Source organism: Lysinibacillus sp. NPDC093197, from assembly GCF_044754025.1.
Classification (GTDB): domain Bacteria; phylum Bacillota; class Bacilli; order Bacillales_A; family Planococcaceae; genus Lysinibacillus.
This window is the reverse complement of the sequence record NZ_JBIVOH010000001.1, coordinates 691,242-748,912: the sequence shown is the minus strand read 5'-3', so window position 1 is coordinate 748,912 and position 57,671 is coordinate 691,242. Positions and strand designations below refer to the sequence as shown.

Genomic DNA, 57,671 nt, shown 5'->3' with positions numbered 1-57,671 from the left:
TAAGCTTTTCATAAAAAGAGAAATACGTATCAGGGTGATAAATAAAAGCGATACATGCATATTTGCCTTCCTGAACAATCGTTTGCTTTACATTATAAGAAAGTTTAGAAAAAGTTCGTTCAGTTAATAGTGGTGTAAATATTGCATCATAAATAATATCGTTCACATCTGTGTAATGAGCGAGCGGATAGATACATCCATAACGACTATTTAAAACACTTCCTTCATTTTCAATAATTTTTGTTAATGTTCCATAGTACGTATTGGTGCTAGATGTTGGTGTAAGTTCAGTCGTAGTGACCTGTAAAATTGGCATTTCTTCCTCAAAACGTGTGTATACCTCTCCGAAGATAGGAATTTCAATTTGCTCTTGCATCTGTTTTTTCGTTTTCAGCAAGGTATATTTCACTTCGTTGAGTCGTGAAATTTTTTCTTCTAAACGTTGCTCTTGTTGTTCTAAAAAGGCAAGTAGCTCTTCAGACGTCAGCATAAGTGCCCTTTTAATGTCCTCAAGCGAAGTGCCGATATATTTTAGCGATTTAATTATATCCAAATAAAAAATCTGACTATCTTTATAGTAACGGTAATTGCTAGCGGAATCCGTATAAGCAGGTTTAAACAAATCTATTTGGTCATAGTATCGGAGTGTCTGTACAGAGAGATTTGCTAATTTTGCGACCTCACCAATAGTATAATAATGTTCTTTCATAGTTGGCCTCCACTAGAGAATAATGTTGCATTTGCTTTAGTTTATTGATTTTTGAAGATGACAAAACGTTTTGTTGATCTTTTTGGACCTGTATCAATTACATAATTTTATGTAGGATCTAATAATAAGGAAGTCAATAATTATGATGGATAATGTAGACACAGTTTTAAATATTTTCGGCTGAAAATTAAAATGGTTTAGTCACATGGTATAATGTTTCAAATTTTAAGCAGATTGCTTTCGACATGTAGAAAAAAATTCGGGAAATCTAAGATTGTCTTCGTTTTTGGGGAACTTTAAATGGTGTTTTTCCGTATAACTAAATGATAGATTTATCAAAGGAAAAATAAAGGTAGCATTTCTTTTTTAAAATATCAATAAAGTTAAAAGTAAAAATAAGTAGAAAGTTGCTTGAAAAAGGTTTCAGATTATTGAAAACTTGCTTGAATTCGTGTTTCTCGTATGAATTTATGCTATTATAAACCTTAATGCCACTTAAGAAGGAGAGCTTTACATGAAACGACATGAAGCACGTGAAAAAGCGTTGCAAGTTTTGTTTCAGCTAGACAATACTGATCTTACAGTCGAAGAAGCAAAAGAACATATTAAAGGTCAACCAACTAATGCTTTCTACGAAAAGATTGTAAATGGAACAGCTGAACATTTAGAGGAAATTGATGCGGTATTAACGCAGCATCTAGAAAAGTGGTCACTTGCCCGTCTACCAAAAATTGAGAGAACAGTTTTAAGACTAGCTGTATACGAACTATTATACATGCAAGAAACACCAAAAAGAGTAGTACTTAATGAAGCAATCGAGTTATGCAAAACATTTGGAGACGATGGATCGTCGAAATTTGTCAATGGCGTACTTTCTAAATTTACAGAACAATAAAAACGTGTTGAATTGGAAGGAGTAACTAAGGTTTATGTCAAGTGCAATTATTAATGGTAAAGAGATTGGTCAAGAAATTCGAAATTCAGTAGCAGAGCGCGTTGCTCGATTAAAAGAGCAAGGATTAACACCAGGCTTAGCAGTTGTTCTAGTTGGGGACAACCAAGCTTCGGCTACATATGTGAGAAATAAGCAAAAATCTTGTGAAGCAATCGGGATGTTTTCAGAGCTAATTAAGCTACCTGAGGAAACTATACAAGAAGAGCTTTTAGTGCAAATTGAATTATTAAATAATCGTGAAGATATTCATGGGATTTTAGTACAATTACCACTGCCAAAACATATTGATGAGAATATTGTTATAGCTACAATCGCTGTTGAAAAAGACGTTGATGGCTTCTCGCCCGTAAGCGTTGGGAAGATGATGCTTGGCCAGGAAACATTTTTACCATGTACACCGTTTGGCGTGATGAAGCTTCTTGAATATTCAGGGATTGAAATCGCAGGTAAGCATGCAGTAATTGTTGGTAGAAGTCATATTGTTGGCAAACCGATGGGCCAACTATTATTACAAAAAGATGCAACAGTGACATATACACATTCAAAAACACCGGATTTACCTTCATTCACAAAACAGGCGGATATTCTAATTGCAGCGGTTGGTCGTGCTAATTTTATTACAAAAGAGCATGTCAAAGAAGGGGCTGTTGTTATTGATGTCGGTATTAACCGTGATGAAAACAACAAACTTTGCGGAGATGTAAACTTTACAGAGGTTGACGGTATTGCATCTCATATTACACCAGTTCCAGGCGGTGTAGGACCGATGACAATCACAATGTTACTCTTCAACACAGTGCAAGCGGCAGAAATAAAACTTGCAAATAAAATGAAGTAATAAATTGAATAGAATCTTTCGTTTGCTTAGAGAGCCATCTCAGTACTTTTGAGGTGGCTCTCTTTTTGCAAAGTACATAGCTGGCTAGTTTTCAATAAGAGAAATTTTCGATAGAGCTTGAGGGAATCGCCTGTAAAATCAAGCGAATTGCCGGTAGAACAGAGGAAATCGCCGATAAAAGGAAGCAAATCGCCGATAGAACAGAGGGAATCGCCGATAGAATAAATCCAATCGCCGATTAATCAAAGCAACTCGCTGAAAAACAGACACATAGTAGCGACTTTAATACGCGCCAAGATGGGAATAAATATGTTACAGTATAGTTTTCAAGTAGTATGAAAGATAGTCGTTTTTTCTAGTGAAACTGTATTTTCTCACGTCATGCGCAATAAAAAATGTTATGATAAGTGTAGTTTTGTGAAAAACTTCATTTTAGTAAAGGAGCCGAAAATTATGTCATCAGCTTCTTATTTAACTGTAAAAGCGTTAACAAAATATATTAAACGAAAATTCGATGCAGATCCACATCTGCGTGAAGTTTATGTCAAAGGTGAGTTATCAAATGTTAAAATCCACCAATCCGGGCATATTTACTTTACTTTAAAAGACGATGGGGCACGTATTGCTGCAACTATGTTTAAAACCGCAGCGACGAAATTAGCGTTCGAGCCAAAAGATGGCATGCAGGTATTTATCCGAGGGGATGTAAACGTTTACGAAGGCTATGGTACATATCAATTATATGTGCAGGAAATGCAGCCGGATGGTATCGGTAGCTTGTTTGTTGCCTTTAACCAGCTAAAAGAACAGCTTCAAAAAGAAGGGCTTTTTAAACCTGAATGGAAGCAGCCAATTCCAAAGTATCCTGAAAAAATAGGTGTCTTAACATCCACTACTGGCGCTGCCATTCGTGATATTTGTACAACATTAAAACGGCGTTATCCACTTGCTGAAATTATGATTTATCCAACACTTGTACAAGGAGCACAAGCTGCACCGAGCATAGTACAAAATATTGAACGTGCTAATCAAGATGCCTTTTGTGACGTATTGTTAGTTGGACGGGGTGGAGGATCTATTGAAGATTTATGGGCGTTTAATGAAGAAGTTGTTGCACGCGCCATATTTGAAAGTCGAATTCCAATTATTAGCGCAGTAGGGCATGAAACGGATACGACGATTGCAGATTTTGTGGCAGATTTGCGTGCGCCGACTCCTACTGCAGCAGCTGAAATGGCTGTGCCGGATCAGCAGGAGTTATATCAACGCGTACTGACGCAAAAATCACAGCTTCATCAGATTGTAAGGGCGCAACTAATAACAGAGCGACAACGTCTAAATAAGCTACAGCAGTCTTACCCTTTATCGATGCCAGATAGATTGTATCGTCCATTTACAGAACGATTAGCACAGCTTGAGACGACTTTGCAAAAAGCGATGCAGGTTGATTTGATGAAAAAAGACGCTCAGCTTCAAAAATTGCATAGCGCTGTGGAGCAGCAATCACCCAAAAAAGCACTTGTCTTTCATCAAAGGGAGTTGGAACATCGCGTTCAGCAGTTAACACGTTCAGCTTCACAGTATGTGACAAAGCAAAAACAACAATTTGAGGCGTCTGTGCGAACACTTGAAGCTTTAAATCCACTCGCTATTTTAACTAGAGGATTTACAGTAGCCTACAAAGATGACAAAGTGTTGAAATCGTCTACTGACTTAAAGCGGCAGGATCAACTAACACTGTCCTTCCACGATGGAAAAGTAATTGCCGAAGTGACAAATGTCTTGCCAAATAATAAGGAGGAATAGAGATGGCGAAAAAGCAACAAACCTTCGCAGAAGCAATGACGGCACTTGAAGAAATAGTCCGCCAATTAGAACAAGGTGATGTACCATTAGAAAATGCGATTGATTTATATAAACAGGGCATGGAGCTTTCGCAATTTTGCCATAGTAAACTACAGCATGCCGAAGAACAATTAATTTCAATTGTCCAAGAGACAGGTGAAACAACAGCATTTGATCCGCTAAAGGGAGAGAACTAGTTAAAATGAACGAACAATTAAAACATTTTATTCAAAGCAACACACCACAAGTAGAAGCTGAAATGTTTGCACTTGTTGAAAAAATTGACGCACCGGCTAATTTAAAGGAGTCGATGCTATATTCATTAAAAGCAGGAGGCAAACGTATTCGCCCGCTGTTTGTATTAGCAGTTTTAGAACAATACGGTAAAGACATAAAAGCAGGGCTAACAGTTGGTGCCGTTATTGAAATGATTCATACGTATTCTTTAATCCACGATGACCTACCAAGCATGGATAACGATGATTTCCGTCGTGGCAAGCCGACCAATCATAAAGTATTTGGAGAAGCGCTGGCAACACTTGCAGGTGATGCATTAAATACACTAGCCTTTGGCATTTTAGCACGTATGGAGCTTTCTGCAGAGCAACGAATTGAACTTGTAAATCTTCTAAGCATCGCAGCTGGTGCCGAAGGGATGGTTGGAGGTCAAGTATTGGATATGGAAGGTGAGCAACGTCAGCTTAACCTAACTGAACTAGAGCATGTCCATGTTAATAAGACGGGTGCACTATTAAGATTTAGTATTGAATCAGGTGCAGTTCTAGCCAATGTATCACAAGAAGATCGAGCTACTTTAAAGGAATATGCGCATCACATCGGCCTAGCCTTCCAAATTCAAGACGATATTTTAGATATAGAAGGAACAACGGAGGAATTAGGCAAAACTGCAGGTAAGGATGTGGCTAGTGATAAAAGCACATACCCTGCATTATTAACCTTAACGGGTGCTAAAGAAAAACTTGCTGACCATTATCAGCTCGCAATAACAGCGCTTGATAAGTTACAAGGAGATGTAAGCTTACTGCGTGAGTTTGCGGCCTATATTGTTCATCGTAAAAACTAAGAGAAAAAATGGGCTTTACAGGTCAAGAATATGCTAGAATAGGTGGGGACGTTTGCCAATAGGCAAACAAAAAAGTGTTCGTACTTTTAGCATATGGATAACACTGTTATAATGGTGGAAACACGATTGCGGTGAATAATTTATTGAAAAGGTGTGTGAGAAAGGTGGATTTAAACAACATTTCTAGTCCATCCTTTTTAAAAAACTTAGATAAGAGAGGGCTTGAACAGCTTGCAAAAGAGATTCGAACTTTCTTAATCGAAAAATGTTCTGTCACAGGTGGTCATATCGGACCGAACCTAGGTGTTGTGGAGCTTACAATTATGCTTCATAAAATGTTTGACAGTCCAAAAGATAAGTTTTTATGGGATGTTGGCCACCAAGCTTACGTGCATAAAATTTTGACAGGTCGTGCGAGTCAATTTGACACATTACGTCAGTTCAAAGGGCTTTGTGGTTTTCCAAAGCTTGTGGAGAGTGAACATGATGAATGGGAAACAGGTCATAGCTCGACATCTTTGTCAGCAGCCATGGGTATGGCAGCAGCACGTGATATAAAAAACGAAAAAAACTTCGTCGTACCGATTATTGGGGACGGTGCTTTAACAGGCGGTATGGCGCTTGAAGCTTTAAATCATATTGGGCATGCAAAAACAAATATGATTGTCATTTTAAATGATAATGAAATGTCCATAGCTCCGAACGTTGGAGCATTACACAACGTATTAGGACGTTTACGTACTGCTAAAGAATATTCAAAAGCAAAAGAAGAGCTAGAATCGTTAATCAATAAAATTCCTGTTCTAGGTGGCAAGCTTGCTTCTACAGCTGAACGATTGAAAGACAGTTTGAAATACTTAGTAGTTTCGGGTGTCTTTTTTGAGGAATTAGGTTTTAAATATTTAGGTCCTATTGATGGGCACGACTTTGAAGCGCTTGAAACAACATTATCATATGCTAAAAAAGTAAAAGGTCCAGTTCTTGTTCATGTCATTACAAAAAAAGGTAAAGGCTACAAACCAGCTGAAGACGATACAATCGGCAACTGGCACGGAACAGGTCCATATAAAATGGAGACTGGTGCATTTGTAAAATCAGAAACAAAAGGTCCTGCTTGGAGTAGTTTAATCGCTGAAACTGTGCGTAAAATTGCGCATGAAGATGAACGAGTTGTGACAATCACACCTGCAATGCCTGTTGGTTCAAAATTACAAGGCATTCAAAAAGATTTTCCAAAACGCTTTTTTGATGTGGGCATAGCGGAACAACATGCTGCAACAATGTCTGCAGGTCTTGCTACCCAAAAAATGAAGCCGTTTTTAGCTATTTACTCAACATTTTTACAACGTGCTTATGACCAAGTACTTCATGATATTGCGCGTCCAAATTTGAATGTCTTTATCGGGATTGACCGTGCCGGCTTAGTTGGTGCAGATGGTGAAACACATCAAGGCGTCTTTGATATTGCATTCCTTCGTCATATTCCAAACATGACGATTATGATGCCAAAGGATGAAAATGAAGGTCAGCATATGGTGAAAACAGCTATTGATTATAATGGAGGTCCGATTGCTCTTCGCTATCCACGTGGAAATGGGATAGGTGTCCCGTTGGATGATGAGCTTATGGCTTTACCAATTGGAAGCTGGGAAGTATTACGTGAGGGGAAAGAAGCTACCATTTTAACATTCGGTACAACCATTCCTATGGCAATGGAAGCAGCACATATGCTAGCTCAACAAGGCATAGAAATCGAAGTAGTGAATGCACGTTTTATTAAGCCAATGGATGAGGATATGCTGCATCGCATATTTACTAGCAATAAGCCAGTGCTAACGATTGAAGAGGCAGTATTACAAGGTGGCTTTGGTAGTGGTGTATTAGAATTTGCACATGACCATAGTTATTTAAATGCAATAATCGATCGAATGGGCATACCTGATCAATTTATCGAGCACGGAAATGTAGACCAACTGCTTGAGGAAATTCATATGACAGCAGAAGATACAGTGGCACGTATGCAAGTGTTACTACAACAAAAACAGCAAGTAGGTTTAAATAAATAATGACAAAACAACCGAAAGAACGTGTAGACATTTTACTTGTTGAGCGTGGACTATGTGAAACACGTGAGAAGGCAAAAAGATCCATTATGGCAGGTCTTGTCTTTTCCAACGAGATACGTATCGACAAAGCAGGAGAAAAGATCGCAATTGATGCTCCGCTACAAGTAAAAGGTTCTGATTTAAAATATGTGAGCCGTGGTGGCTTGAAGTTAGAAAAAGCTTTACAAATTTTTGATATGTCTGTAGAGGGGAAGCTGATGCTTGACATCGGCTCTTCTACAGGTGGGTTTACAGACTGCGCCTTACAAAATGGTGCTAAACATTGCTATGCCCTAGACGTAGGTTCGAATCAGTTAGCATGGAAAATTCGTTCTGATGATCGTGTAACGGTTATGGAAAAAACAAATTTTCGTTACACAACTGCTGCTGATTTAACAGAAGGATTACCAGAGTTTGCAACGATTGATGTCAGCTTTATCTCTTTATCATTGATTTTACCAGTACTAAAAACGGTATTAATGCCAGGTGGCGATGTCATGGCCCTTGTTAAACCTCAGTTTGAAGCAGGTAAAGAAAATGTAGGTAAAAAAGGCATTGTCCGTGATAAAAAGGTACATCTCGATGTTTTAGAAAAAACAGCTGCTATGGCAACGAAAGTTGGCTTTGTGGTAAAAGATGCTTCTTATTCTCCGATTACAGGTGGGGAAGGAAATATTGAATTTTTATTCCATCTAGTGAATCCAATTGCTGATGAAGTTATCCCGCCATATACAGCTTTTAATGCACTCGTCGAAGAAGCGCATAGTGCACTAAAATAACACGTGCTCAGTAAGTAGAGCCGTGTTTTTTCTTGTGCTTTTATGCTGGAGATGGTAGTGTAATTATACAAATATTTAACTATTTATAAGAGGTGAACGATATGAATAAAGGACAAAGACATATACGTATTCGAGATATTATTGCGAATCACGAAATCGAAACGCAAGATGATTTAGTCGATTTTTTAAAGGATGCGGGCTATAATGTGACACAAGCAACCGTATCGCGAGATATTAAAGAACTGCACTTAGTTAAAGTGCCTTTGCAGGATGGACGCTATAAATATAGCTTACCCGCAGACCAACGTTTCAATCCAGTTCAAAAATTACATCGTGCGCTAGCTGATGCTTTTGTGAGCATTGACGGTGCATCGCATTTTTTAGTCATGAAAGCACTTCCGGGTAATGCAAATGCAATTGCTTCATTACTTGATCATTTAGATTGGCCAGAAATTTTAGGTACAATTTCTGGAGATGATACAATTTTAATTATTTGTCGCGATGAAGGTGAACGAGAAAATACGAAAAATCGCTTATTAGACATGCTTTAATACTGTAACTTTAATCGAACGAATTTGATTGCTACCAGATGCTTGATTTTTCCCGTTATTGTTGTTGAGGTGGGTATTTTTGCATCTGTTAGTACGAATTTTAATAGCAGTTGAATTTAATTCAGAGGTGACAATTTGTGTTAAGAGAGCTTAGTATTCGAAATTTTGCCATCATTGAGGATTTAACGGTTAGTTTTTCAGATGGTCTAACTGTGTTGACAGGAGAAACCGGTGCTGGTAAATCCATAATTATTGATGCGGTACATTTACTTGCTGGTGGTAGAGGCAATTCGGAATTTATACGTCATGGTGCTAAAAAAGCTGAGTTAGGTGGGCTATTTCACATTTCAAGTACTGCACATCCTGTATATAAGAAGCTAGAGGAAGCAGGCATTGAAATCGAAGAAGATTCCATTATTTTGCGTCGAGACTTAAATGATTCTGGCAAAAGTGTGTGTCGGGTTAATGGCAAATTAGTGCCTTTATCGGTTTTACGTGACATTGGAGCAAGTCTTATTGATATTCATGGACAACATGAAAACCAAGAGCTTATGGATGAAAAGCAACACATTCATTTACTCGATCAATTCGCAGAAGAGCAACTATCACCAATTCTTGAAAAATACAGTAAACAATATAACGAATATCGTGCATTGAAAAAAGAATTAGCTACAATTTCTATAGATGAGCAGTTAATGGCCCAGCGTATTGATTTGTATCAGTTCCAAATGAAAGAACTTGAAGATGCAAATTTAAAGCTAGGTGAAGAAGATGAGCTTCTTGATGAACGTCGCCGTCTTATGAATTTTAATAAAATTTTTGAACGTTCAAGTGCTGCTTATGAAGCGATTCAAGGTGAAACAAAGGGTCTTGACTGGATAGGTACAGCCATGGGAGCGCTAGATGATGCTGCGATGATTGACGAGCAGTTTAAAGAGGCTTCTGAGTCGGTAACAACAGCCTTTTACGCATTGCAGGATGCAGCATATCAAGTGAAAAATGTTTTAGATGAGCTAGAATTTGATCCAGCACGTTTAAATGAAGTAGAGCAACGTCTGGCGCTGTTCCAAAACTTAAAGCGTAAATATGGCTCAACTGTTGAGGAAATGATTGCCTATTACGAAAAAATTAAAACAGAGCTAAGCGAGCTTTTAAATCGCGATGAAATTTTACAAGTAAAAGAACGAAAAGTACTTGAGATGGAAGTCATATTAGGCGAGCTTACTGAAGAACTTTCACATGTTCGAAAAGAAGCGGCAAATGACTTAAGTGAAGCCATTATGGCAGAGCTCCGTGAATTACATATGGAAAAAGCGAAATTTATCGTAAATTTTGATGTTTTACCTTATTTTGATGTAAATGGTAAAGATCAAGTTGTTTTTTATATTTCAACGAATGTCGGCGAACCACCAAAATCGTTACCGAAAATTGCTTCTGGTGGAGAACTATCACGTATGATGTTAGCACTAAAAACGATTTTCTCTTCTTCAAATGGCGTTACGTCCATTATTTTTGATGAAGTGGATACAGGAGTAAGTGGTCGTGTCGCGCAAGCGATTGCAGAAAAAATTGCAGCAATTTCAGTTAATTCCCAAGTATTGTGTATTTCGCATCTTCCACAAGTGGCAGCAATGGCCGACCATCATTACTTTATTAAAAAAGAGGTTGAACATGATCGCACATTTACATCATTGGCTGAAATTGATACCCATGCACGTATTGAGGAAGTGAGCAGAATGATGTCAGGTGCAGAAATTACCGAATTAACTTTACAGCATGCGACAGAATTGTTAAAAATGGCTAACGAACGAAAAAAACAAATGCGTTAATTTTATGAAGAATCCAGAGGCAGGTCAACTGTTTCTGGGTTTTTTTCATTTTGCGCAAATATTTACCGCTTATAAGAACGGTACAACAACACATAGTATAAAGACAAAATTCAAAAGGAGGTGTCGTATGAATCGTCGTTGGCGTCAATTTGTCATTTTGCCTATGCTCATCGTTTTGTTATTTATGCCCATACAGGCTTTTGCGGCCAAAAAATTAATACCGATGGGCGAAGCAATTGGAATTCAGCTTCAGTTATCACATGTCTTTGTTGCTCATGATGTGTTGTTAGCTTCCAATCAATGGATGAAAGGAGGCGCTGTTATTGAAAAAATAAATGATACAACAGTAAAAACACTCGCTGAGGCCAAGCAAGCAATTGCTCGACAAGGGCAACAAAAATGGACGATAAAAAGTGAAGGAAAAGAAGTAACAGTTGACTTACAAGAACAAGAAGCAGAACATGTCATCTCTTTTTTAAAGGATGAAACAGATGGAGTAGGGACATTGACATACATTGATCCAGAGACACAAAATTACGGAGCGTTAGGCCATCAAATTGTTGATTCAACTCTTCAAGAAGCACCTGTCTTCAGAGCAGGCTCCATTTTCTTAGCATCCATCCAGCAAATCCGTAAAAGCCTACCTGGTCAACCCGGCTATAAAATATCCTCAATTGAAAAACATCAGGAACGATTAGGTAGTATCGATAAAAATACGGTATATGGAATTTTTGGCCGTTGGGAAGATAGTTACCAACAAAGATTGCCAAAAGCCATCGAAATTATGCATGCGAAAGATATAAAATTGGGACATGCTGAAATTTACACAGCTATTGAAGGCAGTAAAGTCGAAACATTTACCATCGAAATTACAAAAGTAGAAAATGAACGGCTTGAATTTATTGTCTCTGACGAAAAGCTCATTGAAAAAACAGGTGGCATTTTACAAGGCATGAGTGGTAGTCCAATCATACAGGACGGGCGTTTCGTTGGTGCTGTCACACATATGTTTGTAGAAGAGCCAAAAAAAGGGGCAGCTATTACAGTGGCTGAAATGTTAAAAAAATCATCATGAATGAGATGGGGCTGCCTCTGGTAGCTCCTTTCGTTCTTGAAAAAAATAGGTTAAACTAGCTCTTTCCCTAAGTATTTCATGCTTATGACGGAACACTTTAGCGATACTTAAAAAAAAGTGTAGTTTTATCTCAGTTTTTTCACTAAAATAAGTTGTAAGAGCATTCGACAATTTGCTGTTAAGTATCGTAACTTGTCGATAAAAAAAGAAAGTATCGGACTACATACTCATTTTTGGAAATAGAAAAGGTTTTTAAAGCAAAAATGTCGAAAATTCCACAGTGTGTCAAAATAGACATTAGGGGTAAAAGGTTTTGTGCTTTGAACAGTCAAAGCAAAGTCCAGAAGGAGGAATTGAAATGACAAAGGTAAAAGTGGCGATAGCAGATGATAATCGTGAGTTATTAAAAACAATGGAGCAGTATTTTCAGGGTCATCCCGAAATTGAAATAATTGCAACTGCCTCAAACGGGAAAGTATGTCTTCAAATGCTTGAAGAGTTTTCTCCTGATATTTTATTACTGGATATTATTATGCCTCATCTAGATGGGTTAGCTGTTTTAGAGGCGATGTATCAAAATGATCGAATGTCTTCAATACAAGTCATCATGCTAACTGCATTTGGTCAAGAGGATGTGATGAAACAAGCGGTGGATTTAGGGGCTTCATATTTTATGCTAAAGCCGTTTGAATTTGATCAGCTCGTTCAAAAAATATTACATTGTGCTGGCCAAAAGGCTGCTATACCAAAAAAGTCAAGTGTATTACAGCCGACAACTCCTCAAAAATTAAATCAGCATCAACTTGATAGCACCATTACAGCTATTATTAAAGAAATCGGAGTTCCTGCACATATTAAAGGTTACTCTTATTTACGTGAAGCTATACAAATGGTGTTTGAAGATATCGAGTTATTAGGTTCTGTGACGAAAATTCTATATCCTGAAATTGCAAAAAAATTCAACACAACACCATCACGTGTAGAACGTGCCATTCGTCATGCCATTGAAGTCGCATGGAATCGTGGCAATTACGAGTCCATTTCGTCGATGTTTGGCTATACAGTGCACCACTTAAAGTCGAAACCAACAAATAGTGAATTTATCGCGATGATTGCGGACAAGATTCGTATTGATATGATGGCGAGCTAACGGTTTTAAGGGCATTTGGCTTAATGGGGAATGACCTTCCATCTATTATAGAGAACGCTTATATAGCGAATCGTAACGCCTTTTTTAGACAGTTTGCGTCGACTGTTTGAGGGGGCGTATTTTTTATGTCTAAATGTATATTTATAGATAAAACGCTCGTAAATGGATAAAGTGTAAAGAAAACAGCGTTATGTGCGAAGTTTATGTAAATTTATAACTATTCAATATTTTGCTATGTTTGATTGATTCTATTAATACTTTAGTCTGTAATATTGTAGTAAAATGTAATATATACTATATAAAGGTTGAATAAGTGGAGGGAACATAAATGGGGCTATTTGATGGATTGATGGGAAATGCAAGTGAGATTAATTTGGATAATTTACAGGAAGAAATGAAAGAGATTTTAATACCGACTGAGACAATTCAAAATGCTTATAAAATTATTAGAGATACATTTATCTTTACAAATAAACGACTGATTTTAATTGATAAGCAAGGCGTAACTGGTAAGAAAACGGAATATCATTCGATTCCATATAAGAATATTCTTCATTTTTCAGTTGAAACAGCAGGGACATTTGATTATGATGCAGAGCTAAAAATTTGGGTTTCAGGTAGTCAGCTACCCATTCAGAAAAATTTCAATAAATCCACTAACATCTACAAAGTTCAAAGTGTATTAGCGGAATACGTGTTAGGATAGTATTCAATTTTGACGGTTAACAGTATTTAAGCTGTTAATCGTCTTTATTTGTATGAACTTGTTCCAGCGAATGTCCCAGATTTTTAGTGGAGCTTTTCGAGAAGGGGCGAATAAAATATGGTCGTAATTATACCGAGATATCATTGATGGTTTATAATCGAACGGGGTGATATAAATGAAAAGTGTAAACTTTCAACTAGACCATCATAATTCATTAGAATTAACACAAATAGATGATCAGTTATTTGAGGTACGACTTGAAATGAATGGCCGTATTAGTATTTTTTATATGACGCGCGAACAACTGGGCTCTGATAACCGAATTGAAGCCATGCAAAAACGATTAGTTAGTGACTTTTTTTCGGATAAAAAATAAATCTATAAGCATGAACATTTCATTAATAGCTATGCAAATCAAACGCCACTTTCTGAAGGGGCGTTTTTTAGTAGGCAAGACCTAAAACATAAAATTGTAGCTAAGTGGATATAGCCATTTACTTTTTTGCGGATTACCTAAAATACTACTGTAATTTTATGCATTAATAGCATTTACACTTTTGAAATGAAGGAAAAGATGTTTTTTTATAGGATATATCGTCTATTTTTTAGAGGAAAAATGTATGAGCTATATGTAAGGCTTACTGATAAAGTAGGGGTATTTTCTTTATGAGTAGTGACAATTGTCTCTAAACAAATGTAAATAGATTGTATATACTTACATATAGAGGGAAGGAGGAGGTAGCGTGATTCTAGTTCGAAATGATAACTTCGAAATATCTGAAGAAAACGGAAAGGTATTTATGCTTACATACAGTGCGGGATTTCCATTAAAAGAATTTGATGGTATCTTACGTAGTCATCCACGACTAAAGTTATCTAATTTTTCTATTTTAAAAACTGTACTAGCGACAGAAAGCACAAGTCCTGTTGAAATTGGACGCTGGCTTCCAAATGTTGAAGCTGAAATTGCACGAGATAAAATGTCTGCCTCTATATTTGTATATGAAACACATGATTATATTCAAAAGAATAAAGAGAAATTAACAGCACAAATTACAGACACACTTGCGGGCCAAGGGATTACCTATGGCATTTTAGAGTTTGATATTTTAAAAATTGAGCCAGGAAAAGCATTTTTAATTGCACAGGGAACATCGCCTGTCGCAGGCATGGATGCTCAAATTACATACTTACCAAAACCAGAGAGAAAACCTGTTATTCGTGAAGATGGGAAAGCTGATTACTATGACATGAATTTTATTTCAGAAATTTCTGAAGGTTCTTGGCTTGGGGAGAAAATTCCTGCAACGTTGGGCAAGCCTGGTCAAAATGTACTCGGTGAAATTATTGCGGCAGCACCAGGCCGTGATTTTCCAATTCGATACGATAAAAAGTCAGCCTATGAAGTAGAAGAAGACGATAAAATTGTCATTCGTTCAAAGATTGCTGGCGTGTTAGATGACGTCAAAGGTATGATTGGTGTTAACCGACATTTACCAATACATGGAGATGTGGGCGTTGAGACAGGCAATTTAGAGTTCAATGGCTCTTTAAGTATTAAAGGAACCGTTACAACTGGCTATACAGTTATTGCGACTGGAGATATATCAATCGAAGGAGCAGAAGGTGTAAGCGGCGCGAAACTGATTAAATCGATCGAAGGTGATGTATACATTCGAGGCGGTATTTTTGGTTTGGGCTCAACACTTGTAGAAGCGGGTGGAAATATTTTCGTTAAGCACGTAAATGAAGCTATTTTAGTAGCCGACGATAGTATTCATATCGGCTTTTACTCACTTGGATCCCAACTTACTGCGCATTCTATATTTGTAGATGAGCGAAAAGGTAAAATTATCGGCGGACGTGCTGTTGCTAAAAATACAATCGTCACAGCAATCTCTGGAAACCGACTAGAGCGTAGAACAGATCTCATCATTGAAAGTGTCAACAAACAGGAAAGTTATGCATTGATGCAAAGCAAAGCCACACAGCTAAAGCAACAGCAATCTGAAATTTCAGAACTCGAAGCGAAGATTACGAGTTTATTACCACTTCTTAAGCAAATGTCAACACAGCAAATTGCCTCATTTGAAGAAACAAAACAACGATTGTCAAAATTGAAGGCTGAAGCGGTTACAATGGATCGTGAAATTAAGTTAATGATGGACGAAATGCGTCATGCTGGAAAGGAAGAAATCATCGTAACAAAAGAAGCCTATCCAGGTACGTATATTCAAATTGGTAAGAAATCCTCGTTATTAAATAACATGACGAATGGTAAATTTCTGCTTGAGTTCGGTGAGTTAAATGTATAAGGAATCGTTTATCCCTGTGTTTGCGCATCGAGGGGCGTCAGCCTATGCTCTCGAAAACAGTTTCAAAGCTTTTGAGAAAGCGTTAGAGCTAGGCGCAGATGGGATTGAATTAGATATTCAGCTATCCAAAGAAGGAATACCAGTTGTCTACCACGATCCGCAGTTATCAAGATTAGTAGGTTCTAATAAACTGGTAAATGAATGCACGATAGCGGAACTACAAAGCTTTAAATTAGGAAAGCCTTTGAGAAGGTTTTTTTCTGCGTATCGAATTCCAACATTTAATGCAGTTTTAGTATGGGCAAATAAACACCAACTACCTCTTAATATCGAATTAAAATCGACCATTCTTGACAATAAGGATGCGCTCGTTCAATTGCTTCAAGGACTTATTTTACCTAAAGGTAGTCATTTTTCTTCATTCCATTATGAGCTTTTAGAGGTTTTGAAACACCATGCGCCACATTTTGAAACTGCACTTATCGCTACTAAAAAATTGAAATGGGATTTGCTATGTGATTATAAGGCAATTGATTGTGTCCATATGCATAAAAGATATTATAAGCCACAATATTTAGAGGCTTGTGTAACCAGTTCTAAAACATGTCGCTTTTATGCGATTGACGGTAGTGAAAACTTCCTGACGAATCCACATTCATCAGTAATTGGGTGGATTACAGATTTTCCTGATAAAGTGATCACCGTTCAGCAACGTCAATAAAAATAGCTATCCAGTAAGTCACATTGTGTGACTTATTTGGATAGCTATTTTTATTTTTTTTGGAAGCGCGGAGCCACTTTTCCGTTTTTTCGATCGCGGTGTAGTAAAAAGCCTGCGAAAAAGCCAAAGCCGACAACAAAGAAAATGATGCCAACAACAAATTGCAGCCATAAAAATGGGAAAGGTGAGATGAGCTTACCGAATAATGTATCACGCATAAATTTAATGCCACCTGCAGCCATTAGACCTGGAATAAGCATTACAATAAACGCAGCAAATCGAGCCATGCATGTCCCTCCTCATACCTAAATATAATTGTACCTGTGGATATGGGAATGTCAAGAAACCCTATGAATCTTAGAAGTCTAGGAAGAGAAGCGGAAAAAGTTATAAAACTATTAACTGTAACTGAATTTTTAGAAAATTCTTACTTAGTAGGAAAAGTGTAATAATAGTTGCGAAATTGTGAATTTGTCAGTATTGTAAAATTAAATGGAGCGATATTATCCATTGCAAAATATATTTATCATTAGTTTTTAAATTTGATTGGGATGGGCATTAGGGGTTGCACTTTCCAAAGCAAAGGGGCGAGTTTTCATGGAAATCTTCAAGTATATGGAAAAGTATGATTATGAACAATTGGTATTTTGCCAAGACGAAGCATCTGGGTTAAAAGCGATTATCGCTATCCATGACACAACACTTGGACCAGCATTAGGTGGTGCTCGTATGTGGACCTACGCGACAGAAGAGAATGCGATAGAGGATGCATTGAGACTAGCACGTGGGATGACATATAAAAACGCGGCTGCTGGTTTAAACCTTGGCGGTGGAAAAACGGTCATTATTGGGGACCCATTTAAAGATAAAAATGAAGAAATGTTCAGGGCTTTAGGGCGTTTCATCCAAGGGCTTAACGGTCGCTATATTACAGCTGAAGATGTTGGGACAACAGTAACAGATATGGATTTAATCCATGAAGAAACGAATTACGTTACAGGAATCTCACCAGCGTTCGGTTCATCAGGTAATCCGTCACCAGTAACTGCTTACGGTGTTTATCGTGGTATGAAAGCTGCTGCAAAAGAAGCATTTGGTACGGAGTCGCTAGAAGGTCGCACAATTTCGGTTCAAGGGCTAGGGAATGTTGCATACAAGCTTTGCGAGTACTTACATAATGAAGGTGCAAAACTTGTAGTAACTGATATTAATCAAGCTGCGATTGATCGTGTTGTCAATGATTTTGGTGCTAGAGCTGTTGCGCCAGAAGAAATCTATTCACAAGAAGTTGATATTTTCTCACCTTGTGCATTAGGAGCTATTTTAAATGACGAGACAATTCCGCAATTAAAAGCAAAAGTTATCGCTGGTTCTGCTAATAACCAATTACAGGATTCACGACATGGGGATTATTTACATGAGCTAGGTATTGTTTATGCACCTGACTATGTTATTAATGCGGGTGGCGTTATAAATGTTGCTGATGAATTATACGGCTATAATCGTGAACGTGCGATGAAACGTGTAGATGGGATTTACGATAGCATTGAAAAAATCTTTGAAATTTCAAAACGAGATGGCATTCCTACTTATGTAGCAGCTAATCGTTTAGCAGAAGAACGCATTGCTCGTGTATCGAAATCGCGTAGCCAGTTTTTAAAAAATGAAAAAAATATTTTGAACGGTCGTTAACAACGGCTATTCGTTAAAAGAAGTCGCATAGTCGACTTCTTCTCTTTAAATAATGGTAAATAAAGGATTTTATAATATATAAATAGTCACAAGAAAAGATAGCGCAGTAACTTCAAGTGAACGTAATAAGGTGCACCTTTCATTTCAATATTTCTATGTATAGAGATATTTGCTTGTGGGGATACAGCTATTTCCTCGACGGATTTCACTGTCACACATGTTGGATAGAAGGGCTTTAGCACTTTTCTCATAAGGAGGAATAAAATATGGCTCAAAATTATGATGTTGTTATTTTAGGAGGAGGGACAGGAGGCTACGTAGCAGCAATTCGTGCAGCACAATTAGGCTTGAAAACAGCTATTGTGGAACGTGAACGACTTGGTGGTACTTGTCTACATAAAGGCTGTATTCCTAGTAAGGCGCTACTTCGCAGTGCAGAAGTGTATCGTATGGCCAATAAAACTGCGAGTGAATTTGGAGTAGACATTTCAGGAGTTACATTGCAATTCAATAAAGTGCAAGCACGTAAGCAAGCAATTGTAGAGCAATTAAGCCAAGGTGTGAATACACTGATGAAAAAAGGCAAGATTGATGTATATGAAGGAATGGGAAGAATATTAGGTCCATCTATTTTCTCACCAATGCCAGGTACGATTTCTGTAGAGATGCATAATGGGCAAGAAAATGAAATGCTTATTCCGACCAATGTTGTCATTGCAACAGGTTCGAAACCTAGAGGAATGGCAGGGTTAACAGTCGATGGCAAATACGTCATGAATTCTGATCACGCTTTGCAAATGGAGGAATTGCCAACGTCATTACTGATTGTCGGTGGCGGTGTAATAGGTATTGAGTGGGCATCGATGCTTTGTGATTTTGGGGTGTCTGTAACAGTAGTTGAATATGGCCCATCAATTTTACCAGCGGAAGATGCTGATGTCGTAAAAGAAGTGACAAAGCAGCTTGAAAGTCGTGGTGTACGCATTGTAACGAATGCACGCTTAGATTCAGATACATTCAAAATAGAAAATGATAACGTTTTCATTTCTGCTAAGCTTCAGGATAAAGAAGAAAGTTTCGTGGCAGATAAATTGTTGCTGTGTGTAGGACGTGAAGCAAATATCCATGGTATCGGTTTAGAAAACACAGATATTGAAATAGACAACGGCTTTATTAAAGTAGGCGATTCTTATCAAACGAAGGAATCACATATGTATGCCATTGGAGATGTTATCGGTGGTTTACAATTAGCACATGTTGCGTCTCATGAAGGTTTGTCTGCTATTGAACATATTGCGACTGGGAAAATAGCGCCGCTAGATGTTTTGAAGGTACCGAAATGTGTTTATTCCTTCCCAGAAGTAGCTAGTATTGGTTTAACGGAAAGTGCTGCCCGTGAGCAAGGCTATGCATTAAAGGTAGGCAAATTCCCATTTAAAGCTATAGGTAAAGCGCTTGTCAATGGAGATTCAGATGGCTTTGTAAAAATAATAGCAGATGAAGAAACAGATGATATTTTGGGTATTCATATGGTAGGACCGCATGTGACAGATTTAATTGGAGAAGCGTCATTAGCAAAATTATTAGACGCAACTCCTTGGGAAATTAGTCAGGCAATCCATCCACACCCATCACTCAATGAAGTATTAGTAGAATCTGCCCTAGCTGTTGATAAGCGGGCTATTCATTTTTAACTTAAATTGAGCAGCAGTCATCCACTTCTAGTAGTGGGCGATGCAGGCAAGCATACTTGAATTCAATAGGGGCACAAATCCTTGTTAATCCAAGTTAACAGTCACGGATTGTGTCGCAGATTTTATAGAGCAGCTTTTCGAGTAGGCTCGAAAAAATCGGACACAATGATGCCGAGGCGAGAAAATACTGTCATAAATTAAATACTAGAGCTGCTTGTGCAAGTATTGCAGGCGCTTTAGCATTTTTTCTAATGCGAAAGGGGTGTTCATATGCAAGACGTTCAAATAAAACATGAAGATTTAGGTTTATCGACTGAAGATGTCCTTGCTATGTTCGAAACGATGTTAATGGCAAGAAGACTAGATGAGCGCATGTGGCTATTAAACCGTTCAGGTAAAATTCCATTTGTTATTTCTTGTCAAGGACAAGAGGCAGCTCAAGTTGGAGCAGCATTTGCATTAAATAAGGATATAGATTATATTGCACCGTATTACCGAGATATGGGTGTTGTATTGCATTTTGGAATGACTCCAAAAGAGTTAATGTTATCAGCTTTTGCAAAGGCTGAAGACCCGAATTCGGGCGGTCGCCAAATGCCAGGGCACTTCGGACAAAAGAAAAATCGTATTTTGACTGGTTCTTCGCCAGTAACAACACAAGTTCCACATGCAGTAGGTGTGGCGCTTGCAGGACGTTTGCAAAAAGAGGATTTCATTACCTTTGTCACATTAGGAGAAGGCTCTTCCAACCAAGGTGATTTCCATGAAGGGGCGAATTTTGCAGGTGTGCATAAGTTACCAGTAATCATAATGGTAGAAAATAATCAATATGCAATTTCAGTACCAGTAGAACGTCAGTTAGGTTGTGCAAAAGTTTCCGATCGTGGTATTGGCTATGGTATGCCAGGAGTAACAGTTGATGGTAAATGTCCATTACAGGTTTATAAGGTTGTTAAAGAGGCAGCAGAACGTGCTCGTAGCGGTGCTGGTCCTAGTCTAATAGAAACGGTGACATTCCGTTTAACTGCCCATTCTTCTGATGATGATGATCGTCAATATCGAACAGCTGAAGATATTGCAGAGGGCAAAGCGAAGGATCCGATTGTATCATTTGAGAAATATTTACAAGATGCTGGAATTATGACTGAATCTCTTCGAAATGAAATAGAAGAGCGTGTCATGGCTGAGGTGAATGAAGCGACGGATTATGCAGAAGCAGCACCGTATGCACAACCAGAAGATGCCATGAAATACGTATATGCACCAGTGGACGGAGGTGACGTGTAATGGCAGTTATGTCTTATATTGATGCGATTACATTAGCGATGAAGGAAGAAATGGAACGAGACGACCGCGTTTTCATCTTAGGAGAAGATGTTGGGCGCAAAGGTGGCGTTTTTAAAGCAACTACTGGTCTTTATGAGCAGTTTGGTGAGTATCGTGTGTTAGATACACCACTTGCTGAAAGTGCTATCGCAGGGGTCGGTATTGGTGCGGCAATGTATGGGATGCGCCCAATTGCTGAAATGCAGTTTGCAGACTTTATTATGCCTGCTGTAAACCAAATCGTATCCGAGGCTGCGAAAATCCGTTATCGTTCTAATAATGACTGGACTTGTCCGATTGTAGTGCGTGCTCCTTTCGGCGGTGGAATTCACGGTGCACTGTATCATTCACAATCGGTTGAAGCACTTTTTGCTGGTACGCCAGGGTTAAAAATTGTCATTCCTTCTACACCATATGATGCAAAAGGATTGTTAAAAGCAGCGATTCGAGATGAAGATCCGGTATTATTTTTTGAACATAAGCGTGCGTATCGACTAATTAAAGGTGAAGTCCCGTTAGACGATTATACATTACCAATAGGCAAAGCAGATGTTAAACGCGAAGGTGAAGACGTTACAGTAATAACTTATGGCTTAGCAGTTCATTTCGCTTTACAAGCAGCAGAGCGTTTAGCAGCAGATGGTATTTCAACGCATATTTTGGATTTACGTACAGTGTATCCGTTAGATAAAGAAGCAATCATTGAAGCGGCAAGTAAAACAGGTAAAGTATTACTTGTTACAGAAGATAACAAAGAAGGTAGCATTATTAGTGAGGTAGCAGCTATTATTGCAGAGAATTGCTTATTTGATCTTGATGCGCCTATCCAACGATTAGCTGGTCCAGATGTACCTGCGATGCCATATGCACCGACGATGGAAAAGTTTTTCATGATAAATCCTGAAAAAGTAGAACGTGCTTTGAGAGATTTAGCTGCTTTTTAACTTAGACAAATGAATCTCCTATAACTTGGAGATAAATACTTAATTGTAATCTCTTTTTGAGTAAGCGTTAGGGGCGCTTACTCAAAAAAAGCTAAAGCCTCTGGCGGTTGTCATAGATTTTAAACTAGCTTGCTTTGTCAACGCAAAATCTTGGCTAAGGTTACTACCGAGGCGTAATTGATGGGAGGAATAGATAATGGCGATTCAAAACATTACGATGCCACAGCTCGGTGAAAGCGTAACAGAAGGTACAATCGAAAAATGGCTCGTGCAACCAGGTGATACAGTAAAAAAATATGATCCATTAGCAGAAGTTGTGACAGATAAAGTAAATGCAGAAATCCCATCCTCTTTTGAAGGGGTAATTACAGAGCTACTTGCTGAGGAAGGGCAGACGTTACCTGTTGGAGCGGTTGTTTGTTCAATCGAAATAGCTGGTGACAGTGAGTTACCTGAAGCTCCACCTGCGAAAAAATCAACAGTAAGTTCAGCGATTCTCAATGCTGGTATTCAGAAAAAACAAGAGACGCCAAAGGAAACTACTGTTGCAATTTCATCAGAAAAACCAGTAAGACAGCAAAAAGCGCGCTACTCACCAGCCGTACTTAGACTAGCACAAGAGCATGATATTGCACTCGAGCAAGTTGTTGGTACAGGAGAGGGTGGCCGTATTACACGAAAAGACCTTCAACAATTAATTGATGCTGGCAATGTACCGACGACAACGGATGCACCATCTTCAGAGCCAGTTGCCGCTGCTAGTAACGAACAAGTCACTACACCAGAACCAGCTGCAAAACCAGCAGTATCTGTGCAAGAGACACAAGCGGGTGATATTGAAATACCAGTTACAAATGTGCGTCGTGCCATTGCGAATAACATGGTGCGTAGTGCTCAAGAAGTGCCACATGCTTGGATGATGATGGAAGTTGATGTAACGGGATTAGTTGCTTACCGAGATAGCATTAAGACGGAATTTAAACAAAAAGAAGGGTTTAATATTACCTACTTTGCGTTCTTTGTTAAGGCTGTTGCACAAGCACTTAAAGAGTTCCCAATGATGAATTCTATGTGGGCAGGAGATAAAATTATCCAAAAGCATGACATAAATATTTCCATTGCAGTAGCAACAGATGATGCACTTTTTGTCCCTGTTATAAAACACGCTGATGAAAAATCAATTAAAGGGATTGCTAAAGAGATTCATGAGCTTGCTCAAAAAGTGCGTACAGGCAAACTAACAATGGACAATATTAAAGGTGGTACATTTACGGTTAATAATACGGGTGCTTTCGGCTCTATGCAGTCAATGGGCATTATTAATTATCCACAAGCTGCCATTCTGCAAGTGGAAAGTATTGTAAAAAAACCAGTCGTTTTACCTGGCGGAATGTTTGCTGCACGCGATATCGTAAATTTATGTTTATCTTTAGATCATCGCGTACTAGATGGATTAGTTTGTGGTAAATTCCTAAATAGAGTAAAAGAAATACTCGAAAATACAAATAAATCTTCGACGTCAGTCTACTGATGACTTGTCGGAAACCTGTTGTATAACGGTTTCCGATTTTTTTTTGCTTTTCGAGTAGCAAATTGTCATGTAGAATAACAAATAGAAACTACTAAGGGGGGAAGCTGATTAAGCGTCCGCATGTCAAACAACATGAAAAATATTGAATTTGAAAAGCCGTCCTATTCAGAATGGCAAGATGCAGCAATCAAAGCTTTAAAGGGAAAACCATTCGAGTCTCTTTTAACGAAAACAAATGAGGGTGTTACGTTAGAACCTCTTTACACGCAAGAAAGTTTAGTAGCAAAACTAGGAGATGAGCTAGATAAACAAGTTGCCACAATCCGTTCCCTACAAAATAGCGAAGTATTTCGTGTGGCACAGCAAGTGTATGCAGAAACAAGTGAAGCATTCTTTGCACAGCTTGATGATAGCTTAGCCCGTGGTAATGAGGTAGTAACAGTTGATAGTCGTGTAAACTTTGAATGGACCGAAGAAATAGTGGCACAATTAGCAACTTATTTCTCTGAATATTCGTTTAAAATGACGGTAAAAAATGAAAATGACCCATTATTGGCAGTATTCGACAACATCCCGACTGAACAACGTAAAGATGTAAACGGCTTCATTTTTTCTAACAATCCAATCAAGCTAGTAGGATTGCCAAATGTACGCACGTTAAGTGCAGACACAGTCGTTTTTCATAATGAAGGCGCCAATGCTGTGCAAGAATTAGCATACGCACTTGCTATTGCAGCAAAATATGCAGAGCAAGAAGAAAGCTTTGAAGCTTTTGCACAAAAATTTTATGTTTCATTTGCCATTGATACGCAATTCTTCACAGAAATCGCTAAACTGCGTGCTTTTAAAGTACTTTGGAAAGCGTTCTCATCAGCTTATGGTGTGACAGAAAACGTGAAAATTCCAACGCTTGCTGAAACGTCACTTCGAAGCTTCTCGAAATTGGATGTTTACGTAAATTTACTTCGCGCTGCAAATGAAGCACTTTCTGGATTAATTGGCGGAGCGGACGTCTTTACAGTTCACCCACATGATGCATTAACGAAACCGACAGAACAATCTGTACGTATTGCTCGCAATGTATCTTTAGTATTAAAAGAAGAAACAAATGTGTTAAAAATAACAGATCCCGCTGGTGGTTCATACTTTATTGAATCATTAACAGCAGATTTCGTAAAAGAAGCTTGGGCATTATTTTTAGAAATTGAGGCTGCTGGCGGTATCGACGCTTATACTGCATCAGGTAAATTAGCTGAAGAGTTAGAAGCATCTTACCAAGCGCGCATTAAAGCTGCACAAACACGCAAACAATCAGTTATTGGTACTAACATTTATGCAAATCCTGCAGATGTACTTGATAGCGAAACAAACCCACTATTTGCAAATATTAAGCGCATTACGATACCGTTCGAGCAACTGCGTTCACAAATGACTGCAGCCAATGTAAAAACGGGCATCCTAGCATTAGGTTCACTAAAAAGCTCAAAACCTCGAGCTGATTTTGTGTCTGGTTTCTTAAACACTGTTGGTCTTGTACCAGAAAAAAGCGAACCAGCTGCATCAGCTGAGGAAGCGCTTGCTTGGTTAAAAGCAACAGACGCAAAATATGTTGTAATCGCAGGTAATGATGATGCTACAAAAGAAATGATTCCAGCGATTTTAGCTGAAAAACCAGCACACGTTATTGTCGACGTTGCAGGTAAATTTAAAGACGAAGAAGAAGCTTGGTTAGCAAATGGCTTAAACGGCTTTATTTTCGCAGGACAGAACATCATTGAAAAATTAAATTCGGTGTTCGCTAGCATGAAGGAGGTCCAACGATGAGCAAGCCAAATTTTAGTGCGATTGAAATCGAAAAAGTATTAACATCTGAAGCTCCTGCTGCTTCAGATGAAAAATTCCTGACAAATGAAGGTATTGAAATTAAAGATATATACACAAAAGATGATATTAAAGATGTAAAACACTTAGATGATGTTGCTGGTATTGCACCAAATACACGTGGACCATACCCTACTATGTATGTAGCTCGTCCTTGGACAGTTCGTCAGTATGCAGGATTCTCCACTGCTGAAGAATCTAATGCGTTTTACAAACGAAACCTTGCAATGGGTCAAAAAGGTCTTTCAGTAGCCTTTGACTTAGCAACACACCGTGGCTATGATTCTGATCACCCTCGCGTAACAGGTGATGTTGGTAAAGCAGGGGTAGCGATTGACTCAGTAGAAGATATGAAAATTTTATTTGATCAAATTCCTTTAGATCAAATGTCTGTGTCAATGACGATGAATGGCGCTGTACTACCGGTACTTGCGTTCTATATCGTTGCAGCTGAAGAACAAGGCGTAACACCAGAACAGCTTGCTGGTACTATCCAAAATGATATTTTAAAGGAATACATGGTACGTAACACTTATATTTATCCACCAGCAATGTCGATGAAAATTATTGCAGACATCTTTGAATTTACGGCTAAATTCATGCCGAAATTTAACTCTATTTCTATCTCGGGCTACCATATTCAAGAAGCGGGTGCTACAAATGACATCGAGCTTGCTTATACATTAGCGGACGGTCTTGAATATGTTCGTACTGGTTTAAAAGCTGGTATTGATATCGATGCCTTTGCACCACGTTTATCATTCTTCTGGGCTATCGGTATGAACTATTATATGGAAGTTGCGAAAATGCGTGCTGCTCGTCGTATTTGGGCACAAATGATGTCTACGTTCAATCCGAAGAACCCAAAGACTTTGGCATTACGTACACACTCTCAAACATCTGGATGGTCTTTAACAGAGCAAGACCCATTCAATAATGTAACGCGTACATTAATCGAGGCGAATGCTTCATCTATGGGGCATACGCAATCTCTTCATACGAACGCACTGGACGAAGCAATTGCATTACCAACTGACTTCTCTGCACGTATTGCACGTAATACGCAACTATTCCTACAAGAAGAAACGGCTATGACAAAAGTGATTGACCCATGGGGTGGCTCGTATTATGTTGAGAAATTAACAGATGAAATTACAAAATCTGCATGGACGTTAATCGAAGAAATTGAAGAACTTGGTGGTATGGCAAAAGCAATTGAAACGGGTCTTCCAAAAATGAAGGTTGAAGAAGCTGCGGCTAAACGTCAAGCAAAAATCGACTCTAAAACTGAAACAATTGTAGGCGTGAACAAATATCGTCTAGAAAAAGAAGAACCTATCGACATTCTTGACATCGACAACACACTTGTTCGTCAAAAACAAATTGAGCGTTTAGATGCGATGAAAGCATCTCGTGACGAGGCAGAAGTTCAAAAACATCTTGCTCGCTTAACGAAAGCGGCACAAGATGGTGAAGAAAACTTACTTGCAGTAGCGGTAGATGCTGCTCGTGCTCGTGCATCACTTGGAGAAATCTCTGATGCAATCGAAGTAGTTTCTGGTCGTCATAAAGCAATCATTCGCTCAATCTCAGGTGTCTATTCTGCAAACTTCTCTGATGAAGAGCAAATTACAGAAGTAAAAAATATGACAGATGAGTTCCTTGAAAATGAAGGTCGTCGTCCACGTATTTTAGTTGCAAAAATGGGACAAGATGGGCATGATCGCGGCGCTAAAGTTATTGCAACAGGCTATGCTGACTTAGGCTTTGACGTAGATATTTCACCACTATTCATGACACCAGAAGAAACAGCGCAAATGGCAGTTGAAAATGACGTACATTGTATCGGCGTATCATCACTAGCAGCAGGTCATAAAACATTAGTACCTGCGTTAGTTTCTGAGCTGACAAAGTTAGGTCGTGAAGATATTATCATTATCGTTGGCGGCGTTATTCCGGCACAAGATTATGATTTCCTTTATGAAGCAGGGGCAGTAGCCATCTTTGGTCCTGGTACAGTTATACCTGTTTCAGCAATTAAAATTATTGAGGAAATTTATAAACGTTTAGGTTACGAGGAAGTGTCTAAATAATGGACAAAAACAAAGAGATGCAGGAAAGTGCTCTATTTGTTATGGATGGCGTGGAGGCATCTCACGATGGTATGCAATATGGCGTACCAAAGAAATTCCGAAAGAAAAAAGCCGACAAACTTGATATACAGGAGCTTGCACGAAATGTCCGTGCGGGCTCACGTGTACAACTGTCAAAAGCAATTACGCTCATTGAAAGCTCAAATATGACACATAAGGTACAAGCTCAAGAGCTATTACAGGAGCTTTTACCGCATACAGGCAACAGCGTCCGTATTGGTATTACGGGAGTACCAGGGGCAGGGAAAAGCTCTTTCATTGAAGCTTTCGGAACGATGTTATGTGAGATGGGTAAAAAAGTAGCAGTGCTTGCAATAGACCCGAGTTCTTCTTTATCAGGGGGCAGCATTTTAGGTGATAAAACACGCATGGAAGAACTAGTGAAAAAGCCTAATGCGTTCGTTCGCCCGTCACCGTCTGCTGGTACCCTGGGGGGTGTCCATAAAAAAACGCGTGAAACGATGCTTGTTTGTGAAGCAGCAGGGTATGATGTGATTTTAATAGAGACTGTTGGTGTTGGGCAAAGTGAAACGTATGTCCGAGGTATGGTTGATTTCTTCTTATTGCTAGTGTTAACAGGTGCAGGAGATGAACTTCAAGGCATGAAAAAGGGCATTATGGAATTAGCGGATGCAATTGTTGTGCATAAGGCTGATGGTGATAATGTGCGTCTAGCGAAAAAAACAGTATCCGAATACAAGCAAATTTTGCATTTCCTTCAACCTGCAACGCCAGGATGGATGTCTACTGCTATGCCAGTTAGTTCGTGGGAAAAAAAAGGACTAGACAAAGTATGGAATACGATCGGTGACTTTAGACAAACTGTGGAAGCGAATGATTACTGGTCCATTCGCCGTCAAAATCAAACGAAAGATTGGTTCCAATCAATGATTACAGATCATCTAATCGATGCATTTTATGGGGATCCAAACCGTAAAGAACAGGTGCAGTTACTAGAGCGCCAAATTCTGAATGGGCAATTGACGGTAACGCAAGGTGTAGATCGTTTATTTAGCGATGAGCAAGCACAGAAATAATGTACGCTTTTATATGAGCATGTAGGTGCACAAAACTATCACTTACTGCTATGATAGGAGATGTATGAGCGCTATCTAAAGCATACAAAGCTTAAAGATGAGCGCGAAATTGAAAGGAGCTATCGCTTTATGAATATGGATTACGATTTATTTATGCAAGAAATTTTAAAAACAGCACGTGCAGAAATTGAGGCTGCAGGTTATGAGCAATTACGCACACCAGAAGCTGTTGAAGAGGCGTTTGCTCGTCCAGGTATCACATTAGTTATGGTAAATTCAGTATGTGGCTGTGCGGGAGGCATTGCTCGACCAGCAGCAGCTCAATGCGTGCATTACGATAAACGACCAGATCATTTAGTTACTGTATTTGCAGGTCAAGATAAAGAAGCTACAGCAGCTGCTCGTTATCACTTCGGTGAAGACCACCTACCATCTTCTCCATCATTTGTTCTTTTAAAAGATGGACAAGTAGTAGCAGAAGTTGGTCGTTATGAAATTGAAGGCCATGATCCAATGTCAGTAGTGACAAACTTACAAGCAAATTTTGAAGAATATTGTGAAGAGCTTTAATATTTTTCAATAATCTCCATACCTATGCATGGTGAGATAAAAATAGGGTTTAGCTTTTATTTATTTGGCTAGAGTGACTTGTGCACTTTAGTCAAATCCTTTTGGAATTTTTGTAATATTGGCTAAATAAATGTCTTGCTAACTAAAAATTTTTACTAGATAAGATAAGCTTCTAATGAATAACTATTCGTTATGAAAGTTGCAGGATGGGAGGCAGTCGACTTGAAGAAATTTTCAATCGGCTATCGTACATTAAAAACAGCAATCGGGGCAGCTATTGCCATTGCGATTGCGCAGTATTTTGAATTGGCTTCTTATGCTTCAGCTGGTATTCTAACGATCCTATGTGTGCAGCCAACAAAGAAAAAATCACTTCATGCTGCTTATACCCGCTTTGTCGCAAGCATAGTTGGTATGCTGTATGCATTTTTGAGCTTTGAGTTATTTTCTTATCACCCGCTAACTTTGGCAGGAATGCTTGTATTGTTTATACCGACTATTGTGTCGTTAAAGGTAGCAGATGGCTTTGTATCAAGTGCGGTCATTATTATGCATATATACGCTGCTAAGGGCTTTTCGTTAGCACTTGTTACTAATGAGTTTGCTTTGATGGCTATAGGTTATGGTACTGGAATAGCGATAAATATGTATATGCCGGACATTCAAAAGGAATTAAATTACTATAGAGTTAAAATAGAGGAACTATACAGCAAGATTTTTCTGGAAATTGCCAGCTATTTAAGACAAGGCGATACATTGTGGGATGGGCAGGAAATTATTCAAGCTATCAAAACGTTGAATGATGCCAAATCATTAGCTTTTAAAGATGTTGAAAATCATTTTACTCGAAGACAAAATGATTACTATGTATATTTTGATATGCGTGAACAACAGCTTGAAATAATTGAACGAGTACTCCCGAAAATAACTGCACTACCTGTTATAGTACAAGAGGCTGAAATCGTTGCGGACTTCCTACAAGATCTTGGAGAGCATGTCCATTCAGGAAATACTGCAGGTCATTTTAGGGAGAAATTAGAGCTAGCAAAGAGAGATTTTGCCGAATTACCGTTACCGACAAATCATCAAGAGTTTATTGCTCAGGCTGCGCTCTATCAATTCATTGAAGAAATGGATCGTTATTTAGAGATAAAGCAATCATTCAAGGGTTTAAAGGTAAAAGGAAAGCGCCCACAGTAGTGTGGACGCTTCGCACTTTCTTAAACTAGCATTGATAAACCAAATGCAAGAGATGAGATTATCATAATTGCAATCATAGTATAAACAACGATTTTCTGAAATTTTTTATTACTCATATGCTCGTTCGCTCCTTCTTTTCTTATAAATAGTTTAGCAAATCTGAAAAATTTCTCAAGTAGTAGAGTTTTGACAAAAAAATCTGTAAAATAGGGTATGTACCATAACAGAAGGAGATGTCACCATGGAGAAAGTAGACCATATTGGGATTGCAGTGCGCGATCTTGATGAACGCATTACATATTATACAGAAACTTTAGGTTTAAAGTTACTGAAAGTGGAAGAGGTTGAATCTCAGCAAGTTCGTGTTGCATTTATTGACGCTGGCAACGTGAAACTAGAATTACTAGAACCGATGAGCGAAAAAAGTACTATTCACGGATTCATCGAAAAGCGTGGCGAAGGTATTCACCATGTTGCTTTCGGTGTAACAGGAATTCGTGAGCGTATGGCAGAACTTCGTGAAAAAGGTGTGCGCCTTTTATCAGAAGAGCCAGGACCAGGTGCTGGTGGTGCGGAGGTTGCTTTCTTGCATCCTAAATCATCTTTCGGTGTGCTATATGAATTATGTGATAAAAGTGGAAAAGGGGAAAAGTGATTAGTATGGATATGTTCGATAAAATTAATGACTTATATGATCGTAAGACGGTAATTGAGCTTGGCGGTGGCTATGAACGCATCGAAAAGCAACATGAAAAAGGTAAGCTAACTGCTCGTGAGCGTATTGAATTATTACTAGACGAAGGTACGTTTTTCGAAATTAACCCATTCATTACACACCGTACAGTAGATTTCGGGATGGACAAAATGGAAGGCCCTGGCGACGGCGTAGTAACGGGTTTTGGTAAAATTAACGGACGTCCAGTTTACTTATTCTCTCAAGATTTCACTGTATTTGGTGGAGCACTTGGTGAAATGCACGCTAAAAAAATGGCGACAGTAATGGATCTTGCTGCTAAAAATGGCACGCCGTTCATCGGCATTAACGATTCAGGCGGCGCACGTATTCAAGAGGGTGTACTTTCTCTAGACGGTTACGGACATATCTTCTACCGTAATGCGATTTACTCTGGTGTTATTCCGCAAATCTCAGTAATTATGGGACCTTGTGCAGGTGGAGCAGTTTATTCTCCAGCTATCACAGACTTTATCCTAATGGTTGATAAAACATCTCAAATGTTCATTACTGGACCAAAAGTTATTGAAACAGTAACAGGTGAAAAAATCTCTGCTGAAGACCTTGGTGGCTCTAAAGTGAATAATGCAGTAAGTGGTAACGCTCACTTCCGTGCACCATCTGAAGAAGCAGCCATTGATCAAATTAAACAATTATTAGGTTACTTACCACAAAACAATAAAGAAAAAGCACCTCGTCAAGCACGTCCTGAAGGTGACGATTACCGTCCAGAAATCGTGGATACTGTTCCAATCGAAACAACTCGCCCATACGATGTGCGTAAAGTAGTGGAACAAGTAGTAGACGAAGGTTCATTCATGGAAGTTCACTCTGAATTTGCGAAAAATGTAGTAGTAGGCTTTGCGCGTATTGCAGGTGAATCAGTAGGGCTTGTATGTAACCAACCTAAAGTTTTAGCTGGTGGTCTTGATATCGATTCTTCTGATAAAGCAGCTCGCTTCATCCGTACTTGTGATGCGTACAATGTACCAATTATCACATTTGAAGACGTTTCTGGATTCTTCCCAGGCGTAAAACAAGAGCATGGTGGAATTATCCGTCATGGTGCTAAAATTCTTTATGCATATTCAGAAGCAACTGTACCAAAAATTACAGTAATTTTACGTAAAGCATATGGTGGTGCTTACGTTGCACTTAACTCTAAATCAATTGGCGCTGACCTAGTGTTCTCTTGGCCAAATGCTGAAATTGCGGTAATGGGTGCAGCGGGTGCTGCAAATATTATCTTCGCGCGTGAAATTGCAAAGTCTGAAGATCCAGAAGCAACGCGTGCTGCGAAAATTGAAGAGTACAAAGAGAAGTTTGCCAATCCATACGTGGCAGCATCTCGTGGTATGGTGGATGATGTTATCGATCCACGCGATACACGTATTAAACTTATCCAAGCATTAGATATGCTGTCAAACAAACACGAAACACGTCCAGAGAAAAAACACGGAAACATTCCGCTATAATAATGGACAAACCCAGTAGCCATTTGGTTGCTGGGTTTTTGTATGAATAATAAAACAATAGTCAAAAAAAGAAATTTATAAAATGGCAGATAATTGAAACATTTCTTTCGCTCATCCGTACAAATACAAAAGAGGAGTTGAGATGAATGGAATGGCAACATTTACAGACTGAGCAGGAAAAACTTCAAGGACAGCTAAGAAATGCTAATCGATTAAGAGAGCAAAGGTTTTTAATTGAAGGACAAATCGAGCATGCACAGCAGGAAATTAATAAGCATTCTATTGAACACAATCAAATTCGTATGAAACTTGATAAGCTAGAGGGTTTTTCGTTTATGAATATGTTTCGTACATGGACTGGACAACAAGATGAGTTGCGTGCAGAGAAAGTCGATAAGGCAGCCATTTTGGAATTGAAAATCAATGAAGCGAAAAAAATGCTGAAAGACTTAACTATTGATTTTGAGCAAGTTAATCAAAAGCTCAAGCAAATTAATGAAAAACAACTTCAAGAAGCATTAGACATACTACATATAAAAAAGAAAAACTATCTCCAATTACATGAACCCGAAGTCGCTCAGAAAATAGAACAGCTTGCAAATGAAGAGCTTATAACGAAGCAGTTAATTTCCGAAATAAAAGAAGCGGAGGATGCGGGTGACATTGCGCTTACTAAACTTGGGCAGGCGGCTGCATCACTGCACTCAGCGAGTGGATATTCGACATGGGATACGTTTTTTGGCGGTGGGCTTATCGCCACACATTTAAAGCATGATGCGCTTGATAAAACCGAAAGCTACCTTCATAATGCACAAATTGCTTTGCAACGATTTCATAATGAATTACTTGATGTACAGGATATGTCTACTAAATCTTTGCAAGTTGAAACAGATGGCTTCGTAAAATTTGCAGATTATTTCTTTGATGATATTTTTTCAGCTTGGTCAGTCCATTCAAAAATTTCTACGGCAAGAGAACAAGTATCACGTGTACAGGATGATGTACATAATACAATTAGACGTTTACAGGAAAAACATAATAGAGCACTTGAATATTTGGAAGTACTACAAACAGAAAAGAAAGTGATTTTACAACTATAAAAAAGCTTGTGGAAAGAGTGACGTATACTCTTTTCACAGGCTTTTAGTGATTTATCATACAAATTAAAGAAGTTACTACTAGCGTATTATTCCAACTCTTCAGTCAATGTGCTAAACTAATACATATATTATGACGTGAAAAACACGTAAATCAAGGGAGTTTTACAACATGACAAGTCGTTTAGTAGAAGAGTTTTTTGAGCTCGTACAAATCGATTCAGAGACAAAACACGAACAGCTTATTGCACCAGTTCTAATTGAAAAATTAACAGCACTTGGTTTTTCTGTAGTGCAAGATGATGCACATACTCGTAATGGTCACGGTGCTGGAAATATTATCGCGACATTAAAAGGTTCTTTAAATATAGAGCCAATCTATTTCACTTCCCATATGGATACGGTTGTACCAGGAAAAGGTATTAAACCTTCTCTTCGTGAAGATGGCTATATCGTTTCTGACGGCACAACGATTTTAGGTGCTGACGATAAAGCGGGTCTAGCTGCTATGTTTGAAATGGCAAAACGTTTAAAAGAGCAACAAATTCAACACGGTGACATCCAGTTCATCATTACTGCAGGAGAAGAGAGTGGTCTAGTAGGAGCGAAAGAATTGGATCCTACTGCTATTATCGCAAAATACGGCTTTGCAGTTGACAGTGATGGCAAAGTTGGTGGAATCGTGACAGCAGCGCCATTCCAAGCGAAAATTTTCACGAAAATTATCGGTAAAACAGCGCATGCAGGTGTTGCTCCTGAGAAAGGGATATCCGCAATTACTGTTGCTTCAAAATGTATTGCACAAATGAAGCTTGGGCGATTGGATGAAGAAACAACAGCGAATATTGGCCGCTTTGAAGGTGGGCAAGCTACAAACATCGTGTGCGATGAAGTGAATATTTTAGCAGAAGCACGTTCAATTGATAAGACGAAGCTAGATGCCCAAACAAAGCATATGCAAGATACGTTTGAGCAAGTTGCAGCTTCAATGGGTGCACATGCTGAAGTAGAAGTAAAACTAATGTATCCAGGCTTCCGTGTAACAGAGTCGGATAAAGTCGTACAAATAGCTATGGCGGCAGCGAGTAATATTGACAGAACACCTCAATTAGGTATCTCTGGTGGCGGCTCTGATGCTAATATTATTGCAGGTTTTGGTATCCCTACGGTGAACCTATCAGTGGGGTATGAAGATATTCATACAACAAATGAAAAGATTCCTGTAGAAGAATTAGAAAAGCTGGCAGATTTGTTAGTTGAAATCGTTAAAGAAACAGCTAAACACGAGCGCTAAAATAGAAGGAAGTGACCTCATGGAAAGTGTAAAAGCAGTAGTATTTGCATGTGGTACAGAGGAATATGCTGTACCGGTGGAGCAAGCAATATCCATTGAAAAATTAGAGCAAGTAACCCCGATCCCGCATTTACCAAATTATTTACTAGGTTTTACTAGAAATCGAGGAGAACTTATTCCGGTATTAGATTTTGAACGTATTCTTTATAACCGTACGTCAAATGCACCGACAGCGCGTGTTATTGTGTTAAATACAGATGTAGTGAACTACGGGCTGCTCGTAACAGAAGCTAGAGAAATTCTCGATTTAGATGAATCTGTTTTAAAGCAAATGGGTCTTGTTAATTATTCTAAAACACGCTATTTTACAGCAGTGGCGAATTTAGAAAATCGTATGATTACTTATGTAGATCCGAAAATACTCGTAAATTCTTTAGAGGGCATTCGAGAAATTATCAATTATTTACACAAAATGCTTGAGAATGAGAAAGAAAACGTAGAAGCCTAATTAATATACGACGAAATGCAGAAAGATTTTAAAAAATCCCCTCCAACTAACAATGTTGGAGGGGTTTTTATTTGAATTAAGAAAGTCGACCACTATAGTCTTCAAACTTAAATTCACGAATTACTTTTATGCCTTCTTCATCGTTATAAGAAACGATAGATGGCAGGTTTACACCGTTAAACATATGATTTTTTACCATTGAGTAGTGCGCCATATCTGTGAAAACAAGGCGATCTCCTGGTTTTAATGGTTCGTCAAATGAGTAATCACCGATAACATCACCAGCAAGGCATGTAAGCCCTCCTAAGCGATACGTGTGTGCTAGCTCATTTGCTTGTCCTGAACCGATAATCATTGGACGGTAGGGCATTTCAAGCACGTCTGGCATATGACAAGTTGCAGAAGTGTCTAAAATAGCTAAGTCCATTCCGTTTTTCTGAATATCTAGAACCGTTGCTACTAGGTAACCTGTATTTAGTGCCACAGCTTCACCAGGCTCTAAATAAACAAGAAGATTGTATTTATCTTGAATATAATTAATGATATTCACTAGTTTTTCAACATCATAATCTTCACGAGTGATATGGTGACCACCGCCGAAGTTTAGCCATTTCATTTGGTGTAAAACATCACCAAATTTTTCTTCGACAACTTCAATGATACGATCTAAAGTATCAGAGTTTTGCTCACACATCGCATGGAAGTGTAAGCCATCAATACCGTCAAGTTGAGATTTGTCGAAGTTTGCTAATGTTGTACCAAGACGAGAGTTCGTATAGCAAGGATCGTATAGTGCTGTTTCAATTTCAGAGTACTCAGGATTTACGCGAATACCACATTCAATTGTTTTACCAGCAGCTTTTACTTTGTCCTTGTATTGAGCCCATTGGTTGAAAGAGTTAAAGACGATGTGATCCACATAGCCAAGAAGCTCGTCCATTTCATGCTCTACGTAAGCAGGTGCATAAACGTGAACTTCTTTACCCATTTTTTCATAACCAAGACGCGCTTCAAATAGAGAGCTTGATGTAATACCAGCTAAGTATTCACCAACTAAAGGGAATGTTGAATGCATTGAAAACCCTTTAAGTGCAAGTAAAATACGACAGCCAGTACGATCTTGAATAGACTTTAAAAGCTCAAGATTTTTTGTTAAAAGTCGTTCATCCACTACATAAGAAGGTGAAGGAACTTTTGTGAAATCAATTGGTTTCATCGGCTATGTTCCTTCGCATCAATCTCAAGGTCAAGTAATTCTGGATTATGACTTTCTTGCCATGGAAGACCCCATTTATTTAAAGCATCCATGTATGGATCTGGATCGAATTCTTCTACGTTCCAAACGCCAGGCTTTTGCCATTGACCGTTCATAACAAGCATTGCACCAATCATTGCTGGTACGCCTGTAGTGTAAGAAATCGCTTGTGAACCAACTTCGTTATAGCATTCTTCGTGGTCACATACGTTATATACGTAGTAAGTTTTTTCCTTGCCATCTTTTAAACCACGGAAAATACAGCCGATATTTGTTTTACCTTTTGTGCGTGGTCCTAGTGATGCCGGATCTGGTAATACTGCTTTTAAGAAGTGGATTGGCTGAATCATTTGACCTTCGAATTCGATTGGTTCAATTGAAGTCATGCCTACATTTTCTAGGACTTTTAAGTGTGTTAAGTATTTTTCAGAGAATGTCATCCAGAATCGAATTTGCTTTAAACCTTTAATGTTTTTAGCAATTGATTCTAATTCTTCATGATACAGCAAGTAAATATCTTTTGGTCCAATTTCCGGTAAGTTGTAAACTTCTTTTTTCTCAAGTGGTGCTGTTTCAATCCACTCGCCTTCTTTCCAGTAACGACCATTCGCTGTAATTTCACGAATGTTGATTTCTGGATTAAAGTTTGTTGCGAAATGATAACCGTGGTCACCAGCGTTGGCATCTACGATATCGATATAGTGGATTTCGTCGAATTCATGTTTTTGAGCATGCGCAGTGAAAACGCCTGTTACGCCTGGATCAAATCCACTACCAAGTAGAGCAGTTAAGCCAGCTTTTTCAAACTTTTCTTTATAAGCCCATTGCCATTTATATTCAAATTTTGCCGTTTCAGGTGGCTCGTAGTTTGCAGTATCCACATAGTGCACACCTGTCGCTAAGCAAGCATCCATAATCGTTAAGTCTTGATAAGGTAACGCTACGTTAATAACAACATCTGGTCCGAAGCTTTTAATAAGCTCGATTAATTCTTCAGTATTGTCAGCGTCTACCTGTGCAGTATGAATCTTTGTTTTTCCGCCGTCTAGTTTTTCTTTTAGAGCGTCACATTTTGAAACAGTTCTGCTTGCGATACAAATTTCCTCAAATACGTCCGAATTCTGAACACACTTGTGTACCACAACACTGGCTACTCCGCCAGCTCCTATAATCAATGCTTTACCCAATTGTCTACCCCCAAGTTCATATAAAGTATTGTCAAACAAGCTGATTATACAGAAAATTGATATACTACTCAATCATTGTTTTTAAATTTCTACAAAAAAATTTTTTTTTCTACATTTATTAGGCACACTCAGGGGGGAATACCTAAATTGTGAGAGTGACTGGCACTGAAATTCACAGCGCTTTGCGTGCGCACGTTTTAAGCCACAACGCTCGCTACGCATGGCTTGATACGTCTTACATTACGTGCGTTCTCGCTAGGTCTTCGTAGATTATTCCTTGGATATTTATAAATTGTTTGAGAATTGTGTGAGTGACTGGCACTTAAACTTGACGCTCTTCGTCCCCCCATAAATAGAAAATAATAATTAGTAACGTACTTAATAATCCCATCACGAGGCCATAGGTGCTGAAGGCCACTTGCACTTGACTTTGCAAAGCATAAATGAAAATGGCTCCTAGTATAAGTAAATTGCCCATTATTAGTAATAACAGATGAAAACGTCGATTCATAGCAAGCCCTCCTAAAATGAAATTTACTAGCCCCAAAGATAAAGAAATTTTACTTCAATTATCTCATAATTCAGAAAAATATCCAATTAATAACTATTATTATGATGAAAAACTAGAAATAAAAAATTAAGACTATCGTATTTACTCTTAAACTAGCCAAATTGCTAATTATTTTGCTTCAATAATCAGCATGTCGGAAACTAAATGTTTTTGAGAAGTAACAATAGGGTGACAATATGTATATTAAAAAAACGGGTTATTCATGCATTGGTTTTCATGATAATTACTGTTTTTCTCTCTAAAGATGGTAAACTACCTATAAGACTTTTCTTTTGGTGAAGGTGAGGATTATATAGTGATAAAACAATTTAATGAACAAGTACAACAAGTAAATGAATTATTTGTAAATGGTCAAGTAAAAGAAAGCTATAATTTGGCTAAAGCATTATTAGTGGATGAAGCATTTGAAGCAGATGCTTCGTTTCCAACTATTCAACAGCATGTGGCACTTTTAGAGGCAAACGGATATGCCAATATGCCAACTCCTAAGGCTGAAAAAATGAAGCAAAGTGTTGAACGTGTTGATGGATCATATCCTGAGCGTGATGTCCTCGCCGCATATATCGGAAGTCAGGATGATGAGCAATTTGGCAAAGTAGTTGATGAACTATTAGCGGGGTCAATTGAAGCGCAGGCGAATGCATACTATACAATGGCTGAATATTTTGTCCTTGCAGAAGATCCTGATAAAGCAATGGTGCAATATGCGGAGGCTATTAAACTACAGCCCAATCTAGCACTTTACTGGGGAGCATTTGCACAATTTATTAACCGTCTGGAAGCGAGCCCATATTTGGCACTTCGTCTCATTGAAGAGGCGATTCAGCTAGATAGTATGAATCCTCGTTGGTACTATATTCAAGGGAATATCTTTTTCCAGCTAGTGGCATCCACAAAAAATTTAAGCTACATACCTGCATTGGAGGAAGCTTGGCAAAAAGCGCAAAAACGTTGCTCTGCTAAGCAAGTTGAGTTAAAGATTGAAATTGCTAAGTCGGAGGATCTACTTGCTCAATGGAAGAAACAGATGTTGTAAGCAGGAAATAATTTTATACGATAAAAACCACTTCAATTTTTATGCAAAGCACGCTATGTATATTTATAAATTGTTTGGGTGACTGGCACTGAACAAGTATGCGTTCTCGCAGGATATTAAGTAGTTTTTTTACGTGAATTTTTATAAATTGTTTGAGTGACTGGCACTTAGTAATGAATAAATATAAAAAAATAAGCTATTTCTGTATTTTTATGCTAGAATATTTATATAAACGGACGTAAGAAGCTTATTTTATAGCATGAAAGAAGTGTTTGTTTGAGTTTATATGTTGCGTATGTATTAGTTGGACTGGCTATTGCAATGCCTGTTGGAGCCATTACTGTCGAAATGACAAAGCAGGGGTTAAAAAATGGCTTTATACATGGCTGGGCGGTAGGGCTTGGTGGTATGACGGTTGATGTAGTATTAGTTTTTGCCCTTTATATGGGACTTGCTTCTATATTAGCCATGCCGATAATTCAACTGCCAATGTGGATTATTGGAGCCGGTTTTTTGTTTTTACTTGGGCTAGATTCTATTAAAAATGCCGACAAGGATATTACGCTCGCGGGTGAAAAGGTGACAAAGTCATTTTTCGCCTCGTATCTAAATGGGTTGCTAGTGGCCATTTCGCCAGGAAACCTCGTTTTTTGGGTAAATGTATTCGGTGTAGTTCTAGCAAAATCGTATAATCAAGGTGAATCGGCAAGCTTCCTAGTAATCGCTGCTGGAATACTTAGTGGTATTTTACTGCACGACATAGGTTTAATGACAATTGTTTCGGTAACACGTAAGGCGATGAGTCGTAAGATGATTAAAACACTTACAATGATATCAGGAGTCTTATTAATTGGTTTCGCAGGCTATTTCATTTATGAATTTATTCAAGGAATTAAAATGTACAGATAAAAAGATAAGCATCGACAAAAGGCATTGAGAAGGGGATTTCTCAATGCCTTTTATATTGCAACAAAATACTATCTTCAGAATAAAAAAGACTATAAACGATTCGTCTATAGTCTTTGAAGCTATTATAAGCAATGGTTATGCAGTAATTTCACGATGTTCATGAATGCAAGCTAAAATTTCCTCTGCTACTTGATGGGCCAAAGTTAGTTCAGAAGTAAAGCCTACACATGAACAATTCATCTCCCCTAAAATGTAACAATCTTCACCTGTTTCATTTGTATCAAGCATGAAATCAGCTGTCCAAATAAGTGGTAGGTCGTAATTGCCTAATAAGTTAGTTACAAGTGGTAGTTGTGTTAAAAAGTTTTGTACAAGTTCTTCCCAATCCTCTGGTTTGTCGTAGCGATATTGAGCACCAGAGAAAAGTGTTGCACTAAAGGCATCTTCACTATCGGCTGGTTTTTTATGTACCACGTGAACTGGTTTGTCACGCAACATAAATAAGCGGATTTCACCTTCAGTAATACGTGGAAGGAAACGCATATCAATTAGCATTCCGTTTGTGCCAGTGATGTACTGCTCGCAAAATGTCATGAACTCGCCAAGCTTCCAATACTCAACATGATTATCTTTTGCCTCGGTACATTTAATTTTGGCATCAAGTGGTACTTCTTTAGTACCAGCAGCAAGCGGTTCAACTAACTTTACTCGCCATATACCTTCGCCAGTTGAGCCTCTGTTTTGCTTTAATACTCGCTCAGTGATCGCAAGGGAGGTAGGAAGTTGTGCCTTAAATGCGTCAATTGTGTAATAAGCAAATGTATCATCAGGTACTAAATTTGTAGAGACTAATTTGGATAATACATCTTTCGAACCGTAGCCAATCATTGCATCAGGATGTGGCATGCCAATGACACCAGTTGCACATAAATCACGAAGCATCTCAAAATATTCTTCCTCGTGTTCTAGATTACCAGGATTAATACGGGATACATAGGCAATGCCATGTTCTTTGACGTACTCAAAAATTTCTTCTTTTTTTGTTATATCAAAGAACACTACTTCCGCATCTTGCCCACGTTGTTTAAGTGCATTTACCATCGGCATCGTATCTTGTCTGAAGCCATCGGGTCCCTTATCAGTGCCTCCATGTACTTCGAAGAAAATTACTTTTCTATTCATATACATACCTCCTTATTTTCATGATATTTTTTAGTATACTGGACAAACAAGGAGAAAAGATATATGAAATATGTAAAATTTATATATAAATTCATAGTTGAAATTTTCAATCTAGTAGTTTGTGACTAATAATTTTTGGAATTATCTAATTTTAAAGTAATCTACTAATAAATTGGTTTTTTATCCCAAGTCATGTTGCTTTTTCTGAAATACAGTAAGATATAAAATCATGCATAGAATAAGTAAAGTACCAAGCATTTGGAAGCCTCCAAAGGGAATTTGTAGCCAAAGCACACTTGTTAAAACAGCCGTTAATGGTTCCAGGCTACCAAGTAAGCTTGTTTCTTTTGGTGATAAATAATGCAAACTTGCAATATAGAACCAGAAGGCAAGCATTGTCCCAAAAATAATGATAAAGAAAAAGTAAGCGCTCGTTGCAATGGTCCACGTGGAAAGATCGATATGCCAAGGCTGATAAAAAATGCTCATTACTGAACCCCCAATTAACATTGCCCAACCGACCACAAGTAAAGAATGAAATTGCTGTAAAAGTGGCACAGCATACAATGTATAAAAAGCGACCGAAAGCCCCGATAACACACCCCAAATTACGCTCATCATTGGAACGGAAAGTGTGGAAAAAGAGCCATTCGTCAGCAATAAAGTAGTACCTGTAAGTGTAAGTGTTACTGCAATGCCATCTTGCTTCGTTAATTTGCTATGTCTTTGTATGATATAAAAAGCGATGATGAAAAGAGGGGCTAAATATTGCAGTAAAGTCGCTACAGCAGAATTGCCGATAGCAATTGACATCATGTATGTGTATTGTACAGCAAGCATGCCGAGTAAACTAAACAGAATTTGTCTAAAAGCATCTTTCTTTGTTCGCCACATGACAAAGATGGAGTGTTGGCGATGTGTAATTTTGTAGATGGCAATTAACAGGATACCTGCAAGCAAAAGTCTACTCGAAACGAGCCAACCAACCTCAATTTGTTCTTGTTGGAAAAGTTTTTGCGCGACTGTTCCACCAATTCCCCAAAAGCTTGCACCGAGAATGACAAGAATAAAACCAAAGATATGTTTTTTTTTATTTTGTTGATTCATCACTATAGCATCTCCTAAACTATCAATATAAAGTTATTATAAATACTTATTACAAGACAAAATATCGAATTATATGGTTGAAAATATCAATATATTGAGGTGATAACAATGGCACTAACGCACATTAAAGTAGCGAAGGATTTACAGGAATTAACGTTACATGGCTCCAATGCATTTCCAGTCGCATTATATGAAACGCATTTGCGGGTAGATCGCCGTGATTTTTTACCATTACATTGGCATAAGGAAATTCAATTTGTCTATGTGGTAAGTGGGTGTGTCAAATATCGTGTAGGTGCTGATGTATTAGTACTTGAGGAGGGAGATGGCTTGTTTGTCAACGCAGCATGTTTGCATGAAGCACAGCCTTATAACGTTGAACAGTCGAAGCTCTTTTGTATTAATGTAGATCCTAAATTATTGGGAGGACATGAAGGGAGTATATTGACAGCTAAATATGTGAGTCCATATGTAGAAAATAATAGACTGCCATTTGTAAAGCTTTCTGGAGAGCTTGCGCAAGCTGTTGAAAGAACGGCTCAGCTATTAAAAGACCGAAATGCCTATTTTGAAATTCAGGTGTGGAGAACATTATTATTGATCTGGGAATCGATATTAATGCAATCAAAGCTAACAGTAGAAACGATGCAGTCATCTATAATTGTTCAACATGAGCGTGCAAAAGAAATGCTCGATTTTATCCATAGCCATTATCAAGAAAAAATAACGCTTGAAATGTTAGCTGCACATGTTTTTATAAGCAGGGCAGAATGTAGTCGTTTCTTTAAAAAAATTGTTGGCATCACACCTTTTACGTATCTTTTACATTATCGTTTACGAAAAAGTATAGAACTATTGCGAGATAGTGAGCATTCCATCACTTTTATTGCGTCGCTAACTGGCTTTAGTACAGTTAGCTACTATATTGAACGGTTTAAGGAGTATACGGGCTATTCACCGCATGTGTATCGTAAAAAATTTCTAGCACAACAACGTAGTATAGAATGACTGGACAAATCAGTGAACAATCCATGACATGTTTGAAAATTATTTGCAGTTTGTTTTGTGAAAGGGTTTGCAAATTATACCAAATATTTTAAAGTTATTTATATAGTTAAAAGTAGAATTAGAAGCGATGGTATTCTAAAAGGAGAGATACGACATGTTAGCCTTAAAAAAGAAGCAAAATATTTGGCTTGTGTTTTTAATAGTTGTATTAATTAGTAACTACTCGCTTTATAACACCGGACTTGGTTTGTCCATTTTACCAGCCGAAACAGCAGGCGTTGTAGTCGGTTCATTACTCGATTTTATAATTGTTATACCAGTGTTATTTATGCTTTATAAACGAAAGTTTTCTGTCAAGCAAGCGATTGTTTTAGCCGCTTCAGGCTGTATTGCTGCACGGTTTATTATTCCAATAGATCATTTGCAGCCGTTCGTTGCAGTAACATGGGCTGGATTTGCGATTGAAGGGGCACTACTCGTTATTGAGCTTGTATTTGTTACAACGCTTGTCTACTATATGCCTAAAATTTTAAGGGATGTACGGGTAAGCGCACTACCAGATATTTTCTCTTTTCCGCAAGCTGTTGAAAAACATGCACCTAAGTACCCTATTATTCAATTGCTCTGTACAGATTTACTCGTTCTTTATTACGGTTTTGCAAGTTGGAAGAGGAGAGAACGCGCCGGATTAACTTTGCATAAAAACTCCAGCTATATCGCCTTTCAAATGATGATGATTCATGCAATCGTCATCGAAACAATCGGTATACATTGGTGGCTTCATGACAAATCAATAATATTATCTATCCTATTGTTAATTCTTAATGTATACTCGGTCCTATTTTTCATTGCGGATATGCAGGCAGTTCGCCTAAATCCTATCTATACAACAAATGATTCACTTTATTTATCTTTAGGTTTAATGAAACGAGCAACTATTCGCTTTGCTAATATCGAAAAAATAGAAGATGACCCAGAACGGTTAAAAGAAAAATTATCGAAGGATACTATTGATTTTATCGCACGTGATTTTGGAGAAGCATATCCACAAATCATGCTGAAGATGAAAGAACCTGTGGAAGTAACGTTTATGTTAGGATTTAAAAAAAGTTATAATAACGTGGCGATTAAAGCCGATCAAGTACATGAATTGAGAGAACTACTACAGCAGGGAATGGAAAATAATGAAGGATGATGTTGACAAGCAAGCGCCTCGCACACATTTGTACGAGGCCTTTTTATTTGAATACGCTTATAGGAAATTGTATGTCTGTAAAAATTGCTCGTTTATCTAGATAGCCACCTTTATGTATTTTCATATCAATTGCCATTCGTATACATACGAAGGAACATGAAAATATTACTTTTTATTAGGGAAAATTATATACGAAAAGCTAATAATAGCATCAATTATTAAAATAATGCCCCAAACTTTCATTACTTGTAAAAGGGAAGATGTATCAGTAAGTTCACCGATAAATACGATCATTGCATATAATAAACTAGCACTAATTACGTAGGCAATAACATGTAGACCAAGCATTTTTATTTCATGAATACCTTTTGCTAGTCCTGTTAATCGTTTCTTTTCAATGGGTAGTTTTAAAAACCACTGTTGAAACTTTTCATCTGCCCAAGTAATCATCGTTTTACCATATGCAATTGAGACACCTATATAAACAGCGGCGATACCGTGAGAAATGGAGGCTGGTGTACCCGCTCGCAAGTCCATGGCAGTTAGCAATACTAATAGTAGGTCAATAACAGGTGTAAGAGCAAAAAAGATAATGCTAAGTTTAGGCTTTTTAAAACGGTATCTACAAACCAGCCCTATGAAGATGACAATCCAAAAGGCTATTTCTGCAGTAATAATCCAAGCAATCATAAAATATTCTCCTTATTTAATACAGTTGTATTTAATTAAATTTACCATATGTTTCAATGTAATACATGAGTAAATTGCCCATCTAGTGTTAATCTAGATGGGCAATTGCTTTTAGTATGTCCTCGCTAACAGCCTCCCAAAATTGTTGCTGTACTAAATCATTATATGTATATAGCTCTTTATTTTGTACGTGCCCATGAATTTCAGCAATTGTTTCCTTGTGAAAATGTAGGCGATGATTTAATGCTAGTCGTTCTTCTTCGATACAAAAAATCTTATAAATATCCGCTAGTCGTTCGAGCTTAGCACATTTTTGTTTTGTCGACTCATATTGGACTTGATGAAAACGACCTACTGCCGTATGCATCGAGATTTTTGCACGATGCTCAGCTTGTAATGTTCGATATTCTTCCTGACGTATGGCCAAGCGGTACCAAAATTCATAACGATGCGGTAAATCCCTTGTTTCATAAGTAAGCAATGAATTTAAAATACTGCTCACTTGTTCATATGGTTCCATGATTTTCTCAGATTCTTTAAATAATCTAAACATTTTGCCACCCCCTGTGTTGTTTAATACTACAGAATAGTATTAATATCCTTTTAAATTTTTGAGTAATTGACGAATCGCTAATAAACTCAATCAAATCGCTATTAGAACGCTCCTTAACTGATATAAGCAAAGCATGAATTTTCATAAAAAAACAAAAAAGAGCATTTACAAAATGAAAATAGATGTGTTAACTTAATGTTTGTAGTTGGTTAACACAAAAGAGGGGGAGGTTAAGATGCAACATTTTTGGGTTGTTGGCACAGATACGGATGTTGGTAAAACATTTGTTACCACATTATTAATGCGAAATTTGCAAAAACAGGGCTTACACGTGACGCCTTATAAGCCGGTACAAACTGGTGAAGTACATGACGGTGAGCAATCCTATTACTACGATACGGCTATGTATGAAAAATATTCTTTACAATTGCTCGACCGAGAAAATTTAAATGGCTATTCGTTCAAAGAAGCGGCATCACCACATTTTGCGGCTCAGCTGGAGGGGCAACAAATAAATACACAGCGATTATTAAGTCAAATGCAGCAATTACAGCAAAAATGGGATGTTGTTATTTGTGAAGGGGCAGGAGGGCTTTTTGTACCGTTAGATTCATATGGCGAAACGACACTTTTGGATGTTATTGTTCAAAGTAAATTACCAGTAGTCGTTGTTACTCGCACAACACTTGGTACAATAAATCACACACTTTTGACGTTAGAAGCATTAAGTAAACGTAAAATTGAAGTTCTTGGCATTGTATTTAACGGTGACACGGGTAGTGGTATGGAGCAAGACAATATTAAAACGATTTTAAGGCATCACCCATTACCGTTTGCGACTTTACCGAAGCTGAAACATATATCACACATTATGGACTTAGCTATTACGGATACATCATTGTTTGAAAGGCTGTCAAAACATGAAACAAGTATTAACTGAGTTACAAGAAACCGATTTGCAACATGTATGGCATCCATGCTCACAAATGAAGGATTATGAGGACTTCCCACCAATTGTTATTAAAAAAGGGGAAGGTGTATGGTTGTACGACGAAAAGAATCATCGCTATTTAGATGCTGTTTCCTCCTGGTGGGTAAATTTATTTGGACACGCCAATCCACGTATTAGTCAAGCTTTAAGTGAGCAAGCATTTACTTTGGAGCATGTAATCTTTGCAAATTTCTCACATGTTCCAGCGATTAAGCTCGCGCAAAAATTAGTAGCTTTAACACCACATAGTTTGCAAAAAGTATTTTTTGCAGATAATGGCTCATCCGCTATAGAAATCGCATTAAAAATGAGTTTTCAGTATCATATGCAAATAGGAAAAACGACGAAAAAACGATTTCTAGCATTAACAGATGCTTATCACGGCGAAACACTTGGCGCTTTATCAGTCGGTGGTGTCGATCTTTATAATGAGATGTATCAACCACTATTATTGGATACAGTGCGAGCACAGGGGCCAGATTGTTTTCGTTGCCCTTTCAATAAAAATTCGCAAAGTTGTGATGCCCAATGTATTCAATTCGTTGAAGAAGAGCTAATTACGCATCATAAGGAAATTACAGCGGTCATAATTGAGCCACTTATTCAAGCAGCGGCAGGCATGAAAATGTATCCAGTTATTTATTTACAGCGTTTACGGGAGTTATGTACAACATACGATGTCCATCTAATAGCAGATGAAATTGCGGTTGGCTTCGGTCGAACAGGTACTCTCTTTGCCTGCGAACAAGCTGAAATTTCGCCAGATTTTATGTGCTTGTCAAAGGGCTTAACAGGTGGTTATTTACCGCTTTCGGTCGTGTTAACAACAAATGAAGTATATCAAGCATTTTATGATGATTATGCGACGATGAAAGCATTTTTACATTCGCATAGTTATACGGGGAATACTCTTGCTTGCCGCGTTGCACTAGAAGTATTGTCGATGTTTGAAGAAGAGCATTACATAGACATTGTGCAAGACAAAAGTGAACGCATGCGTAAGCTAGCAGTAGAGGCTTTTAGTGATTTGCCTTTTGTTGGCGAATATCGGCAAGTAGGCTTTGTCGGGGCAATAGAGCTAGTGGCGAATCGCGAAATGAAAGAGCCATTACCGAGTGAGGAGCGTATCGGCTATCAAATATATAAAAGAGCATTAAAAAAAGGATTACTTATTCGTCCACTAGGGAATGTTTTGTACTTTATGCCACCTTATATTATAACGGACGAAGAAATGCAATTTATGATTCAAACAACAAAAGAAACAATTGTTCAATTTTTTGAAGAACGGGGGAATCATGCATGTATCAACGACAATCAACGCTCTCACTTGTAATGATAGCGATGTTTGCTGCTTTAACAGCTGTTGGTGCATTTATTAAAATACCACTTCCGGTAGTGCCGTTTACATTACAAATTGTTTTTGTTTTTTTGGCAGGTTGCTTACTTGGTGGTCGCAATGGATTTCTAAGTCAGCTCGTTTACATAGGAATTGGTTTAGCAGGCATGCCAGTTTTTACCCAAGGAGGAGGTATTACATATGTATTGCAACCGACTTTTGGTTACTTAATAGGCTTCGCACTTGCAGCATTAGTGATTGGTTTTCTAATTAATCGAGTAGAGGTGCCATCGAAAAAACACTTCATCGGTGCAAATATTTTAGGGCTTATCATTATTTATGCAGTAGCTGTGCCTTATTTATATATGGCATTGAATGTATGGTTAAACATGAAATCAAGCTGGTCTCATGTTTTCTTAGTAGGTTTTCTTAATAGTATTGTTGCAGACTTTTGCCTAGCGATTGCCTCTGCCTTTTTAGCAGAACGATTATATAAAGTATTTCGTTCCGCTAGAGCTTTAAAACTTGTGCGAGTTGAAAAGGAGAATGTTCAATGAATTGGTTACAGTTAGCAGATGAAGTGATTGCGGGCAAAATTATTAGTAATGACGAGGCGCTTGCCATTTTAAATAGTGATGACGATGACATTTTAAAGCTAATGGACGGTGCCTTTGCCATTCGTAAGCATTATTACGGTAAAAAAGTAAAATTAAATATGATCATGAATGCAAAGAGTGGCTATTGTCCAGAAGATTGTGGGTATTGCTCGCAGTCATCTAAGTCGACAGCGCCTATTGACAAATATCCATTCATTACGAAAGAGGAAATATTAGCAGGGGCAAAACGCGCGTTTGAAAATAAAATAGGAACCTACTGCATCGTAGCAAGCGGACGTGGACCGACTCGTAAAGATGTCAATGTAGTGAGTGAAGCAGTTGAAGAAATTAAAGCGCAATACGGCTTAAAAGTTTGTGCATGTCTTGGATTACTGAAAGAAGAGCAGGCACAACAACTAAAAGAAGCAGGTGTGGATCGTTACAATCATAATTTAAATACATCTGCACGCCATCATTCTTATATTACGACTACACACACGTATGAAGATCGTGTAAATACGGTTGAGGTTGTGAAAAAACATGGTATTTCTCCATGCTCAGGGGCCATTATTGGGATGAAGGAAACAAAAGAGGATGTCGTGGAGATTGCTCGTGCCCTGCACCAATTGGATGCAGATTCGATTCCGGTAAACTTCCTACATGCGATTGATGGGACGAAGCTAGAAGGAACACAGGAGTTAAATCCTCGCTATTGTTTAAAAGTTTTAGCGTTATTCCGTTATATAAATCCAACGAAGGAAATTCGCATTTCTGGAGGGCGCGAAGTAAATTTAGGTTTTCTTCAGCCATTCGGAATGTATGCAGCAAATAGTATCTTTGTCGGGGATTATTTAACGACTGCAGGGCAGGAAGTGAATAGTGATTATCGCATGCTCGAAGATTTAGGCTTTGAAATAGAACTTACACAAAAGCAAGAAGAAGTGTTTTGTTAATTCATCATCCTTATAAAATAAAATCTACTACTACTAAATGATGATTGAAATTGGAAGACTGTCTGTACATCGTGGAAAAGGCGTACAGACGGTTTTTCTAGTAGCCAGTTATGCTCAGGCTAAAGCTATCGTAGGCAAGTAAACGGTTCATAATTTATACCTAAAATATGAAGATTTTCACAAATTGTTCAATGAAAGCGTTTTGAAATTGAACAGTTTGTGAAGGGCTTCACATAAAGCTTTATTTTTTAAAAAAAGAGCGTACAATAGGAATTAGCAAGAAGTTGTTATAAGACAGTTAGTTCTTTTTATCACATTTTTGGTGATTGTTATATTACAAAAATAAAATTGAAAGGAGCGGTTAGAATGTGGGTTGTAACAGTATTTGAGAATAAAAATATTCGTATTTTCGAATATACAAACAAAAACGAGGCAACAGCAGCGTTAGCGAAATTTAAGAAGAATGCCGTTTTAACATATACAAAATAATACTTTAAGTAGTTTAAAGAAACCTCGTTGTACGTAATAACGTACGATGAGGTTTCTTTATTTTTATTAGTGTATGAGTATTGAAAAGGCACTATAAAGTAATAAAAGAGCCATTAAAGTATTAAATGGCTGACGATATTTAATGAGCACTTTGCGAAAAACTGAACCGAATAGTGCCCAGCTAAATGTACTTGTAATGCCAACAAATCCTAAAAATAGGGCGAAAAAAATGTAGCTCGTAAACGATGAATAATATGGAAGAATATAGGTTGCAACGACTGTGATGCCAAATAAAATACCTTTCGGATTTACAAATTGCAAGAAGGCACCGAGTAGCAAAAAGCTTCGACTATTGTCTTTAGTATGGTGACTATTTTCATCATTTTCTTTGGAGGTTAATATTTTAAAAGCTAAATATAACATATAGCCCACCCCTAAAATGGTTAATGGGACGGTTATTATGGGCATGACGCTGATGAGGGCAATATTAAAAAAACAGCTTAATGCAGTTATTGTGCAAAAACCAATTCCAACACCTAGACAAAACTGAATCGTTTTTCCCAAACCATATTGATTGGCAAATGCCATTGCCATAATGTTGTTCGGACCTGGTGTAAAGCTAGTAATGACAACGAATACTAAAAAAGATATGTAAGGCATTTTAGTCCTCCTTGTATTTTGTATGTTATAATGTCTGAAATAAACAGTATAACGTCGTTCTTTTTATTATACATAATGTACGTTATATTGTACATATGATAAGAGGTGATTGTAATGGAGGAAATTCATCTTATTTTTGCAAGGAATTTAAAAGCAATTCGAGAAAAAGAAAAATTAAGCTTAGAAAAAGTTTCTCAGCTATGCGGTGTTAGTAAAACAATGATTGGACAAATTGAAAGAGGAGAGTCCAGTCCGACGCTTACAACAATATGGAAAATTGCAAATGGGCTAAAAGTATCTTTTACTTCCCTAATCCATCAACCGCAGACGGATACTGAAGTCGTTTTAAAAAAGGATATTCAAGTATTGTCAGAGGATAATGGAAAATATAGAGTATATCCGAATTTTCCATTTCAAGAAGATAGTCGATTTGAAATTTATATGATTGAAATTGATAAAGATGGGAAATTAAGCGCTGAGGCTCATAAAGAAGGAACAGAAGAGTTTATTACCGTTTTTGAAGGCGAATTAATGATTCGGGTTAACGACAACGCGTATAGATTAAAAAATGGCGATTCTATCCGATTTAAAGCTGACCGTCCTCACTTCTATAGTAATACCGGTGATACATTAACTAAGTTAAGTATGACAATCTATTACCCTAATGAAAAATAAAGAACCGTATAAGCGCTTATACGGTTCTTTTTGTTTTTATAAAATGCTGCCTAAACGTTTAATCCCTTCACGGATAATTTCAGGTGTTGCATTTGTATAGTTTAGACGCATTGTGTTTACGCCTGTTTTAGATGTATAAAATGGGTCACCAGGAACGAAAGCGACTTTTTGTTCCATTGCTTTATTGAAAACGTCTAATGCGGAAGCTCCGTTATTCATAGTAGCCCAGATGAACATCCCACCATCTGGTTTTGTGTATTCAACATGTGCAGGGAAGAATTCTTGCATCGCGTCTAGCATTGCATCAGATTGATTTTTATATAAAGAAACAATTTTTTTCACGTGCTCCGTATAGTCATTATTCGCTAAATAATCATAAATGACATATTGAGAGAAAATGTTTGTGTGTAAATCAGTCGCTTGCTTTGCTGTTTCAATATGTTTCATTAACTCTTTGTTTTTTGTAATGACAAAGCCAAGGCGCATACCTGGTGTAACTGTTTTAGAGAAAGAACCTAGTAAAATACTATTTTCGAGTTTTCCGGCACCGATATAAGGTAATGGCTCACCTTGGAAGCGTAATTCTCCGTACGGATCATCTTCAATTAGTGCTACGTCATATTTAGAAATGATGTCATAAATTTGTTGACGTTTTTCCTTTGAATACGTTAGTCCCGTTGGATTTTGGAAATTTGGAACAGTATAGATGAATTTAACGTTAGGCTGCTGTATAGCTTTCTCTAACTCTTCTAAGTTAAGACCATCGTTTTCAAGTGTTACACCATAAAAAGTAGGCTCACTTAATGTGAAGGCTTGAATAGCACCTAAATAGCCTGGCTCCTCAATCACAATGCCATCACCTTTATTAATAAGTACTTTCCCAATGAGTTCAAGTGCTTGCTGTGAACCAGTTGTTATTAATATATCATCCGCATGGATATCTAGCCCGTGAACACGGCGATATTTTGCAGCGATATATTCACGTAGAGGCGCATATCCTTGTGTAGATGAATATTGGAATAATCGACTGCCATTTTCACTAATGGCATGATCTACAGAAGCTTTTAATGCATCGATTGGGAAGGAGATTGGGTTTGGAAGCCCTCCAGCAAAGGAAATGACATCGTCGGCATCCGTTACTTTCAAAATATTACGGATGAATGAAGATGGTGTGTTTAAGATTCTTTCAGAATATTGCATAATTTTATCGGTCCTTTTTTCTGATTTTTTAAAAATTATATCATTGTAATCATTTGCATACAATATTATGATTGTATGCAAGACAATTAAAATATTGTATGCAAATGCGAAAGAAAGGGGCTTGAAAAATGCCATTCAATTCATTTGAGGAATACCCAATGAGCTGGAAGCCGAATATCCGCAATATTACAGGGCCGATATATATTGCAATTGCTGAGCAGCTTGAACAGGATATTAAAGAAGGCATTTTATTGCCAGGTACAAAGTTGCCACCACAACGAGAGCTTGCTGATTTTTTAGATGTAAATTTAAGTACCATTACTCGTGCGTTTAAGCTTTGCGGTCAGAAGGGTCTAATTTATGCTTCAATAGGGAGCGGTACATTTGTTTCTTCTGATGCCGCCACGAATAAAATTTTATTACCTACAAGTCATTCTGCTCATATGATTGAGTTGGGCTCAGTATTGCCTGCAACTTATGCCAATGAGGAAATAACGCGCTATATGAAAAAAATGCTCAATGATTCTAATTTTAGTAAGTTATTTCAATATGGGCGACCCGAGGCGAATGCTTGGCAAACAGAAGCTGCAGCAAAGCTTTTAGAAAAAGTCGGCTTTCAAACAGATCAGCCGATATTGTTTGGGGCAGGGGGACAAAATGCAATTGTCGGTACACTAGCAGCATTGTTTCATCCAGGAGATCGTATTGGTACAGATCCGATTACATATGCTGGGATAAAAACGGCGGTCAATATGCTTGGTATACAGCTAGTGGCTATTCAGCAAAAAGATGGAGAGATGACAAAAGAAGGACTCTTATATGCTTGCAAAAATGAACATATAAAAGGACTTTATGTTATTCCTGATTTTCATAATCCAACTACCCATACAATGTCAATCGACACGAGGAAAATGATTGCAGAAGTGGCAAGGCAAAAAGATTTAATCGTTATTGAGGATGCGATTTATAGTTTTATACAGGAACAGCCACTTGCACCTATCGCATATTATGCACCAGAAAAGGTAGTTTATATTGCAAGTGTGTCCAAAACGATTTCGCCTGGGTTAAGGCTCTCTTTTGTTGTGACGCCTAGTGCTTTAAGAAAGAAAATTATTGAAACATTATATAATATTAATATATCTGTATCACCAGTCATGGTAGAACTTACTGCTAGATTGATTCAAGATGGTGTTGCACAAACAATCTTAGAGAAACACCGATTATATGCTAAACAGCAAAATGCACTAGTTAATCAATATTTAGGTGAATACAACATTTTAGGCAATGATGAATGCATTTTTAGGTGGCTTATATTGCCTGAAAAATTTACTGGTGTGCAGTTTGAATTACTTGCATCGAAAGCGGGCGTACAAGTGTATGCTGCAGAGCGTTTTGCGGTAGGCAATACAAAACCTGTAAATGCAGTCCGATTGGCGATTACTGCGCCGGAAAATAGCATGCAGCTAGAGCAAGCCTTAACGGTGTTAAAGGAATTGCTCGAAAGTGATGGTGACTATACATTTATAGATTAAAATAGAAAGTACATAATAATGGTATGTGTGGTGAAATGATGGAACATAAAGGACGGATTATTTTTCATGTTGATATGAATAGTTTTTATGCATCTGTTGAGCAGGCGCATGACCCTAGTTTAAAAGGGAAACCGATCGCAATTGCAGGCAACCCAAAGGAGCGTCGGGGAATATTAGTGACATGTTCATATGAGGCGAGGGCGCTTGGCGTTTATACGACAATGACGGTACATGAAGCGAAACGAAAATGTCCAGATCTGTTGTTGCTACCACCAGATTTTCAAAAATATCGTGAGGCTTCTAAAGCGATGTTTGCTATTTTAAGAAGCTATACAGAACTGGTGGAGCCAGTATCAATTGATGAAGGCTATATGGATGTAACGCTATTAAGTAAGGAACGCCATGCACTTCAAATTGCCCAGGAAATACAAACTCGTTTATTAACAGAGTTGGATTTACCTTGCTCTATTGGTGTTGCCCCTAATAAGTTTTTAGCCAAAACAGCATCAGATATGAAAAAACCGATGGGTATCACAGTGTTAAGGCTACGGGATATTGAACAAGTGCTTTGGCCACTTGAAGTAGTCAAAATGCATGGTATTGGTGAAAGTACAGCCAAAAAGTTAAATGACCAAGGTATTTTTACAATCGGCAATTTGGCTATGGTTGAGGAACATAAAATCAAGCATATTTTAGGTAAGAATGGGGTTAGACTGCGTGCAAGAGCAAATGGAATCGATACAAGAGAAGTTGACCCAAATGCCATTTATGATACAAAAAGTGTCGGCAATTCTACGACATTACCGCAAGATGTAACCGATATTCGACTACTGCATAAAACAATCGATGGGCTGTGCCAAAAAGTAGCAGAACGACTCGATGCGAAACGTCTAGCAGGTTCCACAGTTAGTATACAAATACGTGGTGCTGATTGGCACAATCATACACGCTCAAAGTCGATGACGAATGTAATTTATCGCTTTGAAGATATTTTTGAGATTGCCTGTGCGCTCTTTGATAAACATTGGGACGAGTCGCCTGTTCGGTTACTCGGTGTTACTGTTTCGAATGTAGTTGATCGAAAAGATTATAGTCAACAGTTGTCTATTTTCAATTTTGAAGAGCATGTAAAAGACGAGCCTATATTAAAGGTAGTGGATGAGATTGAAGGGCGCTTTGGGAAAGGCATCATTAAACGAGGTGTTGATATAGGTAAACGATCTTCTTATCAATCACAAACAAGCTTTAGTAAAGATTTTTTAGACGATCACGAATAGGGGTGGACCTAAGACCAAAAGGGGCATTACGTTCAACGTAAACCCCCATCTGCGCCTTTTATTTCATCGGATTAATAATTCCGTAAAAAACAATATCTTCAAATGAGTCATTTTTATAAATGTGGTCTTTAAGCGTACCTTCATATTGCATACCACATTTCTCCATAATCTTTCCAGAAGCGGGATTTGATTTAAAATAGCGAGCGTAAACACGATGGTAGTTTTTCTCTGTAAACACAAAGTCGATTAGTGCCTTGGCTGCTTCCGTTGCATAGCCATTGCCCCAATGCTCCTCACCAATCCAATAGGCGATTTCGCCATTTTTGTATTGTTGATGATTTGAAATACCGATTGCCCCATATAACTGACCACTTTGTTTGTCTGTAATCGCAAATTCATACATTTTATCTAAGTCATAGTGCTTTTCATGATTTGCAATCCATGTAAGAGCACAATCTAATGAATATGGATAAGGTAAATTCAACGTGCTTTTGTATATATTGTAATTGTTACAATAATTACTGACTTCTTGCGCATCCGTTTCTTTAAAAAGACGTAGCAGTAGACGATCTGTTTCTAGTGTTTTTTCAGTTTTACTATAAATCATGTTATTCCTCCTATTCTTCCAGTTATTTAATGCTATGAAAAAGTAGTATAACACGTATAATGGTTATTTTGTATAATTAAGGAAAATTAATTTTGTGTTTTACTAGAAAATGATTGTTAAAACAATTAACATTTTTGTTCATAACAAAAAATAAAATAAGTGAATAATTAGCAAACCTATATGGCACATTAACATATAGGAGGTGGAAGAAAAATGTCTAAAATTATCGGTGTCGAACAATCATTATCTAATGTTGAAAATGCTTTAAAAGCAAAAGGTTATGAAGTGATTCAGCTTCGTAATGAAGAGGATGCAAAAAAATGCGATGCTTGCGTAATAACAGGGCAAGACAGAGATGTTATGGGAATTAGCGATCCTATAATGGCAGGACCTGTTATCGATGCAGCTGGGCTTTCTGCTGATGAAGTAATACAACGTGTAGATCATTATTTCCACTAAATATGGCAAAGGGTGCTGTTTTTGAAGTCTGAAGTGACTTCAGAGCGGCGCCTTTTAATTTCATTTTTGAAGTACTATTCATAATATCTTTATAACAGCATTTCCTTTATAATTATCACTAGCTACATATTTTTAACAATCATGGGTAGACATAAGGGGAGAGAATGAAATGGAAATACTTCACGCGACTATGGATGAATTAGAAGAAGTAACAGTGCTATTTGATGAATACCGCCAGTTTTATGGACTTGAATCAGATAGAAGCAGTGCTAAAGCATTTATCCAATTACGAATGGCTTTAAAAGAATCCATTATTTTTATTGCTGTAGTAAATGGGAAAACGATTGGCTTCGCACAATTATATCCAACTTTTTCATCTATTGCATTACAGCGTGCATATATATTA

At 37.8% G+C, this 57,671-nt stretch carries 57 protein-coding genes (2 of these 57 cut by a window edge); 44 read left to right on the top strand and 13 right to left on the bottom strand.

Going from position 1 to position 57,671, the window contains the following annotated elements; genetic code table 11:
- On the bottom strand, nucleotides 1–709 hold the 5' portion of the coding sequence (locus tag ACIP9G_RS03825) for a MerR family transcriptional regulator (protein WP_401017481.1). 131 nt of this gene lie to the left of the window's left edge; only the first 709 of its 840 coding nucleotides appear in the window; its start codon is at nucleotides 707–709; its stop codon lies beyond the left edge, outside the window.
- Between the two features lie 514 nt (nucleotides 710–1,223).
- On the opposite strand from ACIP9G_RS03825, the gene nusB reads away from it, so the two are divergent.
- The 15 genes from nusB (at nucleotide 1,224) to ACIP9G_RS03750 (ending at nucleotide 16,662) form a co-directional block, all read left to right on the top strand.
- Nucleotides 1,224–1,604: a transcription antitermination factor NusB gene (nusB, locus tag ACIP9G_RS03820; RefSeq protein ID WP_340823864.1), complete on the top strand. Its 381-nt coding sequence runs from the start codon at nucleotides 1,224–1,226 to the stop codon at nucleotides 1,602–1,604.
- A 34-nt stretch (nucleotides 1,605–1,638) separates the two neighbouring features.
- Nucleotides 1,639–2,502, top strand: a complete 864-nt coding sequence (folD, locus tag ACIP9G_RS03815) for a bifunctional methylenetetrahydrofolate dehydrogenase/methenyltetrahydrofolate cyclohydrolase FolD (protein ID WP_401017479.1) — start codon at nucleotides 1,639–1,641, stop codon at nucleotides 2,500–2,502.
- Between the two features lie 453 nt (nucleotides 2,503–2,955).
- Nucleotides 2,956–4,308 (top strand): exodeoxyribonuclease VII large subunit, encoded by a 1,353-nt coding sequence (gene xseA / locus ACIP9G_RS03810; protein WP_401017477.1) that lies wholly within the window; start codon nucleotides 2,956–2,958, stop codon nucleotides 4,306–4,308.
- Between the two features lie 2 nt (nucleotides 4,309–4,310).
- Nucleotides 4,311–4,544, top strand: coding sequence for an exodeoxyribonuclease VII small subunit (gene xseB / locus ACIP9G_RS03805; RefSeq protein ID WP_173479030.1), 234 nt, complete (start codon nucleotides 4,311–4,313; stop codon nucleotides 4,542–4,544).
- A gap of 5 nt (nucleotides 4,545–4,549) precedes the next feature.
- A complete protein-coding gene (locus tag ACIP9G_RS03800; protein ID WP_340823867.1) occupies nucleotides 4,550–5,431 on the top strand; it encodes a polyprenyl synthetase family protein in 882 nt (293 codons plus the stop codon).
- Between the two features lie 164 nt (nucleotides 5,432–5,595).
- Nucleotides 5,596–7,497: a 1-deoxy-D-xylulose-5-phosphate synthase gene (dxs, locus tag ACIP9G_RS03795; protein WP_340823868.1), complete on the top strand. Its 1,902-nt coding sequence runs from the start codon at nucleotides 5,596–5,598 to the stop codon at nucleotides 7,495–7,497.
- The gene (locus ACIP9G_RS03790) at nucleotides 7,497–8,315 is read left to right on the top strand and encodes a TlyA family RNA methyltransferase (RefSeq protein ID WP_340823869.1); all 819 of its coding nucleotides are present in this window, start codon (nucleotides 7,497–7,499) and stop codon (nucleotides 8,313–8,315) included. The genes dxs and ACIP9G_RS03790 overlap by 1 nt, the downstream gene beginning before the upstream one ends.
- 101 nt (nucleotides 8,316–8,416) lie before the next feature.
- On the top strand, nucleotides 8,417–8,866 hold the full coding sequence (gene ahrC, locus ACIP9G_RS03785; protein ID WP_173479026.1) for a transcriptional regulator AhrC/ArgR: 450 nt from the start codon (nucleotides 8,417–8,419) through the stop codon (nucleotides 8,864–8,866).
- A 137-nt stretch (nucleotides 8,867–9,003) separates the two neighbouring features.
- Nucleotides 9,004–10,695, top strand: coding sequence for a DNA repair protein RecN (gene recN / locus ACIP9G_RS03780; RefSeq protein ID WP_401017474.1), 1,692 nt, complete (start codon nucleotides 9,004–9,006; stop codon nucleotides 10,693–10,695).
- Between the two features lie 127 nt (nucleotides 10,696–10,822).
- Complete coding sequence (locus tag ACIP9G_RS03775) at nucleotides 10,823–11,770, top strand: SpoIVB peptidase S55 domain-containing protein (protein WP_401017472.1); 948 nt, start codon at nucleotides 10,823–10,825, stop codon at nucleotides 11,768–11,770.
- A 358-nt stretch (nucleotides 11,771–12,128) separates the two neighbouring features.
- Nucleotides 12,129–12,920 carry a sporulation transcription factor Spo0A gene (spo0A, locus tag ACIP9G_RS03770; protein ID WP_173479023.1) on the top strand — a complete coding sequence of 264 codons (792 nt, stop codon included), beginning with the start codon at nucleotides 12,129–12,131 and terminating at the stop codon, nucleotides 12,918–12,920.
- A gap of 328 nt (nucleotides 12,921–13,248) precedes the next feature.
- Nucleotides 13,249–13,626: a PH domain-containing protein gene (locus tag ACIP9G_RS03765; protein ID WP_401017470.1), complete on the top strand. Its 378-nt coding sequence runs from the start codon at nucleotides 13,249–13,251 to the stop codon at nucleotides 13,624–13,626.
- Between the two features lie 175 nt (nucleotides 13,627–13,801).
- Nucleotides 13,802–14,002, top strand: coding sequence for a hypothetical protein (locus tag ACIP9G_RS03760; protein ID WP_401017468.1), 201 nt, complete (start codon nucleotides 13,802–13,804; stop codon nucleotides 14,000–14,002).
- A gap of 367 nt (nucleotides 14,003–14,369) precedes the next feature.
- Nucleotides 14,370–15,941: a flagellar assembly protein A gene (locus ACIP9G_RS03755; RefSeq protein ID WP_401017466.1), complete on the top strand. Its 1,572-nt coding sequence runs from the start codon at nucleotides 14,370–14,372 to the stop codon at nucleotides 15,939–15,941.
- The gene (locus ACIP9G_RS03750; protein WP_401017464.1) at nucleotides 15,934–16,662 is read left to right on the top strand and encodes a glycerophosphodiester phosphodiesterase; all 729 of its coding nucleotides are present in this window, start codon (nucleotides 15,934–15,936) and stop codon (nucleotides 16,660–16,662) included. The genes ACIP9G_RS03755 and ACIP9G_RS03750 overlap by 8 nt, the downstream gene beginning before the upstream one ends.
- Nucleotides 16,663–16,712: 50 nt before the next feature.
- Here ACIP9G_RS03750 and ACIP9G_RS03745 read toward each other — a convergent pair whose 3' ends face one another.
- Complete coding sequence (locus ACIP9G_RS03745; protein ID WP_340823878.1) at nucleotides 16,713–16,949, bottom strand: DUF2627 domain-containing protein; 237 nt, start codon at nucleotides 16,947–16,949, stop codon at nucleotides 16,713–16,715.
- A 310-nt stretch (nucleotides 16,950–17,259) separates the two neighbouring features.
- Between ACIP9G_RS03745 and ACIP9G_RS03740 the strand changes: the two genes are divergently transcribed.
- The 10 genes from ACIP9G_RS03740 to ACIP9G_RS03695 all read left to right on the top strand — a co-directional run bounded on the left by ACIP9G_RS03740 (nucleotide 17,260) and on the right by ACIP9G_RS03695 (nucleotide 30,690).
- On the top strand, nucleotides 17,260–18,354 hold the full coding sequence (locus tag ACIP9G_RS03740; RefSeq protein WP_340823879.1) for a Leu/Phe/Val dehydrogenase: 1,095 nt from the start codon (nucleotides 17,260–17,262) through the stop codon (nucleotides 18,352–18,354).
- A gap of 266 nt (nucleotides 18,355–18,620) precedes the next feature.
- The gene (gene lpdA, locus ACIP9G_RS03735; protein WP_340823881.1) at nucleotides 18,621–20,048 is read left to right on the top strand and encodes a dihydrolipoyl dehydrogenase; all 1,428 of its coding nucleotides are present in this window, start codon (nucleotides 18,621–18,623) and stop codon (nucleotides 20,046–20,048) included.
- A 270-nt stretch (nucleotides 20,049–20,318) separates the two neighbouring features.
- The gene (locus ACIP9G_RS03730; RefSeq protein WP_340823883.1) at nucleotides 20,319–21,335 is read left to right on the top strand and encodes a thiamine pyrophosphate-dependent dehydrogenase E1 component subunit alpha; all 1,017 of its coding nucleotides are present in this window, start codon (nucleotides 20,319–20,321) and stop codon (nucleotides 21,333–21,335) included.
- On the top strand, nucleotides 21,335–22,318 hold the full coding sequence (locus ACIP9G_RS03725) for an alpha-ketoacid dehydrogenase subunit beta (protein ID WP_401017462.1): 984 nt from the start codon (nucleotides 21,335–21,337) through the stop codon (nucleotides 22,316–22,318). The genes ACIP9G_RS03730 and ACIP9G_RS03725 overlap by 1 nt, the downstream gene beginning before the upstream one ends.
- Nucleotides 22,319–22,514: 196 nt before the next feature.
- Nucleotides 22,515–23,849 carry a dihydrolipoamide acetyltransferase family protein gene (locus tag ACIP9G_RS03720; protein WP_401017461.1) on the top strand — a complete coding sequence of 445 codons (1,335 nt, stop codon included), beginning with the start codon at nucleotides 22,515–22,517 and terminating at the stop codon, nucleotides 23,847–23,849.
- 132 nt (nucleotides 23,850–23,981) lie between these two features.
- Nucleotides 23,982–25,673: a methylmalonyl-CoA mutase family protein gene (locus ACIP9G_RS03715; protein ID WP_401017460.1), complete on the top strand. Its 1,692-nt coding sequence runs from the start codon at nucleotides 23,982–23,984 to the stop codon at nucleotides 25,671–25,673.
- Entirely contained in the window at nucleotides 25,670–27,823 is a 2,154-nt protein-coding gene (scpA, locus tag ACIP9G_RS03710; protein ID WP_340823889.1) for a methylmalonyl-CoA mutase, read from the top strand. The genes ACIP9G_RS03715 and scpA overlap by 4 nt, the downstream gene beginning before the upstream one ends.
- Nucleotides 27,823–28,920, top strand: a complete 1,098-nt coding sequence (gene meaB, locus ACIP9G_RS03705; RefSeq protein ID WP_401017459.1) for a methylmalonyl Co-A mutase-associated GTPase MeaB — start codon at nucleotides 27,823–27,825, stop codon at nucleotides 28,918–28,920. Before scpA ends, meaB begins: the two co-directional genes overlap by 1 nt.
- A 129-nt stretch (nucleotides 28,921–29,049) precedes the next feature.
- Nucleotides 29,050–29,490, top strand: coding sequence for a BrxA/BrxB family bacilliredoxin (locus ACIP9G_RS03700; RefSeq protein ID WP_340823892.1), 441 nt, complete (start codon nucleotides 29,050–29,052; stop codon nucleotides 29,488–29,490).
- A 192-nt stretch (nucleotides 29,491–29,682) separates the two neighbouring features.
- Nucleotides 29,683–30,690, top strand: coding sequence for an aromatic acid exporter family protein (locus tag ACIP9G_RS03695; RefSeq protein ID WP_340823894.1), 1,008 nt, complete (start codon nucleotides 29,683–29,685; stop codon nucleotides 30,688–30,690).
- 20 nt (nucleotides 30,691–30,710) lie between these two features.
- Here ACIP9G_RS03695 and prli42 read toward each other — a convergent pair whose 3' ends face one another.
- Complete coding sequence (gene prli42 / locus ACIP9G_RS03690; protein ID WP_340823895.1) at nucleotides 30,711–30,806, bottom strand: stressosome-associated protein Prli42; 96 nt, start codon at nucleotides 30,804–30,806, stop codon at nucleotides 30,711–30,713.
- A 125-nt stretch (nucleotides 30,807–30,931) separates the two neighbouring features.
- Between prli42 and mce the strand changes: the two genes are divergently transcribed.
- The 5 genes from mce to ACIP9G_RS03665 all read left to right on the top strand — a co-directional run bounded on the left by mce (nucleotide 30,932) and on the right by ACIP9G_RS03665 (nucleotide 35,797).
- Nucleotides 30,932–31,345 carry a methylmalonyl-CoA epimerase gene (gene mce / locus ACIP9G_RS03685; protein ID WP_340823896.1) on the top strand — a complete coding sequence of 138 codons (414 nt, stop codon included), beginning with the start codon at nucleotides 30,932–30,934 and terminating at the stop codon, nucleotides 31,343–31,345.
- A 5-nt stretch (nucleotides 31,346–31,350) separates the two neighbouring features.
- Nucleotides 31,351–32,898, top strand: a complete 1,548-nt coding sequence (locus ACIP9G_RS03680; RefSeq protein ID WP_340823898.1) for an acyl-CoA carboxylase subunit beta — start codon at nucleotides 31,351–31,353, stop codon at nucleotides 32,896–32,898.
- A gap of 146 nt (nucleotides 32,899–33,044) precedes the next feature.
- Nucleotides 33,045–33,998, top strand: coding sequence for a hypothetical protein (locus tag ACIP9G_RS03675; RefSeq protein ID WP_340823899.1), 954 nt, complete (start codon nucleotides 33,045–33,047; stop codon nucleotides 33,996–33,998).
- A gap of 169 nt (nucleotides 33,999–34,167) precedes the next feature.
- Nucleotides 34,168–35,289 carry a M20/M25/M40 family metallo-hydrolase gene (locus tag ACIP9G_RS03670; protein WP_401017458.1) on the top strand — a complete coding sequence of 374 codons (1,122 nt, stop codon included), beginning with the start codon at nucleotides 34,168–34,170 and terminating at the stop codon, nucleotides 35,287–35,289.
- A 19-nt stretch (nucleotides 35,290–35,308) separates the two neighbouring features.
- Nucleotides 35,309–35,797 carry a chemotaxis protein CheW gene (locus ACIP9G_RS03665; protein ID WP_340823902.1) on the top strand — a complete coding sequence of 163 codons (489 nt, stop codon included), beginning with the start codon at nucleotides 35,309–35,311 and terminating at the stop codon, nucleotides 35,795–35,797.
- A 76-nt stretch (nucleotides 35,798–35,873) separates the two neighbouring features.
- Here the strand turns inward: ACIP9G_RS03665 and nspC are convergent, their stop codons facing one another.
- From nspC to ACIP9G_RS03650, 3 genes are all read right to left on the bottom strand, one after another.
- Nucleotides 35,874–37,013, bottom strand: coding sequence for a carboxynorspermidine decarboxylase (gene nspC, locus ACIP9G_RS03660; RefSeq protein WP_401017456.1), 1,140 nt, complete (start codon nucleotides 37,011–37,013; stop codon nucleotides 35,874–35,876).
- The gene (locus ACIP9G_RS03655) at nucleotides 37,010–38,239 is read right to left on the bottom strand and encodes a saccharopine dehydrogenase family protein (RefSeq protein WP_340823905.1); all 1,230 of its coding nucleotides are present in this window, start codon (nucleotides 38,237–38,239) and stop codon (nucleotides 37,010–37,012) included. The genes nspC and ACIP9G_RS03655 overlap by 4 nt, the downstream gene beginning before the upstream one ends.
- A 322-nt stretch (nucleotides 38,240–38,561) precedes the next feature.
- Nucleotides 38,562–38,750 (bottom strand): hypothetical protein, encoded by a 189-nt coding sequence (locus tag ACIP9G_RS03650; protein ID WP_340823907.1) that lies wholly within the window; start codon nucleotides 38,748–38,750, stop codon nucleotides 38,562–38,564.
- 355 nt (nucleotides 38,751–39,105) lie between these two features.
- Between ACIP9G_RS03650 and ACIP9G_RS03645 the strand changes: the two genes are divergently transcribed.
- Entirely contained in the window at nucleotides 39,106–39,846 is a 741-nt protein-coding gene (locus ACIP9G_RS03645; RefSeq protein WP_401017453.1) for a tetratricopeptide repeat protein, read from the top strand.
- Nucleotides 39,847–40,122: 276 nt separating this feature from the next.
- Entirely contained in the window at nucleotides 40,123–40,755 is a 633-nt protein-coding gene (locus tag ACIP9G_RS03640; RefSeq protein ID WP_340823910.1) for a LysE family transporter, read from the top strand.
- A gap of 135 nt (nucleotides 40,756–40,890) precedes the next feature.
- On the opposite strand, the gene ACIP9G_RS03635 is transcribed toward ACIP9G_RS03640, so the two are convergent.
- Together ACIP9G_RS03635 and ACIP9G_RS03630 are read right to left on the bottom strand one after the other, a co-directional pair.
- The gene (locus tag ACIP9G_RS03635; protein WP_401017452.1) at nucleotides 40,891–41,937 is read right to left on the bottom strand and encodes a Cj0069 family protein; all 1,047 of its coding nucleotides are present in this window, start codon (nucleotides 41,935–41,937) and stop codon (nucleotides 40,891–40,893) included.
- A gap of 180 nt (nucleotides 41,938–42,117) precedes the next feature.
- The gene (locus tag ACIP9G_RS03630) at nucleotides 42,118–43,044 is read right to left on the bottom strand and encodes a DMT family transporter (protein ID WP_340823913.1); all 927 of its coding nucleotides are present in this window, start codon (nucleotides 43,042–43,044) and stop codon (nucleotides 42,118–42,120) included.
- Nucleotides 43,045–43,152: 108 nt separating this feature from the next.
- Here ACIP9G_RS03630 and ACIP9G_RS03625 point away from each other — a divergent pair, with 108 nt between their 5' ends.
- Together ACIP9G_RS03625 and ACIP9G_RS03620 are read left to right on the top strand one after the other, a co-directional pair.
- Nucleotides 43,153–44,052 (top strand): AraC family transcriptional regulator, encoded by a 900-nt coding sequence (locus ACIP9G_RS03625; protein WP_401017450.1) that lies wholly within the window; start codon nucleotides 43,153–43,155, stop codon nucleotides 44,050–44,052.
- Nucleotides 44,053–44,206: 154 nt separating this feature from the next.
- Complete coding sequence (locus ACIP9G_RS03620; RefSeq protein WP_401017448.1) at nucleotides 44,207–45,247, top strand: beta-carotene 15,15'-monooxygenase; 1,041 nt, start codon at nucleotides 44,207–44,209, stop codon at nucleotides 45,245–45,247.
- Nucleotides 45,248–45,412: 165 nt separating this feature from the next.
- Here the strand turns inward: ACIP9G_RS03620 and ACIP9G_RS03615 are convergent, their stop codons facing one another.
- Together ACIP9G_RS03615 and ACIP9G_RS03610 are read right to left on the bottom strand one after the other, a co-directional pair.
- The gene (locus tag ACIP9G_RS03615; RefSeq protein WP_401017446.1) at nucleotides 45,413–45,937 is read right to left on the bottom strand and encodes a hypothetical protein; all 525 of its coding nucleotides are present in this window, start codon (nucleotides 45,935–45,937) and stop codon (nucleotides 45,413–45,415) included.
- Between the two features lie 88 nt (nucleotides 45,938–46,025).
- A complete protein-coding gene (locus ACIP9G_RS03610; RefSeq protein ID WP_401017444.1) occupies nucleotides 46,026–46,490 on the bottom strand; it encodes a hypothetical protein in 465 nt (154 codons plus the stop codon).
- Between the two features lie 235 nt (nucleotides 46,491–46,725).
- Between ACIP9G_RS03610 and bioD the strand changes: the two genes are divergently transcribed.
- The 5 genes from bioD to ACIP9G_RS03585 all read left to right on the top strand — a co-directional run bounded on the left by bioD (nucleotide 46,726) and on the right by ACIP9G_RS03585 (nucleotide 50,855).
- Entirely contained in the window at nucleotides 46,726–47,430 is a 705-nt protein-coding gene (gene bioD / locus ACIP9G_RS03605) for a dethiobiotin synthase (RefSeq protein ID WP_401017442.1), read from the top strand.
- Complete coding sequence (gene bioA, locus ACIP9G_RS03600; RefSeq protein WP_401017440.1) at nucleotides 47,411–48,814, top strand: adenosylmethionine--8-amino-7-oxononanoate transaminase; 1,404 nt, start codon at nucleotides 47,411–47,413, stop codon at nucleotides 48,812–48,814. Before bioD ends, bioA begins: the two co-directional genes overlap by 20 nt.
- Entirely contained in the window at nucleotides 48,781–49,374 is a 594-nt protein-coding gene (locus ACIP9G_RS03595; RefSeq protein ID WP_401017438.1) for a biotin transporter BioY, read from the top strand. Before bioA ends, ACIP9G_RS03595 begins: the two co-directional genes overlap by 34 nt.
- Nucleotides 49,371–50,366 (top strand): biotin synthase BioB, encoded by a 996-nt coding sequence (bioB, locus tag ACIP9G_RS03590; protein ID WP_401017436.1) that lies wholly within the window; start codon nucleotides 49,371–49,373, stop codon nucleotides 50,364–50,366. The genes ACIP9G_RS03595 and bioB overlap by 4 nt, the downstream gene beginning before the upstream one ends.
- A 366-nt stretch (nucleotides 50,367–50,732) precedes the next feature.
- The gene (locus tag ACIP9G_RS03585) at nucleotides 50,733–50,855 is read left to right on the top strand and encodes a hypothetical protein (protein ID WP_340823925.1); all 123 of its coding nucleotides are present in this window, start codon (nucleotides 50,733–50,735) and stop codon (nucleotides 50,853–50,855) included.
- Nucleotides 50,856–50,921: 66 nt separating this feature from the next.
- Here the strand turns inward: ACIP9G_RS03585 and ACIP9G_RS03580 are convergent, their stop codons facing one another.
- Nucleotides 50,922–51,515 carry a LysE family translocator gene (locus tag ACIP9G_RS03580; protein ID WP_401017434.1) on the bottom strand — a complete coding sequence of 198 codons (594 nt, stop codon included), beginning with the start codon at nucleotides 51,513–51,515 and terminating at the stop codon, nucleotides 50,922–50,924.
- Nucleotides 51,516–51,629: 114 nt separating this feature from the next.
- Here ACIP9G_RS03580 and ACIP9G_RS03575 point away from each other — a divergent pair, with 114 nt between their 5' ends.
- Nucleotides 51,630–52,190 (top strand): helix-turn-helix domain-containing protein, encoded by a 561-nt coding sequence (locus ACIP9G_RS03575; protein WP_401017433.1) that lies wholly within the window; start codon nucleotides 51,630–51,632, stop codon nucleotides 52,188–52,190.
- Between the two features lie 36 nt (nucleotides 52,191–52,226).
- Here the strand turns inward: ACIP9G_RS03575 and ACIP9G_RS03570 are convergent, their stop codons facing one another.
- A complete protein-coding gene (locus ACIP9G_RS03570) occupies nucleotides 52,227–53,390 on the bottom strand; it encodes an aminotransferase-like domain-containing protein (protein WP_401017431.1) in 1,164 nt (387 codons plus the stop codon).
- 128 nt (nucleotides 53,391–53,518) lie between these two features.
- Between ACIP9G_RS03570 and ACIP9G_RS03565 the strand changes: the two genes are divergently transcribed.
- Together ACIP9G_RS03565 and ACIP9G_RS03560 are read left to right on the top strand one after the other, a co-directional pair.
- Nucleotides 53,519–54,922 carry an aminotransferase-like domain-containing protein gene (locus ACIP9G_RS03565; RefSeq protein WP_401017429.1) on the top strand — a complete coding sequence of 468 codons (1,404 nt, stop codon included), beginning with the start codon at nucleotides 53,519–53,521 and terminating at the stop codon, nucleotides 54,920–54,922.
- A 38-nt stretch (nucleotides 54,923–54,960) separates the two neighbouring features.
- Nucleotides 54,961–56,199, top strand: a complete 1,239-nt coding sequence (locus tag ACIP9G_RS03560; protein ID WP_401018160.1) for a DNA polymerase IV — start codon at nucleotides 54,961–54,963, stop codon at nucleotides 56,197–56,199.
- A 58-nt stretch (nucleotides 56,200–56,257) separates the two neighbouring features.
- On the opposite strand, the gene ACIP9G_RS03555 is transcribed toward ACIP9G_RS03560, so the two are convergent.
- Nucleotides 56,258–56,806: a GNAT family N-acetyltransferase gene (locus ACIP9G_RS03555; protein WP_401017427.1), complete on the bottom strand. Its 549-nt coding sequence runs from the start codon at nucleotides 56,804–56,806 to the stop codon at nucleotides 56,258–56,260.
- A 213-nt stretch (nucleotides 56,807–57,019) separates the two neighbouring features.
- Between ACIP9G_RS03555 and ACIP9G_RS03550 the strand changes: the two genes are divergently transcribed.
- Both ACIP9G_RS03550 and ACIP9G_RS03545 read left to right on the top strand, forming a co-directional pair.
- Nucleotides 57,020–57,265 carry a YkuS family protein gene (locus ACIP9G_RS03550; RefSeq protein WP_401017425.1) on the top strand — a complete coding sequence of 82 codons (246 nt, stop codon included), beginning with the start codon at nucleotides 57,020–57,022 and terminating at the stop codon, nucleotides 57,263–57,265.
- Nucleotides 57,266–57,434: 169 nt separating this feature from the next.
- Nucleotides 57,435–57,671, top strand: the 5' portion of a protein-coding gene (locus tag ACIP9G_RS03545) for a GNAT family N-acetyltransferase (protein ID WP_401017424.1). It continues 204 nt past the right edge of the window; only the first 237 of its 441 coding nucleotides appear in the window; its start codon is at nucleotides 57,435–57,437; the stop codon falls past the right edge of the window.

Excerpts from the sequence above, each read along its gene's own strand:
- spo0A (WP_173479023.1), top strand. The coding sequence starts at position 12,129 with ATGACAAAGGTAAAAGTGGCGATAGCAGATGATAATCGTGAGTTATTA.
- ACIP9G_RS03695 (WP_340823894.1), top strand. The coding sequence starts at position 29,683 with ATGAAAGTTGCAGGATGGGAGGCAGTCGACTTGAAGAAATTTTCAATC.
- folD (WP_401017479.1), top strand. The coding sequence starts at position 1,639 with ATGTCAAGTGCAATTATTAATGGTAAAGAGATTGGTCAAGAAATTCGA.
- ACIP9G_RS03555 (WP_401017427.1), bottom strand. The coding sequence starts at position 56,806 with ATGATTTATAGTAAAACTGAAAAAACACTAGAAACAGATCGTCTACTG.
- ACIP9G_RS03740 (WP_340823879.1), top strand. The coding sequence starts at position 17,260 with ATGGAAATCTTCAAGTATATGGAAAAGTATGATTATGAACAATTGGTA.
- bioB (WP_401017436.1), top strand. The coding sequence starts at position 49,371 with ATGAATTGGTTACAGTTAGCAGATGAAGTGATTGCGGGCAAAATTATT.
- ACIP9G_RS03765 (WP_401017470.1), top strand. The coding sequence starts at position 13,249 with ATGGGGCTATTTGATGGATTGATGGGAAATGCAAGTGAGATTAATTTG.
- ACIP9G_RS03680 (WP_340823898.1), top strand. The coding sequence starts at position 31,351 with ATGGATATGTTCGATAAAATTAATGACTTATATGATCGTAAGACGGTA.
- xseA (WP_401017477.1), top strand. The coding sequence starts at position 2,956 with ATGTCATCAGCTTCTTATTTAACTGTAAAAGCGTTAACAAAATATATT.
- scpA (WP_340823889.1), top strand. The coding sequence starts at position 25,670 with ATGAGCAAGCCAAATTTTAGTGCGATTGAAATCGAAAAAGTATTAACA.
- ACIP9G_RS03570 (WP_401017431.1), bottom strand. The coding sequence starts at position 53,390 with ATGCAATATTCTGAAAGAATCTTAAACACACCATCTTCATTCATCCGT.
- mce (WP_340823896.1), top strand. The coding sequence starts at position 30,932 with ATGGAGAAAGTAGACCATATTGGGATTGCAGTGCGCGATCTTGATGAA.
- ACIP9G_RS03585 (WP_340823925.1), top strand. The coding sequence starts at position 50,733 with ATGTGGGTTGTAACAGTATTTGAGAATAAAAATATTCGTATTTTCGAA.
- ACIP9G_RS03730 (WP_340823883.1), top strand. The coding sequence starts at position 20,319 with ATGCAAGACGTTCAAATAAAACATGAAGATTTAGGTTTATCGACTGAA.
- ACIP9G_RS03615 (WP_401017446.1), bottom strand. The coding sequence starts at position 45,937 with ATGATTGCTTGGATTATTACTGCAGAAATAGCCTTTTGGATTGTCATC.
- ACIP9G_RS03560 (WP_401018160.1), top strand. The coding sequence starts at position 54,961 with ATGGAACATAAAGGACGGATTATTTTTCATGTTGATATGAATAGTTTT.
- ahrC (WP_173479026.1), top strand. The coding sequence starts at position 8,417 with ATGAATAAAGGACAAAGACATATACGTATTCGAGATATTATTGCGAAT.
- ACIP9G_RS03760 (WP_401017468.1), top strand. The coding sequence starts at position 13,802 with ATGAAAAGTGTAAACTTTCAACTAGACCATCATAATTCATTAGAATTA.
- ACIP9G_RS03580 (WP_401017434.1), bottom strand. The coding sequence starts at position 51,515 with ATGCCTTACATATCTTTTTTAGTATTCGTTGTCATTACTAGCTTTACA.
- ACIP9G_RS03565 (WP_401017429.1), top strand. The coding sequence starts at position 53,519 with ATGCCATTCAATTCATTTGAGGAATACCCAATGAGCTGGAAGCCGAAT.
- ACIP9G_RS03670 (WP_401017458.1), top strand. The coding sequence starts at position 34,168 with ATGACAAGTCGTTTAGTAGAAGAGTTTTTTGAGCTCGTACAAATCGAT.
- ACIP9G_RS03635 (WP_401017452.1), bottom strand. The coding sequence starts at position 41,937 with ATGAATAGAAAAGTAATTTTCTTCGAAGTACATGGAGGCACTGATAAG.
- meaB (WP_401017459.1), top strand. The coding sequence starts at position 27,823 with ATGGACAAAAACAAAGAGATGCAGGAAAGTGCTCTATTTGTTATGGAT.
- ACIP9G_RS03675 (WP_340823899.1), top strand. The coding sequence starts at position 33,045 with ATGGAATGGCAACATTTACAGACTGAGCAGGAAAAACTTCAAGGACAG.
- ACIP9G_RS03550 (WP_401017425.1), top strand. The coding sequence starts at position 57,020 with ATGTCTAAAATTATCGGTGTCGAACAATCATTATCTAATGTTGAAAAT.
- ACIP9G_RS03610 (WP_401017444.1), bottom strand. The coding sequence starts at position 46,490 with ATGTTTAGATTATTTAAAGAATCTGAGAAAATCATGGAACCATATGAA.
- bioD (WP_401017442.1), top strand. The coding sequence starts at position 46,726 with ATGCAACATTTTTGGGTTGTTGGCACAGATACGGATGTTGGTAAAACA.
- ACIP9G_RS03790 (WP_340823869.1), top strand. The coding sequence starts at position 7,497 with ATGACAAAACAACCGAAAGAACGTGTAGACATTTTACTTGTTGAGCGT.
- ACIP9G_RS03665 (WP_340823902.1), top strand. The coding sequence starts at position 35,309 with ATGGAAAGTGTAAAAGCAGTAGTATTTGCATGTGGTACAGAGGAATAT.
- bioA (WP_401017440.1), top strand. The coding sequence starts at position 47,411 with ATGAAACAAGTATTAACTGAGTTACAAGAAACCGATTTGCAACATGTA.
- xseB (WP_173479030.1), top strand. The coding sequence starts at position 4,311 with ATGGCGAAAAAGCAACAAACCTTCGCAGAAGCAATGACGGCACTTGAA.
- ACIP9G_RS03725 (WP_401017462.1), top strand. The coding sequence starts at position 21,335 with ATGGCAGTTATGTCTTATATTGATGCGATTACATTAGCGATGAAGGAA.
- lpdA (WP_340823881.1), top strand. The coding sequence starts at position 18,621 with ATGGCTCAAAATTATGATGTTGTTATTTTAGGAGGAGGGACAGGAGGC.
- ACIP9G_RS03595 (WP_401017438.1), top strand. The coding sequence starts at position 48,781 with ATGTATCAACGACAATCAACGCTCTCACTTGTAATGATAGCGATGTTT.
- ACIP9G_RS03625 (WP_401017450.1), top strand. The coding sequence starts at position 43,153 with ATGGCACTAACGCACATTAAAGTAGCGAAGGATTTACAGGAATTAACG.
- ACIP9G_RS03650 (WP_340823907.1), bottom strand. The coding sequence starts at position 38,750 with ATGAATCGACGTTTTCATCTGTTATTACTAATAATGGGCAATTTACTT.
- ACIP9G_RS03775 (WP_401017472.1), top strand. The coding sequence starts at position 10,823 with ATGAATCGTCGTTGGCGTCAATTTGTCATTTTGCCTATGCTCATCGTT.
- ACIP9G_RS03715 (WP_401017460.1), top strand. The coding sequence starts at position 23,982 with ATGAAAAATATTGAATTTGAAAAGCCGTCCTATTCAGAATGGCAAGAT.
- ACIP9G_RS03800 (WP_340823867.1), top strand. The coding sequence starts at position 4,550 with ATGAACGAACAATTAAAACATTTTATTCAAAGCAACACACCACAAGTA.
- ACIP9G_RS03620 (WP_401017448.1), top strand. The coding sequence starts at position 44,207 with ATGTTAGCCTTAAAAAAGAAGCAAAATATTTGGCTTGTGTTTTTAATA.
- nspC (WP_401017456.1), bottom strand. The coding sequence starts at position 37,013 with ATGAAACCAATTGATTTCACAAAAGTTCCTTCACCTTCTTATGTAGTG.
- prli42 (WP_340823895.1), bottom strand. The coding sequence starts at position 30,806 with ATGAGTAATAAAAAATTTCAGAAAATCGTTGTTTATACTATGATTGCA.
- nusB (WP_340823864.1), top strand. The coding sequence starts at position 1,224 with ATGAAACGACATGAAGCACGTGAAAAAGCGTTGCAAGTTTTGTTTCAG.
- ACIP9G_RS03720 (WP_401017461.1), top strand. The coding sequence starts at position 22,515 with ATGGCGATTCAAAACATTACGATGCCACAGCTCGGTGAAAGCGTAACA.
- ACIP9G_RS03750 (WP_401017464.1), top strand. The coding sequence starts at position 15,934 with ATGTATAAGGAATCGTTTATCCCTGTGTTTGCGCATCGAGGGGCGTCA.
- ACIP9G_RS03630 (WP_340823913.1), bottom strand. The coding sequence starts at position 43,044 with ATGAATCAACAAAATAAAAAAAAACATATCTTTGGTTTTATTCTTGTC.
- ACIP9G_RS03700 (WP_340823892.1), top strand. The coding sequence starts at position 29,050 with ATGAATATGGATTACGATTTATTTATGCAAGAAATTTTAAAAACAGCA.
- ACIP9G_RS03745 (WP_340823878.1), bottom strand. The coding sequence starts at position 16,949 with ATGGCTCGATTTGCTGCGTTTATTGTAATGCTTATTCCAGGTCTAATG.
- ACIP9G_RS03575 (WP_401017433.1), top strand. The coding sequence starts at position 51,630 with ATGGAGGAAATTCATCTTATTTTTGCAAGGAATTTAAAAGCAATTCGA.